Annotated in this window: 33 protein-coding genes, 1 tRNA gene and 1 pseudogene; 18 read left to right on the top strand and 17 right to left on the bottom strand. The window is 42.4% G+C overall.

Annotated features, from left to right (window positions below; genetic code table 11):
* Positions 1-153: 153 nt before the first annotated feature.
* The 13 genes from LPH68_RS16140 to LPH68_RS16080 all read right to left on the bottom strand — a co-directional run bounded on the left by LPH68_RS16140 (position 154) and on the right by LPH68_RS16080 (position 24,513).
* Positions 154-1,266, bottom strand: coding sequence for a glycoside hydrolase family 105 protein (locus LPH68_RS16140; protein ID WP_151922861.1), 1,113 nt, complete (start codon positions 1,264-1,266; stop codon positions 154-156).
* Positions 1,267-1,314: 48 nt separating this feature from the next.
* Positions 1,315-3,111 carry a hypothetical protein gene (locus LPH68_RS16135; RefSeq protein ID WP_074704426.1) on the bottom strand — a complete coding sequence of 599 codons (1,797 nt, stop codon included), beginning with the start codon at positions 3,109-3,111 and terminating at the stop codon, positions 1,315-1,317.
* A gap of 24 nt (positions 3,112-3,135) precedes the next feature.
* The gene (locus tag LPH68_RS16130) at positions 3,136-6,090 is read right to left on the bottom strand and encodes a glycosyl hydrolase 115 family protein (RefSeq protein ID WP_134985528.1); all 2,955 of its coding nucleotides are present in this window, start codon (positions 6,088-6,090) and stop codon (positions 3,136-3,138) included.
* A 164-nt stretch (positions 6,091-6,254) separates the two neighbouring features.
* On the bottom strand, positions 6,255-8,297 hold the full coding sequence (locus LPH68_RS16125; protein ID WP_004302554.1) for a RagB/SusD family nutrient uptake outer membrane protein: 2,043 nt from the start codon (positions 8,295-8,297) through the stop codon (positions 6,255-6,257).
* 20 nt (positions 8,298-8,317) lie between these two features.
* The gene (locus LPH68_RS16120; protein WP_151922860.1) at positions 8,318-11,596 is read right to left on the bottom strand and encodes a SusC/RagA family TonB-linked outer membrane protein; all 3,279 of its coding nucleotides are present in this window, start codon (positions 11,594-11,596) and stop codon (positions 8,318-8,320) included.
* 280 nt (positions 11,597-11,876) lie between these two features.
* Entirely contained in the window at positions 11,877-12,674 is a 798-nt protein-coding gene (locus LPH68_RS16115) for an FAD:protein FMN transferase (protein WP_151922859.1), read from the bottom strand.
* Between the two features lie 166 nt (positions 12,675-12,840).
* Positions 12,841-14,190 (bottom strand): DUF1080 domain-containing protein, encoded by a 1,350-nt coding sequence (locus LPH68_RS16110; RefSeq protein ID WP_074908730.1) that lies wholly within the window; start codon positions 14,188-14,190, stop codon positions 12,841-12,843.
* Between the two features lie 65 nt (positions 14,191-14,255).
* A complete protein-coding gene (locus tag LPH68_RS16105) occupies positions 14,256-15,674 on the bottom strand; it encodes a Gfo/Idh/MocA family oxidoreductase (protein WP_151922858.1) in 1,419 nt (472 codons plus the stop codon).
* Between the two features lie 3 nt (positions 15,675-15,677).
* A complete protein-coding gene (locus LPH68_RS16100) occupies positions 15,678-15,941 on the bottom strand; it encodes a hypothetical protein (protein WP_151922857.1) in 264 nt (87 codons plus the stop codon).
* Positions 15,938-17,233 (bottom strand): Gfo/Idh/MocA family oxidoreductase, encoded by a 1,296-nt coding sequence (locus LPH68_RS16095; RefSeq protein ID WP_151922856.1) that lies wholly within the window; start codon positions 17,231-17,233, stop codon positions 15,938-15,940. The genes LPH68_RS16100 and LPH68_RS16095 overlap by 4 nt, the downstream gene beginning before the upstream one ends.
* A gap of 39 nt (positions 17,234-17,272) precedes the next feature.
* A complete protein-coding gene (locus LPH68_RS16090; protein WP_151922855.1) occupies positions 17,273-18,280 on the bottom strand; it encodes a family 43 glycosylhydrolase in 1,008 nt (335 codons plus the stop codon).
* 56 nt (positions 18,281-18,336) lie between these two features.
* Positions 18,337-22,353, bottom strand: coding sequence for a two-component regulator propeller domain-containing protein (locus LPH68_RS16085; protein ID WP_230296984.1), 4,017 nt, complete (start codon positions 22,351-22,353; stop codon positions 18,337-18,339).
* 99 nt (positions 22,354-22,452) lie between these two features.
* A complete protein-coding gene (locus LPH68_RS16080) occupies positions 22,453-24,513 on the bottom strand; it encodes an acetate--CoA ligase family protein (protein WP_230296983.1) in 2,061 nt (686 codons plus the stop codon).
* Between the two features lie 936 nt (positions 24,514-25,449).
* On the opposite strand from LPH68_RS16080, the gene metG reads away from it, so the two are divergent.
* The 8 genes from metG to LPH68_RS16040 all read left to right on the top strand — a co-directional run bounded on the left by metG (position 25,450) and on the right by LPH68_RS16040 (position 35,105).
* Positions 25,450-27,489 carry a methionine--tRNA ligase gene (gene metG / locus LPH68_RS16075; RefSeq protein WP_151922853.1) on the top strand — a complete coding sequence of 680 codons (2,040 nt, stop codon included), beginning with the start codon at positions 25,450-25,452 and terminating at the stop codon, positions 27,487-27,489.
* A gap of 72 nt (positions 27,490-27,561) precedes the next feature.
* Positions 27,562-29,016, top strand: coding sequence for a lipopolysaccharide biosynthesis protein (locus tag LPH68_RS16070; RefSeq protein ID WP_074908626.1), 1,455 nt, complete (start codon positions 27,562-27,564; stop codon positions 29,014-29,016).
* The gene (locus LPH68_RS16065; protein WP_151922852.1) at positions 29,006-30,058 is read left to right on the top strand and encodes a hypothetical protein; all 1,053 of its coding nucleotides are present in this window, start codon (positions 29,006-29,008) and stop codon (positions 30,056-30,058) included. The genes LPH68_RS16070 and LPH68_RS16065 overlap by 11 nt, the downstream gene beginning before the upstream one ends.
* A 55-nt stretch (positions 30,059-30,113) precedes the next feature.
* Complete coding sequence (locus LPH68_RS16060; protein WP_120078977.1) at positions 30,114-30,977, top strand: phosphorylcholine transferase LicD; 864 nt, start codon at positions 30,114-30,116, stop codon at positions 30,975-30,977.
* The gene (locus tag LPH68_RS16055) at positions 30,974-31,996 is read left to right on the top strand and encodes a hemolysin activation protein (protein ID WP_192923065.1); all 1,023 of its coding nucleotides are present in this window, start codon (positions 30,974-30,976) and stop codon (positions 31,994-31,996) included. Before LPH68_RS16060 ends, LPH68_RS16055 begins: the two co-directional genes overlap by 4 nt.
* Complete coding sequence (locus LPH68_RS16050; RefSeq protein WP_149944121.1) at positions 31,969-33,087, top strand: glycosyltransferase family 4 protein; 1,119 nt, start codon at positions 31,969-31,971, stop codon at positions 33,085-33,087. Before LPH68_RS16055 ends, LPH68_RS16050 begins: the two co-directional genes overlap by 28 nt.
* A 10-nt stretch (positions 33,088-33,097) precedes the next feature.
* Entirely contained in the window at positions 33,098-34,363 is a 1,266-nt protein-coding gene (locus LPH68_RS16045; protein WP_032811925.1) for a glycosyltransferase family 4 protein, read from the top strand.
* Positions 34,356-35,105, top strand: a complete 750-nt coding sequence (locus LPH68_RS16040) for a glycosyltransferase family 2 protein (protein ID WP_009038874.1) — start codon at positions 34,356-34,358, stop codon at positions 35,103-35,105. Before LPH68_RS16045 ends, LPH68_RS16040 begins: the two co-directional genes overlap by 8 nt.
* Before the next feature lie 12 nt (positions 35,106-35,117).
* Here the strand turns inward: LPH68_RS16040 and LPH68_RS16035 are convergent, their stop codons facing one another.
* A complete protein-coding gene (locus tag LPH68_RS16035) occupies positions 35,118-35,975 on the bottom strand; it encodes an SGNH/GDSL hydrolase family protein (RefSeq protein ID WP_074908634.1) in 858 nt (285 codons plus the stop codon).
* Between the two features lie 442 nt (positions 35,976-36,417).
* On the opposite strand from LPH68_RS16035, the gene LPH68_RS16030 reads away from it, so the two are divergent.
* From LPH68_RS16030 to LPH68_RS16020, 3 genes are all read left to right on the top strand, one after another.
* Complete coding sequence (locus LPH68_RS16030) at positions 36,418-37,191, top strand: class I SAM-dependent methyltransferase (protein WP_008642334.1); 774 nt, start codon at positions 36,418-36,420, stop codon at positions 37,189-37,191.
* Positions 37,192-37,265: 74 nt separating this feature from the next.
* Positions 37,266-37,616 (top strand): helix-turn-helix domain-containing protein, encoded by a 351-nt coding sequence (locus tag LPH68_RS16025; protein WP_004296599.1) that lies wholly within the window; start codon positions 37,266-37,268, stop codon positions 37,614-37,616.
* 13 nt (positions 37,617-37,629) lie between these two features.
* The gene (locus LPH68_RS16020) at positions 37,630-37,854 is read left to right on the top strand and encodes a hypothetical protein (RefSeq protein ID WP_004296600.1); all 225 of its coding nucleotides are present in this window, start codon (positions 37,630-37,632) and stop codon (positions 37,852-37,854) included.
* 18 nt (positions 37,855-37,872) lie between these two features.
* Here the strand turns inward: LPH68_RS16020 and LPH68_RS16015 are convergent, their stop codons facing one another.
* A complete protein-coding gene (locus tag LPH68_RS16015) occupies positions 37,873-38,571 on the bottom strand; it encodes an NAD-dependent deacylase (RefSeq protein ID WP_151922887.1) in 699 nt (232 codons plus the stop codon).
* A gap of 473 nt (positions 38,572-39,044) precedes the next feature.
* Here LPH68_RS16015 and LPH68_RS16010 point away from each other — a divergent pair, with 473 nt between their 5' ends.
* From LPH68_RS16010 to LPH68_RS15990, 5 genes are all read left to right on the top strand, one after another.
* On the top strand, positions 39,045-39,629 hold the full coding sequence (locus LPH68_RS16010) for an FKBP-type peptidyl-prolyl cis-trans isomerase (protein ID WP_151922851.1): 585 nt from the start codon (positions 39,045-39,047) through the stop codon (positions 39,627-39,629).
* 20 nt (positions 39,630-39,649) lie between these two features.
* The gene (locus LPH68_RS16005) at positions 39,650-40,528 is read left to right on the top strand and encodes an FKBP-type peptidyl-prolyl cis-trans isomerase (RefSeq protein WP_004296603.1); all 879 of its coding nucleotides are present in this window, start codon (positions 39,650-39,652) and stop codon (positions 40,526-40,528) included.
* Positions 40,529-40,688: 160 nt separating this feature from the next.
* On the top strand, positions 40,689-41,153 hold the full coding sequence (locus LPH68_RS16000; protein WP_004302580.1) for an Lrp/AsnC family transcriptional regulator: 465 nt from the start codon (positions 40,689-40,691) through the stop codon (positions 41,151-41,153).
* Between the two features lie 5 nt (positions 41,154-41,158).
* Positions 41,159-41,470: a DUF4491 family protein gene (locus LPH68_RS15995; protein WP_004296605.1), complete on the top strand. Its 312-nt coding sequence runs from the start codon at positions 41,159-41,161 to the stop codon at positions 41,468-41,470.
* A 91-nt stretch (positions 41,471-41,561) separates the two neighbouring features.
* Positions 41,562-41,635 (top strand) — tRNA-Ile (locus LPH68_RS15990).
* 112 nt (positions 41,636-41,747) lie between these two features.
* Here the strand turns inward: LPH68_RS15990 and LPH68_RS15985 are convergent.
* Complete coding sequence (locus LPH68_RS15985; protein ID WP_151922850.1) at positions 41,748-42,524, bottom strand: Cof-type HAD-IIB family hydrolase; 777 nt, start codon at positions 42,522-42,524, stop codon at positions 41,748-41,750.
* 163 nt (positions 42,525-42,687) lie between these two features.
* Positions 42,688-43,191: an RNA polymerase sigma factor gene (locus LPH68_RS15980; RefSeq protein ID WP_004296608.1), complete on the bottom strand. Its 504-nt coding sequence runs from the start codon at positions 43,189-43,191 to the stop codon at positions 42,688-42,690.
* Positions 43,192-43,783: 592 nt separating this feature from the next.
* On the opposite strand from LPH68_RS15980, the gene LPH68_RS15975 reads away from it, so the two are divergent.
* Positions 43,784-45,139, top strand: a complete 1,356-nt coding sequence (locus tag LPH68_RS15975) for an SWIM zinc finger family protein (protein ID WP_004296609.1) — start codon at positions 43,784-43,786, stop codon at positions 45,137-45,139.
* A pseudogene (locus tag LPH68_RS15970) lies at positions 45,127-47,394 on the top strand (DUF6493 family protein); the annotation flags it as partial. The gene LPH68_RS15975 and the pseudogene LPH68_RS15970, both read left to right, overlap by 13 nt.
* Positions 47,395-47,471 lie beyond the last annotated feature (77 nt).

The raw sequence follows: 47,471 nt of genomic DNA, 5'->3' as shown, positions 1-47,471 counted from the left end.
TCAAGAGAAAAGCTCACGTAAAGCAAAGCTTTTCTCTTGATTTTTTAGAAAGAGGAACATTTACTGAATATCCCTAAATATATGTTATGTTAAAAGCAACAATACACTATGAATAAAAAAACTCCATAGATCTGTATCCGGTCTTTTATTGTTTTATTTATTCAATAATGCATAAGCACACCATATTATCGGTGCCTGTCCATGATAATCACCGGCGATGCGGGGACGATCCATATAATATTGTTTACTGTTCTTCTTTCCGGTTCCAACACAAACCTCAGTAAGATCATTCTTGTCATTAATATAATTACATAAGCCAAGCCATGCACGACGTGCCACCGGAGCATATTCTTCTTTATCCAGCCAGCCGTTGTTGACACCCACAATCATAGCATAGGCAAACATTGCCGAGCCAGATGTCTCTGTCCAAAAGTCCGGTTCGGTAATCAGCTGGTTCCAAAGTCCATCTTTATTGACGTATTTTTTCAGATTATCCATCATCAACAAGTAACCTTTCATGATACGTGCACGATTAGGATCTTTCTCCGGTAAGTTATAAAGCAGCTCCGTCATACCGACAGCCATCCAACCATCACCACGTCCCCAATAATAAGGTACATCCGATGCATGATAGAAAAGACCGTTGGGATGTTGCAATTCATCCAAATACAGAACCATTTCTTTGGCAGCTCTATTGATATACTTAGGATCACCAGTAGCTTTATAAGCCTCAGATTGCACAATAGTAATCATATACATATCATCAATCCAAAGACGAGTTTGCCAAGAGTATCCCTTTTTATCCCATTTACGTTCCTCTTCGTTTGCATTGGCAGGAAGCTGCCATTGAGTATCAGCATAGGGCAGTCCTAGATCCAAATAACGCTTATCTTTCGTTATATTATAAAATCTTAGAGGCAGACAACCAAACATATTCTGGTCTACGTGTATGGGTGGAGGAAGGAGTTCCTTTTCCAGGTGGAACAATAGTTCGAAACGATTTCTCAACAGCTTGATCAATTCTTTATTATTTGTCAATTCTGCAAAACGAAGGGCTCCGTACCATGTACACACCTCTGCATAATGTATTCCTCTATCACCATACAATTGATGTTTGGTCTCCATTAAACGCTTACTAAGTTTATTTCCAACAGTCTTAGGATCTGCTTTTACAGGAAAATCTCCAAAATAATTTTGAGCGGAAACCACATTCGAGCTCAAAAAAACGGCCATCCATAAAGCATAAATCAAATAATTCTTTTTCATAATCATAGTGTTTTATATAATTAATTATCCAATAATAAATTCTCCGAATCATAACCCAGTCACCGGTATCCAACGTGCCGTGCTTGTAGATGTTACATCACAAATAGCATCTACCGAATTGCGCTTTGTAACGGAAAAATTGACAAGTATTTGCCCGGAAGTTATAGTTAATTTAGAACGTGGGATAGCAACTTCAGCAATATATCCATAATTATCGATACGCCTCTCGTTTGTTTCATCACAGACATAAGTTTTGACCTGGGCATCCAATTGCGCTTCTTTCCATGCTGAATCATATATTTCACAATTCTTCAGTCCATTCATTGTTACTTGTATGCAACAAGCCCCTTTGGACAGTTTATTATTACCCACAGGAGATATGTATAAGGAAGTGTAATCAGAAGCTAGCAAGTTTCGATCAAGTACTTCTAACAGAAAATAAATATTATCATCATCATACGAACAACGTAGCGTTCCTTGCGCTTGTGACTTACCGCCCACAAAAAGTGCATGATCTGTATTTGCCCACTCTTTATTGTTACCATCTACCGTAACCTCTCTTTTCACGGCATCAATGCGATGATTAAGTACGAACTGTGCCATCTGAACCGGTCCTTCTTTCACTTTAACATTAGTTCCAACCAATGTATGTGAATCAATCATACAAAGTGAACCCCAATAACCACCTGAAAAAGGTTGATAAGCACTACCAAAATTACGAGCAGTGGCATCTCCTATTTTAAGAGTATATTTGCTTGACGATTCATACGAAAGGACGGTTTCTCCCGAAGGGAACTGTCCCAAATATGGTCCCATACCGGAGAAAACACAATTATTACTATCGGCAGGCCCTTCCTGATCGGCAGCCAAATATTCCCATTCGTCTTTATCTGAATAACAAAGCGAAATATGATATCCTGAATTATTGGTTTCTACAGCTGCAGCTAATCCTTTATTATCATTGAGTCTCACAACAGAAGGCATCTGATGATTATAGCCGACAATTCCATTTTTCTCCCATCTCATTCGCAATACATAATAAGGAGAAGAGCTAAAGTCGGGGCTCCATGTCTTTCCTCCATCAGCAGAAACAACCATTGCCGTACCTGTATCTGTGTCATGTCCTTCCAAACCAGTACGACTGCTATCTGTAAAGTAACAGTGTAGTTCACCTGTAGGCAACTCCAACAAGAAAGGTTCCCAATTAACTCCCTGATATATCTTGACAGGTTCACTCCAGGTGACACCATTATCCGTACTGCGCCTTAATTCAATTCCTGCATCTTCCGGTAAATCGCGATAACCGGAATTAGCCCTGCAAGATGCAACCGCTAATATATCTCCATTAGAAAGCACCAGTCCATCACAATTAGCATAGCAGTGTATATTCTTATTGCCTTTGCTATCGATAATATCATAACTGTTAAATATCTCTCCTTTCTTTGTCCACGTTCTCAGATCCTTACTGAGCGCATAAACACAACGCCGACCAATATTACTGTTAGCACTGCCATTGTGATAGAACAGAATATAGTCGCCATTTTTCATTTTTTTTATACGAGGATAACGGGGATAAGAATCCTCCATAGTCACAAGCGTCCGATAATTCATCATCAGCGATGAACGTTTCGTAACATCTGCATGGGAATTTATAATAGAAGTCCCCTGATTCAATTCCCCTATAGGTGTGATGCTACAGACCACAGGCTCTTGGGTTTCATCATCCTTTGGTTTCTCCGTATTCCCGTTATCGGCAGGTAAATTCTCATCATTCTCCCCACCGCCTTCACACGCCATAAATGAAATAGCGATGGAGACAAATAACATAAAAAAAGTGTGTTTCATAGCTCTACTATATTATTCAGCTTACTATTTCGCCTGTCTTGTCGGCTGTGGTCCTAAATAAGAACGCTTCATACCTCCGAAATCCAAAACAATCTTTTGCAGGACAGTTCCGGCATCGCCACATATAATTTTCACTGTGTGTTTACCCGGTTTATCGATATGCAAAGTGGTCTTGTTTATTCTACAGTTCTTCAACACACTTTCGTACCAGATTTGTGCATACTCAAAAGAAGAAGTGGAAGGATTCATTACAGGACCTTCGTCAATACATACTCCATATTTCGTTTCTACATTCGTCGCTTCATGTCCGGCATATCCACGATCCTTACTTAAAGTAAATGTAGGCAGTACATACGTATAAACATCAACCGAACCTTGTTCGAATGTATAGAAATCATATTCCAGGCGAGGTGTGCTGCGACCTGCAGTCCGCTGTGGAGCGGCTGTCGGATCACCTAGCTGAATGGCTGTATTTTCTATTCCCAAATTAGGAATCGTTCTCATTTGAATAGCTTTGTTCTCTACTTTCCGGTGGAAGCCGGCAGCATCAATGGAAACATATCCGTTGTGTTCTACAAATAAAGAGTCTATTTCGGCTAATGAAGGAGAGGAAGGATTGAAGACAGAAATATAGACATTCTCCTTCTCACCACGATCAGATGCGATTTCTAATGTTCCGAATACTTTCTCACCAGTCGGAACCTTAGCCCAGTCGATTGATACTTCTATACGATTTTCTGTAGCAGTTTCTCCGGCTTTCTGACTTAATAGAATCCAGTTATCTGAAACCGATGCTTTCCATTTCAAAGGAGTCGTTCCTTTATTGAAAACGTCTACGTAATATGATTGACGGAAATATGTGTTGAAAGATGGCAGTGAATGGAAGCTTTTCTGCCCTTTCAGAATATCTTCTCCTTCTGCCAATATACCCAAAGAGGCTGTAGGTGCCAGATTTGCCTTCCGCAGAGCCGGGAGTTCAAAGTAGGCTGCGGCAAATCCTTGTTTCATGGTCATTACATGATCCCATTTACCTCCAAGTAATGAGTTATATCCTTTTGTGATTACTTCCAGACTGTCATAACAAGCCTTAGTCATTTTCTCCAATTCTGCAGTAGTTGCCCTTTGCTGAATAGAGTACCAACGGTTTCTCTGTCCGTTGAGAACCATACGGTTCAACAGTTCACATCCTTTGACCGGATAATATAATGATTGATAATAACATGCCTTCTTATCTTCCGGCAGAGCTTTCAAAATTTTCTCCGCTACATTTCCTATCCGACGATATTCAGCCAGACGAGTATCTACTTCACGATAATTGACAAGTGAGAAATCAGTATCTGTATTCCGTTCTCTGCCGTGTTTGTCGGTAGCCCACTGGTAACCCCATCCCATAAACTCCGGTTTACGTGCAAAGGCCAGTTTATAGAAAGAGTTTATTACATCCTGATATTCATTGCGATAATCGTTGCCCAACATGCCACACAACCATTCGGTACGATAATTTGCCGCTCTTTCAAAGTTGAATGAATCAATATCAAAAGCCATCGTCAGGAAGTAATCAACAGCAAATTCACATGATTTGATGTCTCCGGCATTGAGCAGCCAGATACGGTCGGCCGTCAAGTCGTATGCTTTACGTAGTTCTTCATACATTAATGTGGGTGAAATTGTGTTCATCCAAAGATGATCGTGAGGTTTACCCAGATAAGAAGAATGATAATATACTCCCGAACGTCCGGAACGTTTCTGCTCTTTCGGACTACTCAAACGTTTCATATATCCATAATTATCATCCGGCCAGATAATAGTCACATCATCCGGAAGCTCCAGTCCCTGATCGTATACATCGAGCACTTCTTTATAAGGAGTAAAGGCTTGAGGAATATCTTCCGCACGCTTGCCGATCGCATCCACCAACATTTGCCTTTGTGCCATCAAAGCTTCCTGAAGCATTTCCTTTCTATCGCTCATATTATTGCTTGCATTCATTGCCCGGTCGTGCAATCCACGCAAAGCCAAAGTATATACATTTTCAAACGGAGCACATTCATCTACACGTGATTTCAACACTTTGTTGACTCCATCCTTATTATTGATATAGTCCCATTCACCCATTTTATCACGTTTCCACTCACTTGCCGTATTAAACAATAACGGTTCACAATGGGAGGACCCCATGACAATAGCAAAGCTATCCGCTACCAGGCGATTTTCAGGAATACGGTGGAATGCCATAGATGCATCGTGCATAGCCGGACAAAGATAATTAGCCTGAAGACGCAACAGCAGTTCACACACTTTTGCATACGTTCTCGGTCCGAAGTTTCCACGTTCTTTCTCAAAATTGCGTTTCGACCAACGATAAAGCCCCCAGTCTTCATCGTTGATAAAGACACCTCTGAACTTGACAGACGGTGTTTTAGAAATGAACTTATCAACTTTTACACTAACTTGTTTTTGCTGTTTGATTGGAGCGTCTGCCCACCAATACCAGGGAGATACTCCTATTGCCTTTGATATGGAAAGAAGTCCGTAAGCAGTACCACGTCTGTCACTTCCGGCTACGACAATTGCTTTCTTAATGCCCGGAACGGGATTGTTGACCACCTCTATCATATAGCGTTCCCAACTTCCGGCAATGGCAGCTGTATCTATTTTATTTCTCGATGCCAAAACATCAATCCATCCGCTTTCTCCTATAGTACCGGCAATAATCGCATACCGCGCAGATACCTTTCCAGGCTTGCTTTCATCCATTTTCAACTCTTGCCCCGTCACACGACGAACATCATCCACAAAGAGAGAAGCACTTTTACGTACTACAGTTGCATCTTTTCCATCAAAGCAAACAACTGCATTCGTTGATGAAGAAACAATAGGAAAACTATTTTTTCCGGTTCCTTTGTCGAGTAAAACTTGTGCATTTGCCGAAATCAGGCTACAACAAAATAAACCCAGCAATAAAATTTTATTTTTCATATACACATTAGATTGACTATTGATAACGCAAAGTTAGGCAAAAAGCAACAAAACGAATAAAAGAAACCGACCTATAAATAGCAGAATATGTTCAAAAAGCAACCACCGCAACTCGAGATTCAAAGTTACGGTGGCTATTTTTCAGAGAAAGCTTTCCTCACCTATCAGAATTTGTCTTCATCGGCCACAGCTTCTTCCCAAGTTTCCCATATCTGCACATTCGGATCATAACCATCATAACCGTAGTTCTGATACAAAGGAGCCTTTCCGTTAGAAACGATTGCTTTTTCAGGGATAGGCCAATAAATGTTATGTTTACCCATGATATAATTGATATCTGTTTTAGTAGCGTTTACGTTAATAGTAATGCCTTTGTTGTACATACCTTTCTTGATGCAACGTTGATACCAATAGCTACCACCTTCAGGATCAGTGCCGGATTGCTTATCGAATGTTTCCACTTTATATGTATTTCCGAACTCGTCCGCTCTGCCGCTGATAGCCAAACAGAGAGATACGCGGGTTAACTCTACATTACGCCATTCTTCAAAGAAAAGTTCACGCGCACGTTCATCCATGATATCACCGATAGTAACCTTATCTGTATAAAATTCAGTACAATGAGCGCGTTCTCTGACGATGTTTATATCATCCTTGATTGTTGGATCATCCGGATTGATATAGAATTTTACTTCTGCACGCAGCAGGTAGGCTTCCGCCAAACGATACAGATACCAATCAGCAATACTGCCATCCGTAGCTCCTTCCAGACCATTATTGGTTTCCTTAGCTTGATTGATGACATCATTCAGGCAGAAAATGTAATGAGGGACGTCATACCAACGACGAATAGTGTCAGAACACATCAAATCTCCCTTGCGGGTAACAAGTTCATTTTTCTCACTGTAATAATCATCTTCTGCGTAAAGCTTAATATTTTGCCCAAAGAATTCAGAATCCGGATTATTACATTTCAGGTTTTCCATGTGCATCCAGTTTCCCGTTTCTGTACTATGCCGCAAATCGGTTTGATCCATTTTACCATTAACAGCCCACAAATCGTCTTGATAGAAAGTGGTAGTACGGAATGTAGATATACCACGTCCTAGTCCACGCATATAATCATATTCTTTACGATATTTGCCATCTTTGCGAGTATAGTTGAATAGAGCTTGCTTTCCGTCAGGCATTTTGATTTTATTATCAAAGAAGAAAGGATACATAATACGCATAGTCAACATCGGGATGAATGATTCTTTAGCTGCTCCCCGGTTGGGCATACCCATAATCACTTCTTTGTTGGCAGCAATCAACTTGTTCTCCGGACGATGTAAATCCCAGATAACATTGCGGGCAATAGGCCATGATGCAGATTCGCCACCTTCAAAGAAGGTTCCGAAAGGTTCTTCCATCAAAGAATAGCCTGATTTATCAATTAAGATATCCAACTGTTCCTTTGCCTTCCCGAATTCACCAATAGACATATAGAGCTTAGAAAGCAACATACGGCAAGCACCTTTATTTACCATACCAACATAATCCATATCTTTCTGTTCAGGAACCCATTGTACAGCAAATTCCATATCTGCTACCATTTTTTTCAGAATAGCGTCACGGTGAGTAGATCGATAGTTCTGCTTAGGAACTTCCGGAAGTTTTGTCAACAAAGGTACATGTCCAAATTGAAAAACTAATGAATAATAGCGATAAGCCCGATGGAAATAGGCACGGCCAATGTATTCGTTTTTCAATGTTTCATCCATTGGTACATTACCTATAAACGAAAGTATTGTATTAGCATTTCTAACACCTTCAAAATTTTGTCTCCAGAAGAAATATATACTGTTTGTGCGTCCTAAATTTTTTTCGTCACTTTGATCGCTGTTCGGTCTCAACAGATTGTCAACATTATCCAACAATCCGCTTTTATCAGTCGCAGACGGTACCATCAAATCAGAAAAAGTATATTCTGTGGGCAGCGCTATCATCTCCCTGGAATCTTCACTCACATAATTACGTTTAAGTTGACGGTCACAAATAGCCAATACGGATTTGATACCATTTTCCGTAGAAAATACAGTTTCCGGTTCAAACATTGTTTGAGGATCCGGATCTAAAAAACTTTCCGAACATCCGGTCAACATTAATGAAGCGCCCACAAATAAAGTGGCACTTTTACAAATATATTTTTGAATGTAATTTTTCATATACGTTTCTGTTTAAAAGATTAGAATGTTAAATTAAGGCCAAGCGTCCAAATACGAGATGCAAAATTACCAGTTTCAGGATCTCCATATCCTTCCCAATCTTTAGCCCATACAGCAGCGTTACGAACAGAGCCATACACTTTCACACGATCGATTTGTATTTTTTCCGTCCAAGCCCTAGGCAATGTATAGCCAACAGATATATTTTCTAAACGAATAAAAGAACGATTATATAATCTACGTGCGCCTTTTGCACCTTCCGGGCCTTGCGCCTCAATACGTGCATATTTATTAGTCGGGTTGTCTACAGTCCAATATTCCTTAGCATTCTTGTTCACCAATCTATAAGTCATACCACCACCGTCGTCATCATTGTTCAAATACATACTTTCCAGACTCTTATGCCCCATACGAGAGTAAATATTCACAGAGAGAGTCAAATCTTTCCACAAGGTGAAATCATTACGTAATGCCCATGTAACCGGAGCGGCGGTTTGTCCCTGGAACACTTTATCATCATTATTATAGATAACCTTTACTAAATTACCATCAGCATCGTATTGGTCGTTAGCCGGATTATTCCATACTTTCGGGTCACCAGGAACCTGCCCATATTTTTTAGCTTCTTCAACCTCATCTTTCTGCCAGATTCCCGTTACTTTATAATCCCAAATCGCACTAATAGGTTTATCAATAAACCATCCGGCTGCCACATAATCCGCTTCTCTGGAACCTACCACAGTTCCATTGGCATCTACTATATCTTGACGATCACCAAACAAATGTTTGATTCTGTTTTTATTATATGAGAGACTGAATGATGAACTCCATTGGAAATTCTTCTTATCAATATTCAGAGTATTCAATGCCACCTCAAAACCACTATTGTTCACCTGTCCTAAATTGGTAGTGATATTCTCAAATCCGGTGAAATTAGATAGAGGTTGTCTCATAATCATATCTTTGGTACTCATTTGATAATATTCCAACGTACCTGTAATACGGTCGTTCAAAAATCCAAAGTCCAATGCAAAGTTCCACGATTGTGTCTTTTCCCATTGCAGATTCGGGTTCTTCATACGTTGGGCCATCAAATAACGCATTAAATATAAGTCACCTGAAGAAGTGATATAACCTTGCATCTTACCACCCCCCGGATAAAGATTGGCAAGTGCTTCGTAAGGATTTTCCAATGAACGATTACCATTTTTACCATATGAAACACGCAATTTACCACTATTCATGATATGAGTATATTTTTGGAAAAAATCCTCATTAGTGAATGACCATGCTATACCTCCCGAAGGGAACCATGCATAAGGATTATTTGCCCCAAAAGCCGAATAGCCGTCACGTCTAATGGTACCAGTAACCATATAACGATCATCGTAAGAATAGAATGCACGTGCCATCAATGCATCAGCCGTTTGATGATTATCATCCGTTCTGAATGAGCTGACAGACTTATCTCCATTCTGGGTGTTATGGAACCCAAGCGCGTCAGACGGCAGAATATTACGGGCTTCAATCCGGTCCGACCAATATTGGCGTTCTTCCGCTTCTTGTACAAATGTCAGAATAACATGGTGCCTGTTGGCAAAAGTTTGGTCCCAAGTAATCGTATTGTTCAGAGACCAATTAAAACGTTTGGCCTGTTCCCGATTTGTTCCACGGTCGTTAGGATTGGAATTAGGCCTTTCTGCAGACGTAAAATAACGGTCATAGAAAAATTGGAAACGAGGCGCAATATTGAACTGATAAGTGATATTGAAAGGCAGTTTTACTTTAGCATTGAAGATAGTATTCAATGTAGTATACCCTTTTTCCAATTGAATGTATTGCTTCTCAAAATACCAGTTTTTTTCATTAGCACGGTCATATTGATACATCAAGGGGTCTTGTGTATAGTTTCCGTTTTCGTCTTTCAGCATGGCGTATGGACTGTTTTCCATAAAACCACCCTTATCCATGCCGATTTCACCATCCGAACGATCTTGAAAGTTTACATTTGCACCCACTTCAAACCAATCGGTAACTTTTGCATTTAGTTTCAAGTTTGCACGGATAGCTCGATAAGTATCGTCGACAAACGCACCTTCATTGCGCAGATAGCCTAAAGACATGTAATAATCCACTTTATCGCCGGCACCACTAATGCTTACATTATAGTCTTGGTTGAAACCTAATCGGAACGCTTCATCTTGCCAATCGACGGTCTTTCCCGACAAAAGATTGTCAAGTGCAGCCGTATCATATCTAAATCCCAAACGTCTTGCCCATATACTAAGATCAGATTCTCCTTCCCGATTGGTCGAATAATTACGCCACTGTTCCAAAGACACCCCCGACAAATTATTAGGATTCCGGAAATACTCCGGCTTTGAAGTATATTCATTACCTGGTCTTGAATAAGCTGCATATTCTCCTGTTTCAGCATTCACACCATAAGTGTTTTTTTCTTTCCAGTCTACATAGTGTTGCAGATATTCGTCCGTAGTTTGCCATCTATCACGATAGGCAGCCTTTTGAGTTAAACCTACGCTAGCTGTGAAATTAACAACAGGCTTGCCTTTTTCACCTTTTTTCGTTGTGATGATGATTACACCGTTAGCAGCCTGTGCTCCATAAACAGCAGCTGCCGACGCGTCTTTCAAAACATCTATTTGCCCAATATCATCCGGATTAATTTCCGAGAGTTCTCCTTGGAAGAACATGCCGTCGAGAATAATCAACGGATTGTTATGACCACCATCTGTATAAACGGAACGCTGTCCACGGATTTTCATCTCACCGCCACCTTTTGCGCCTGCATCGCCTTCACCATAACCTACCACCAATCCAGGTGTTCCGCGTAAAATGTCTTGAACAGTTTTAGGATTTTCATTGGCAATCTTATCAGGACGAACTTGGATGACCGAACCAGTCAAGTCTTTTTTACGCATCGTACCATAACCTACTACAACTACTTCATCCAGCGTCTCTGAATCATCTTTCATTGTGACGTTAATCAGTTTTTTACCTGCTACCGGAATTTCCTGATTTCTATAACCAATATAACTGAAGTTCAACACTGCATTTGAAGCCTTTGCCACAATGCTATAGAATCCGTTTAGATCGGTTACGGTTCCATTAGTAGTCCCTTTTTCCATCACATTTACTCCAATCAACGGTTCACCCGATTGGTCTTTCACATATCCCGTAATTTTAGAACTTTGAGCCTGTATTGTACCAAGACAAAAAGTCACCAATAGTAAGAACAATCCTACCCGAGACGTGAAACTTTCTTTTTTGTTTTTCATACTAAATAAATTTGAGTTAATATTAATAAGATAATATTCAAGCTTATATTGAATTTATCTACTTACTTCCGTTTTATATTCCAATGCCTATATTAATAAACCATACAATTTACGGCAAAGATAAAAGATGCGAGCTTATCTCAAATAGTATTTTTGTCTCAAAAAACAGAAAAAACAGGTCATATTCAATTATGGGGATATTTGCCCGTATTTAATAATTAATTTTACTCGTCTACAGGCTATCTAAGTTAGTCGGATAAGTATCGTTGGATATAGATGCTCAATACAGCACGGTGGATATATATACACGACAGTGTGCATATATGCCCATCAAGGCTTTACGTTGCTCGCCGTCAGCAGCAAACAAAGCGGTAGACAATATTTCTCCTATTGCCCCATTAGTTGTAACTACAGATATCTGTCGAGCACCTTCCACCAATTTTCCATCTCGAGGAGAAACAATATGCCGACGTTCAGGAGAGTCATTACCAGAGGTTGTAAGACACTCATTATGAAGAAGTATATTATTGACTTTCCATCCCGTTCCTACCGGATGATTACCTAAAGCAAGAACGGAACTGTTTCCCATATTTATCAATGCATTTTCTATCACACACTCATTCAATATGCTTTTAATTGTTTCCAAAGCATACCCTTTGAGGAAACCAGATAAGTTGACAGCAACTCCCGGTCGTGAAAAATAGATACTATGATCTTCAGCTGATAAATGTACCGATTGTATCGTGTTCTGATTGTAATTTTCTGAATGGACTGTAATATCAAAACACCCCAGAGTCTTCCCATTATATTCCAGACATAAATCAATCATTGAATAGAGTTCTTCGCTAAGAACGACCGGAGAAACAAAAGCTGTCCGGTTGACATAAGCCAATTCACTGGCCGGATTATAAAAGTTCGCCATCTTTTCCAATCGGCACAATGCATCATAAATATAATTGACCACAAACAACAATTCTCCTTCCGTTTTCTTGCTATACAGGATAATATCCACCCGTGTATGCATGGAAAGAAACCAGGCATAAAGCAGTCCACTGCCTTCATGGGACAGCTTATACATATGTTGAATAGGGACTTGCATCGTATAGCAGGACAAATTAGGCACGGATTACCCAAATTACACGATTGCTATTTCATTAGAACAACCGTGAAATTCGCGCAATCCGTGCCTGAATAAAAAGCCATAAAGAATTTTGACGTATCTCCCACAATAATACGGAATACCCTTACTTCAGTTCTTTAATTTTCACGTTCTTGAACCATACTTCGTCTCCGTGATCCTGAAGAAGTATATTTCCTTCCTCCGGATTTCCGAAATTAGGCCAGTTTTTATATTTACTGTATGCTACCAATGCATTCCACATATCATTGTTACGATCATATTCAATCAATTTAACTCCGTTCAACCAATGTTCCACATGATTGCCTTTTACGATAATGGTAGCAGTATTAAACTCTTTCTTATTGAAAGGTTTATTCTTAGGAGCCGGAATCAAATCATACAACGACCCTAGCTTTCTGTTACCTTTCACACCCAGTTTTGCATCAGGATGTTTGTCATCATCAAGAATCTGGAATTCACAACCGATAGCAGAGCCTGCACCTTTATTCATATCCGGGTTTACGAAATATTTAATTCCGCTATTGGCACCTTCAGTAATCTTAAAATCTACTTTCAGAATAAAATTCTTGTATTTACGGGTAGTCACAATATCACCGCCATTAGCAGATTCAGCGCCACCACTCTTCATTACTTTCAGAATTCCATCTTCTATCTTCCAGCCTTTTGCAGGGAAAGTAGAAAGCTTAGCTCCTCTCCATCCATCAGTAGTCTTGCCATCCCATAATAAAGCCCAGCCATCCTTTGTCTCACTCGGAGAAATCGTGTTGGCGATCAGATTCACTTCCGGTGCAGCTTGTGCTTCCGGCGTCTGATAGCGTTCTACATCCGTCGTACAAATGCGGATATCTTTCCAACTAACTGTTTTACCTTCATCTGCCGCATTTCCAATGGCATGCACCTGCAAAGCAATGAAGCCCACAGGAGTCATATCATCCCAGATATTAGCACAAGGCACTCCGTTTATCCAGGTACGGATTGAGTTACCTACAGCCTCAATACGAGCTTTATTCCATGCATTATTCTTAAAAGCGGTTTTTGCCGACGGATTCAGCGTTAAAGGATAAAGCCAGTTTCTACGTGCCTCATCATAGATGCCACCTGACCAAGCGCGTTTGGAAGGATCGATCTCAAACTGATAACCGTGTACACGACCCTTCTTATAATCTTTCTTGCTTTCACTACGAAGCTGTACTCCGGAATTTAAACCGTCATCTACCTTGAAGTCAAACTCAAGGATAAAATCACCATAATTCTTTGTCGTTGCCAAAAAAGTATTGGGTGTTCCCATTTTAGATACACCGACAATGGCACCATCTACAATTTTATACTCGGCTTTGCCATTCAATTTCTTCCATCCTTTCAGGTTTTTCCCATTGAAAAGAGGTTCCCAATTCTGCGCACCTAAAGAAGCGGCACAGAATAAAAGTAAAGTTAATACGATATTCTTCTTCATAATCATTTATTAGTCTTTCCCACTCCCTTATATTCGAAGAAGGAATGGAAAAGGCTATTTTCTATTTATAATTTATAAAATTCATCCCAACCTTTACGCGGTGGAAGTCCCGCCAGCATTGCATTAGCAAATTCATTATTTGTAATCTGCTTCGTACGAGGATCAAAGAACAACTGTGTATTAAGTCGTTGAGCCATCACACCCAGTGAGAATACCTGACTCAACACTCCATTGATTTCGAACGGCGAGCGTGTCTTTTCAATACCGTTACATGCCAACAAGAAGTTCTCGAAGTGATTGGAAGGACTTTTAGGAACCTTTGGCAACTTGTCTGCCATCTCTTTTGCTTTCTCCTCCGGAATTATAGACAAAGTGCTTCCATGACTACCACCCTTGAAGATCAAATCCTTAGTATAAATGATCTTTCCTGGATTCAACTTAGATTTCGGAGTATCTCCCTGATTAGTTACCGGGATGTTCGGATCTAGTCCCGAAACTCCATAACCGGCAGGAATAGGAGGAAGATTATCCAAACCATCATACCAGGTAATATCTACCGGTGGCATTCCTTTACGCTGCGGGAAACGGAAGAGAATCGTGGAAGAATACGGGAAGAAGTAATCATTATGCCCTTTTGCATATTGCATAGTGACTTCGTATGGCAATCCCAGTTCCAGGAATTCGTGAGCCGTGTCGAGGATATGTGCTCCCCAGTCTCCCAATGCACCCATACCAAAATCATACCAACAACGCCATTGTCCCAAATGATAATCCTTATTATACTCGTGATAAGGAGTAACTCCGAGCCAAGTGTCCCAATCCAGATCTTTCGGCAGTTGCTGACCGGAAGGAAGTTTATAAATATTAGTGTCCCATTTATGCCAACGACGTGGGTTATTCATGTGGGCAGTGATAGCAGTAACGTCTTTGATAATTCCCGCATCCATCCAGGCTTTAAACTGGAAATAGTTTGCTTCAGAATGTCCCTGATTTCCTACTTGAGTAACCAAGTTCGGACGTTTAAGCGCAGCTTGCATCAACAGTTCCGCTTCATAGAAGGTACGTGCCAGCGGTTTCTCTACATATACGTGCTTTCCGGATGCCAAAGCCAGCATACTGATCGGGAAATGCGAATGGTCGGGAGTAGCAATTGCTACAGCATCAAATTCGTTACCGGCCTTATCAAACATTTGGCGAAAATCCCTAAACTGCTTTGCTTTCGGATATTTAGCCATTATCTTTTGTGTATGTTTGGCACCCATATCTACATCACATAAAGCCACCACTTCCACCATACCTGTCCGTGCAAAGTCTTCAATAATCTGCTCTCCACGGTTACCAATGCCGATATAAGCAATCTTCACTTTGTCACCTCTTCCTTTTTTAGGTGAAACGGTTTGCGCATGTAATAAATCACCGGTTCCCAATGCCAATCCGGCTGAAGCCATCGACATCGTTTTCAAAAAATCCCTTCGTGTTACCATAAATTATTTATTTTCATTGATATTGATTAAGTTCTTCTTTTTAAATAGTGCTTGTATTCCATAAAACAAGAGACGCAAAATCCCCCAGAAAGCATAAAGCACAAAAGTAAATATAATGATATAAAAAATAGACGTTATCATCTCCGTAAATGATGCATGATAAGCAATAATTGCATAAAGATGTAGCAAATTAGATACTACGAAACAAACGAGTAAAGTAATTAACTCTGTTTTCTTACGTCGTGCGGTTACAATCGTGTCTTTCATATTGCTTCGGGTGTTTTTGCAGATTGATGGTTCAGATAATCTATTTTATACTCATCAGGGAAATAAAGCGTCCGTTCTTCTTCCAATGCCTGATGCCCCAGCAAACAGAGCATACTTGCATAATATCCTTCTTCCGCTATGTTTTTAGGTTGTTTTTGTGTTATGACGGCTTCAACGAAAGCTTCCAACAACAATGACGTACCGTCGCTCTTGGGACGTTCTCCGATAATAAATTCTCCTTTGTTTTCGTTTGCAGTTTCCGGCGCCCAGCTTGTTCCGGCAAAAGGCAGAGAATCAAACACCTTGTTTTCCCAGTCATTCACCATTTGCAGAAAGGCCGGTGCAGGAGCTACACTCTCAAAATAATATTTTCCCTTTTCCGGTTCTACCGTTCCGAGATTACCCATGATCTGTTCTTCCAGTCCATAGAATTTATTGGAAATAACAGAGTCAAATGTCATCTTTACCCCATCATCAAACACATATACACAACTCACATTGTCATACACATCTCTGCCGTCTTTCCAATAAGTGATGGCACCGTGTCCCATTACCTTTTCGGGTATCTTACGCAAAGCCCAGCTTCCGATCTGAAGCTGATGGCAAGCGAGTTCCGTCATCAATCCTTTTGAGAATTCTTTGTAAAGACGCCAATTTATCAGGCGTTCCAAATTGGGTGAAGGTACCGAACGTCTCCAGTCTCCGTTCCGGTTCCAGAAAGTACGGATGGCATTTATTTCGCCAAAGGTACCTGCATGAATCATCTCCATTGCTTTGATGTAACGAGGATCGAACAGGCGCTGTTGTCCTGTGAAGAAAATCTTTCCCGTGCTACGATGCTTCTGATACATACGGTAACACTCTTCCATCGTGAAACCTATTGACTTTTCACAGAACACATGCTTTCCTGCGTCGAAAGCATCCAATACGATCTTACAATGCGAGCTAAGAGGGGTAGCTACGAGTATAGCATCTATCGACTTATCTTCCAACACTTCCCGGTAGTCACCATACACTTTGGCATTAGGTGCAAGTTTCAATGCGTTCTCAATAGACGGTTTATAAATGTCGCACAATGCTACAATATCGACTTTGGGGTTCTTAGCCAAAAATCCCATTAAAAACCGTCCCCGGGAACCAGGCCCGATAATTGCCAGACGACACTTCTCGTTTGAGGTGTTCATCACCTCCGAAAAAGCAGAAAGCCAAGGGCTTGCTGCAAGAAGAGTGCCAGCCCCGGCTATGCCTAAATTCTTTAGAAAATCCCGCCTGCTAATAGGGGTATGTTTCATGCTTGTGGTATTTAAGATTATAATTGGTTTATTTGAAAATCAGTTATTAAATACAGGTGCTTTTTGTGTTTCGTAAGAAGGAGATCCTCCCTCTACGTAAGGCCAACCTTCTTGGTCCCACTTGATCTGGTCCAACAACAGAATACGTCCGTTCTCTGGAGTTGATCTTAAAAATCCATGATACAGAAGCCAGTCTTGTCCGGCATCATCCCGGATAATCTGCGAACCGTGCCCATTGCCTACAAAATGATCATTCGCACCTATCACCAAAGAATAACCATTTTTCAACATCGGTTTACCAGTCTTGTCTTTGTACGGACCCCATACTTTCTTAGAACGTCCCACTACGACTTTATATGTACTTTTCACTCCTTGACAACAACTTCCTATGGAGGCAAACATATAATAATAATCGCCGTACTTATGGATATAAACAGCTTCAAAAGCAGTTCCCGCTATTCTCTTTTTTTTCGCTCCCGGCATGATCGACAGCCCATCCGCAGTCAGTTCAATAACATATATTCCCCGGAAGCTGCCCCATACCAAATAGTTTCTCCCCTCATACTGCAGGAGACTGGGATCGATCGAGTTCTGTACACCAATCTCATTGCTACGAAACATCTTACCATGATCCGTAAAAGGTCCCTGCGGAGAGTTGGCCGTAGCTACCCCAATTCCGCACGTTTGTTCTCCTCCCCACACCGACATTGCATAATAAAGCACATATTTACCGTTAATATAATTAATGTCAGGTGCCCAAATTCCAGCTTTAGGTTCAAACCTGGGACGAGTTTTATTCGTGAATGCAGTGTTGCAATACGTCCATTCCACCAAATCTTTCGACTTCATGATCGGAACGTTTCTGGTAGATTCGGTAGCATACACATAAAAGTAACCATCTGCAGCTTTAATCACCGTAGGGTCGGGCATGGCAATATCTACAACCGGATTCTTATAACTCACCGCAGACTTTGTCTGTGCTCTCCCCTGCGAAAGACAAGCACCTATCATGAATACGAAAACGAACAAATTTACATACTTTTTCATCAAATCATTCTTTTAAAAGCTCCTTTTTACCTTATCTTTATAGCTATAAATTAATATTAACTTACAAAATCTTTGGGTAACACTCCAAATTGCTTCTGGAAACACTTGGCAAAATAAGACGGAGAATTAAACCCTACCATATAACAAATCTCATTTACCCGGTTTTCTCCTTCTTTCAATAATTGAGCAGCCTTCTTCAAACGTTCCAGTCGAAGATATTCATTCGGACTCAAATCCAAGACGCCCTTTATCTTCCGATAGAAATTAGAACGGCTCATATTCAGGCTATCCGCCATATCATCCATGCTAAATTCCGGATTACTATAATTCACCTGGATAACCTCATTCAACTTCTTTATAAAATCTTCGTCAGCTTTTGTCAACGCCATCGTATTGGCTGCCACAAAAGGAGACTGTGCAAAAGCCTTGCGCAGTTTCTCCCTATTCTGAATAAGGCTGGAAGCACAAGCCTGCAAATATTCCACAGAGAAAGGTTTCTCCAGATATGCGTCTGCTCCCAATTCCATTCCCTCTATCTTAGACTGGATATTCGTCTTCGCAGTCAACAGTATAACGGGAATATGACTATAATTCAAATCTGACTTTATTCTCTTACATAGTTCAAAACCATCCATCACAGGCATCACAACGTCACTAACCACTAGATTCACATAATTACCATCCAACACTTGTAACGCTTCCTCCCCGTTAGTAGCAGTCAATACAGCATATTCTTTCGATAACTGACGCACTACAAAGGCAAGCATATCCGGATTATCTTCCACAACCAGCACTGTAGGACGGTTATCTTTCTTTTCCACCTCTCCAGCAGAAATTTCACTCACCTTGTCCATTCCTGCTTCCGGTTCCGGTGTTAAAGTGATTGTCATATCCTGAACTATCGGCAAAGTCAGACAGAAGGTATTATTTTCTTCCCCTTCTCCCATAGCCAGGGTTCCTTGATGCAGTTCTGCCAATGAACGGGAAAGAGCTAAGCCGATTCCTGTTCCAGTAGTCACTTTTCCGTCTTCTTTTTCATAAAAACGAACGAAAGGTTTGAAAATTTCCTCTTTCATCTCATTAGGAATAATTACTCCATCATTCTCTGTACGAATACGGAATGAATTATTATTATCCGCTTCCGACACCTCCAAAAATATATGTACGTAGCTTTCAGCATACTTCACCCCATTGTTCAACAGATTACTGATAATCTTCGTAAACGCCTCCCGGTTCACATGTGCATAAAAATCCTTTTCAGGCACTTGCAAGGTGAATTCCAAACCTTTCTGTTTGGCAAGGGAAGTGAAACGCACATGAGTCTCTTTCAGTACCTCCGTTACATTGCATTTCGCAAAATTCAAGCGGAATCCCTGACTTTCCGTTTTACGGAAGTCAAGTAACTGGTTAGTCAGATTCAACAATCGTTCCGTATTCTGCTTCATTACATTCAGGTCTTCCCGCGTTTCCGCATCGACCTGTTTCTTCAATATAATGTTTTCCAACGGACCTTTAATCAATGTTAGCGGTGTACGTATCTCATGGGCCACATTCGTAAAGAAATCAATCTTTGCATGGTAAACTTCACGTTCCTTCTCCTGCTCGAATTTCTCCATCTGTCGTCGATGTTTGCTATTACTGCGTCTCTTGAAATACACAACAATTTGTAAAGAACAACCGATAATCAGCAAAGCATACGCACAATACGCCCATATAGAAAGATAGAAAGGAGGAAGAATATGTACTTCCAATACCACTTCATCGTCACTCCATACTCCATCACTATTGGCAACTTTCACCCGGAAGGTATAATCACCATATCGAAGATTGGAGTAGGTAACAATAGGGCTTTCACCAACTGTCAACCAGTCTGTATCAAAGCCTTCCAACTTATACATAATCCGACTTGTCTTAGGAGCCTGAAAATCCAGCGCGGCTACACGGAAAGAGAAAGAATTCTGATTAGACTGGAGAACAAGCTGGTCAGAGAAAGTGATACTCTTTTCCAACGGAGAGCCCGGTTCACCAGCATATACTTCCTTTCCAAACAGAAAGAAATCAGTAATTACAATAGACGGGAGAAACTTGTTCTCGGAGAAATTCTTGGGATTAAAGGCTATAAAACCATCGATGCTACCCAAATAAATCGTACCATCCTCAGTTTCAAAGCTTGAACGATAATTAAACTGGTCGCCCAACAAGCCATTGGAGGTGGTATATACCTTCATCATTCCGGTAGTAGGTTGAAAGCAGACCAAACCGTTATTAGTTGTCAACCACAAAAATCCTTCTTTGTCCTCCACAATCTGGTATACAACATCGTTCGGCAGTCCGGCCGACAAATTATAATTGGCAAATGTCTCCGTATCCGGCTGAAAACGACAAAAACCTCCTCCTTGAGTAGTCAACCAGATTTGTCGGTGAGAGTCTTCAAAGATACTTAATACCTTATCATACGGGAGACTCTTCGGGTTATTTTCATCGTGCAAATAATTCTTCCATTTCTTTTCACTCACATTGTAGCAATAGGCTCCATTAGCATAAGTTGCCAACCATAGATTTCCTCCGGAGTCCTCCTTTATGTCATACACAAACCGACCGTTCAGTTCCGGTATCCGGTCGAAATCATCAGACTGTTTATTATATCGGAGCAAGCCGAATAAAGTTCCCAGGTAAATATCACCGGTCGTTGTGCAGCAAATAGAGAAAACACTATTATCTATCAATGAACGGGGAGAATCCGTTTTCTGATAGGTTTTCACGATAGCTCCCGTACGCGTATCTACTACTTTCACTCCTTTTGAAAAGGTTCCTACCCAAAGATGATCTCCAATTAAACATAAACCATGCACATTGGTAAAAGCACTACTGGGTGTAAAGAAGGAGAATGTTTTGGTCTTGGGGTTGAAACGATTCAGACCACCGTCCTCCGTACCAATCCACAGAATACCTTGATTATCCTGACAGAACTCACGTACTCGTTTCCCACGCAAACCATTATCAGTCCCTTTGGGATAATATTTCTCGAAATACGTATAAAAACGAGGATAGTAATTCACACCGCCAAAATAAGAGCCAATCCAGATACCACCCTCGCGATCCTTACACAATGAATAAATAGCATTGTCGGATAAAGAATAAGGGTCGTTGATCGAACTGCGCAAATGAACATACTTACCCATTCGGAGATTATAAATATAAAGTCCCGATTCTGCGCCAATCCACAATTCGTTGTCAGAAGCTACCAGCAGTTCACGACAAAAAACAGCCTCTCCACTTTCATCTTTAGAGAGTAAATCATGCAGTTTGTTAGAGGTCAGGTTCAGTTCTTTCACTCCTCCTTTTAAAGAGCCTATATATAGACAATTATATGCTCCTTTCACCAGACCTATCACGACATCATTCTCATAAGTTTTTTGATCGTCTACAGGTGATACATAAGGATGAAGGGTTTGCAAACGGTCTTTCGAATAGAAAAGTCCATCACCATAGCAACCAATCCAAAGGGTTCCGCTATTATCGAAAACAAAAGACTGGACATTGGTGGAGATAAAAGAAAAGTTCTTCAATGTGTGGTTCTGGAGTGTTCCTTCCTCCAGATCATAACAAAATAGTCCCTGCGACTCTACCGCTACCCAGACACATCCTTTGTTGTCTCCGGAGATTGCAGTTACGGTATGCTCTATTTTCGTGTTTTCTGCGCTCAATTCAGCAAAATGACGGAAAGAATCTTTTTCCGGATTATAGATATAAAGTCCTACATCCGTACCTACCCAGATATCTCCTTTTGAGTCCTCATAAAGAGCTGTGATAAAATTATTACCAATGCTCCGCCGTGTGCGGTCATCATGTTTGAATTTGCGGAATGACAAACCGTCATATCTATTCAAACCATCTTTTGTGCCGAACCACATAAAGCCCTGCTTATCCTGCAAAATCGCATTGACCGTATTTTGAGATAACCCGTTCTGTACACTAAGATTTTTGAAATAATAATGCTCGTCCGCCATTTGCGCATGGCAGCCGATCTGATAGCCGATTAAACAGATTAAAAATATGAGAACTTTCTTCATAAATATACGTATTTTCTATCCTTCCGTTTGAGTTACCAAATGTAGGCAAAATCACAGCGGAAAGATAGTAAATATGTCTCAATGAATGAAAGAATAGTCCTATTTTTCTATTCTGATACGCGCGTCAACTGCTACAACGGCCTTTTCTGTTGCTAAGAGCGGATTTATATCCATTTCTTTGATCTCTGTAGCGAAACGTAGTAAAGTGGACAAACGGACAATAATTTCAGCAAATTTATCTTCGTTGACTCCCTTTTGCCCACGTGTTCCCTGAATGATTTTATAAGCATGCAAAGAATGAATCATTGAATAAGCTTCTTCGTAAGAAAGCGGAGCCAAACCGGAAGATACATCTTTCAGCACCTCCACAAAAATACCTCCCAAACCACAAAGTACCACGTGACCGAACTTCTCTTCATATTTTGCGCCAACAAACAGTTCCGTACCTTTCAGCATCGGCTGTACCATAATTGCTCTTGCATCAAGTATCTGCATCATACGATCGAATTCCAGTGCCAGATGTTGCTCACTTTTAATGTTCAAAACGACACCACCGACATCTGATTTGTGCACAGGACCAACAACCTTGGCAACTACCGGAAATCCGCACCGACGGGCAAAAGCTACTATCTCCTCTTTATTGTCGGAAACAAATTCATCTACCAACGGAATACCGGCAGCGTGCAACAATGCCTGTACATAATTGGGAGCGATATAACCATCCTCCGGAATAGAATCAATAATACGACGAATCCTCGGAACGTCCACTCCGAACAGTTCTATTTCAGGAACTGCCGGTTTAGGAGCATTGACGATACGTGAAAGGGCAGTACCCAAGGTCACTTCGTCTGCAAAATTCACATGCCCTTTTGCCAGGAAGGCGGAAACCTCTGCTCCGGCTGTATTAATGGAAGGAAGAATGGGAAAAATCGGTTTCTTGCAAGTCTGCATCTTTTCGTGAAGCACATCATACATTTCAAACATAGTAACCAATCCCGGAGTTCCGAAGATGGCCATCATGGCGTCTATATTGTCAAGCTTTTCCTCGCAGTAGTCAATGCAAAGGCGCAGATGTTCCGGTGTTCCGGTAGCCAGAATATCAATAGGATTTCCGACGGCAGCACCGGGGAATAGTTGGGCTTTTAGTTCCTCGGCTACTTCTCCCTCCAGCTTAGGCACATTCAGTCCGCCTTTACTCAACGCATCTGTCAGCATCACTCCCGGCCCTCCGGCATGAGTGATAATGGCAAAATTCTTTCCTTTCAATTCGGGTAAAGTAAACACGCAACCCACAGTAGTCAATTCTTCACGAGAGAAGCAACGCACAATGCCTGCTTTACGGAACAAAGCCTCTACTGCCGAATCGGAACTGGCGATTGCTCCTGTATGGGAAGATGCCGCCCGGCTTCCGCTCTCCGAACTTCCGGCTTTGATTGCCGCAATCTTGCACCCTTTTCTAATCAAAGACGAAGCATGGAATAACAACCTGTCCGGATTCTGAATACTTTCAATATAGAGTAGTTTCAGATGAGAATCTTTTTCGGGATCGAAGTTCTCATCCATAAATTGCAATACATCTTCTACACCGATCTGCTTGGCGTTTCCCACCGACCAGACTGAATTGAACTGCAAACCTTTTGTTACGGCACTTTCGAGAATAAATACCGCCGTAGCACCGGAGCTGGAAATCAAGTCCACCCCTTTGGGGTTTAAGTTAGGAATCGGCTGGCTGAATACACTATGATGCCATGTATTCATCAATCCAATGCAATTAGGACCAATCAGTGAAGCGCCGTATTTATTAACTGTTTCCAAAATACGTTCTTCCAACAGCGCCCCTTCGTGGGTTTCTTCACCAAAACCAGCCGAGAGTATGATAAATGCCCTGGTTTGTTTCTTGCTAGCCAATGTTTCCACCATATCAGGACACATCAAGGCAGGCACAGCCAACACCGCCAGATCTGTGTCCGGCAGATCGTTCACATCCGCAAAGGCGGGAACTCCCTGCACTTCCTTTTCCTTCGGATTCACCGCCCGAAGTTCTCCCTGATAACCTCCATTTATCAAATTCTTTAATATTGCGCCACCCGGCTTATGCACATTATTCGATGCCCCTACTACGACAATACTTTCAGGACGAAGCAACTGGGTTGTTATCATATCATGCTTTGGTTTTCGTTTAACTTAGGTACAAATATATTCTTTCTTACGAGAAAAAAGAAAGAAAAAGAGGAGAAATATAGATGGAAATAGATGATAAAAGAGGAAATGAGCAAGAAATTATATAGATTATACTGACTTATTGAAATGCAAAGCTATAATCTTACCATGTAATTCTTATCATTAGAACAGAATATTACTTTATGCAGAAAAAATGGACATAAAACTCATACAGAATCAAAAATATACAAGATGAGTCCGGAGTATATTGGAAAACTTGAAGGATAAGCAAGTTGCATAATCCATATTCACACAAAACAGACTTTAAATCATTCGATTCAACATCAAAAAGGCAAAATTCCTAATTTCAGGAGCAGATTATTGCAAATATAAGTTCAAATAGAAACAACTCACATGTTACCTATTCGACAGCAACCAGCACAAAACAAGTATTCTAAATACCCTTTTGTCCTTTCGTTTAAAAGCAAGGAAGCACTTCTCACTGACCAATAAACCGTTTCTTTAAAAGGAACGAAGTCTTCCTTTAAAAGCAATGATTCATGATTCTATCAACAATCATGAATATTCACTCATTTGTATTCAAGAAAGATTACTTATTCCGCATATTCATACAGTATTTTATACGTCACTTCTTTTATTAGAATACAGTTTAGATACTCCTAATCTGTTTCAATCTTAAAAATAGAACATAATAGAAAATATAAAAATACCCCGATACAAATTGGCTATTTTCTAGCCAACTTATATCAGGGTAAAACACTTTCTTTTTACCTGTTTTTTTATTACGAAACGTTCCTGTTTCATTCTGTGACCACTTTTCAATGAAATAATCTGTGTTAATCCGTGTAATCTGTGGTGAAAAGTCATTATCTTTGCACATTACAAAGTTGAAAACAACAAAAATCACACTATATAATGGAAAAGAAATTCAAAAGAACCACCGTCACATCGGCACTGCCGTATGCGAACGGTCCTGTCCATATCGGTCACTTGGCTGGTGTATACGTACCGGCAGATATTTATGTGCGTTATCTGCGTCTGAAAAAAGAAGATGTATTATTCATCGGAGGTTCGGACGAACACGGGGTACCTATCACGATTCGTGCCAAGAAAGAAGGAATTACTCCGCAGGATGTAGTAGACCGTTATCATTCGCTGATAAAAAAATCATTCGAAGAATTCGGTATCTCATTCGACGTGTATAGCCGCACCACTTCGCCGACGCATCACCAATTGGCTTCGGATTTCTTCAAAACATTGTACGATAAAGGCGAATTCATCGAGAAAACGTCTGAACAATACTACGACGAGGAAGCAAAAACATTCCTTGCCGACCGTTATATCACCGGAGAATGTCCCCACTGTCATTCGGAAGGCGCTTACGGCGACCAATGCGAAAAGTGCGGAACCTCACTTTCTCCTACGGATCTTATCAACCCGAAAAGTGCTATCAGCGGCAGCAAACCGGTAATGAAAGAAACCAAACACTGGTATCTTCCTCTCGACAAGCACGAAGGATGGCTGCGCAAATGGATTCTGGAAGATCACAAAGAATGGCGTCCCAACGTATACGGCCAATGCAAAAGCTGGCTCGACATGGGACTGCAACCACGTGCCGTGAGCCGTGACCTCGACTGGGGTATCCCTGTTCCCTTAGAAGGAGCAGAAGGAAAAGTGCTTTATGTATGGTTTGACGCACCTATCGGCTACATATCCAACACCAAAGAACTTCTCCCCGACAGCTGGGAAACCTGGTGGAAAGATCCTGAAACCCGCCTGATCCATTTCATCGGAAAAGACAACATCGTGTTCCACTGCATCGTATTCCCCGCCATGCTGAAAGCAGAAGGCAGCTATATCCTGCCGGACAACGTGCCGAGCAACGAATTCCTCAACCTCGAAGGAGACAAGATCTCTACTTCCCGCAATTGGGCCGTATGGTTGCACGAATATCTGGCTGATTTCCCCGGAAAGCAAGACGTACTCCGCTACGTACTGACCGCCAACGCACCGGAAACGAAAGACAACGACTTCACTTGGAAAGACTTCCAAGCACGCAATAACAATGAACTGGTAGCCGTATACGGTAACTTCGTGAACCGTGCAATGGTATTGACTCAAAAATACTTCGACGGGCGCGTACCTGCACAAGGTGAACTGACCGACTACGACAAGGAAACACTGAAAGAATTTGCAGACGTAAAAGCAGAAGTGGAAAAACTGCTCGACGTATTCAAATTCCGCGACGCACAGAAAGAAGCCATGAATCTGGCACGTATCGGCAACAAATACCTGGCCGACACCGAACCGTGGAAACTGGCAAAAACAGATATGGAGCGTGTAGGTACCATCCTCAACATCTCCCTGCAACTGGTTGCCAACCTTGCCATCGCTTTCGACCCGTTCCTGCCGTTCAGCTCGGAAAAACTCCGCAAAATGCTGAACATGGATACTTTCGAATGGTCTGAATTGGGACGTGACAACCTTCTCCCTGTAGGTCACCAGTTGAACAAACCGGAATTATTGTTCGAAAAGATTGAAGACGCTACTATCGAAGCACAAGTACAAAAATTGCTCGATACAAAGAAAGCAAACGAAGAAGCCAACTACAAGGCTAATCCTATCCGTCCGAACATCGAATTCGATGATTTCACGAAACTGGATATCCGTGTAGGTACCATTCTTGAATGTCAGAAAGTGCCGAAAGCGGATAAATTGCTTCAATTCAAAATCAACGACGGACTGGAAACACGTACTATCGTATCGGGTATTGCCAAGCATTATCAACCGGAAGAACTGGTAGGCAAACAGGTTTGCTTCATCGCCAACCTTGCTCCGCGCAAACTGAAAGGTATCGTCAGCGAAGGCATGATTCTAAGTGCCGAAAACAACGACGGCAGTCTGGCAGTTATCATGCCGGGACGTGAGGTGAAGCCGGGTAGCGAAGTAAAATAATAAAACTTAAATAGGGAATACATGAAAAGCTATCATTGCGCATAGCCTTTTCATGTATTCTTTGCAAATAACATGAGCGAGAATCAGTCACTAAAAGAAAAGACAGCCAAAGGACTATTTTGGGGAGGATTCAGCAACGGCATACAGCAGTTGTTAAACCTGCTTTTCGGAATATTCCTCGCACGGTTGCTCACTCCGGCAGACTATGGAATGGTGGGAATGTTGGCTATCTTCTCCCTCATTGCCAGTTCGATACAGGAGAGCGGTTTCACAGCCGCCCTTGTCAACAAGAAGGAAGTGACACATAACGATTACAATGCTGTCTTCTGGTTCAATGCAGCCATCAGCTTATCCTTGTATCTGCTGTTATTCCTGTGCGCACCGCTCATTGCCGATTTTTACCATACTCCCGAACTGACACCGCTGGCACGTTATTCCTTCATCGGATTCTTCATAGCCAGCCTGGGAATATCCCACAGTGCCTATCTTCTGCGAAACCTGATGGTGAAACAGCGGGCCCTGTCTTCCGTTATCGGGCTTACCGTATCCGGAATCACCGGAGTCACTCTTGCCTACTTCGGTTTCTCTTATTGGGGTATTGCCACGCAAAGCATCGTTTATGTAGCCGTCAACACAGCCTGTTACTGGCATTTCACCCGTTGGCAACCGAGCTTGCAGTTCAAATTCACCCCGATTAAGGAAATGTTCGGATTCAGCGGGAAGCTACTGGTAACCAATGTATTCAATCACATCAACAACAACCTGTTCTCTGTGATACTGGGTAAATTCTACACCGAAAAGGAAGTAGGATATTACAACCAGGCCAATAAATGGTGCGGTATGGGACAGCTCTTTATATCCGGCATGATAAACGGAGTGGCGCAACCGGTACTCACCAAAGTGTCGGACGACCTTGAACGGCAAAAACGGGTATTCCGCAAAATGCTGCGTTTCACCGCCTTTGTCTCGTTTCCCGCCATGCTCGGACTGGGAATCGTATCAGAAGAACTGATTACCATCACCATCACCGACAAGTGGTATTCCAGCATATCCATCATGCAGATTCTGTGTATCAGCGGAGCCTTCACTCCCATCGCATACCTCTATCAGCAACTCATCATCAGCAAAGGAAAATCCCGCATCTATATGTGGAACACCATAGTGCTCGGCATTATTCTACTGTCAGGCGTTCTGTTAGTCCATTCACACGGGATCTATGCCATGCTCGCCGTCTATGTATCCACCAATATACTGTGGCTACTGACGTGGCACTACTTCGTATGGCAGGAAATCGGACTAAAGCTGCGCCATGCACTGATAGACATACTTCCATACGCTGTCATTGCCGCTACGGTGATGGTAATCACCTATTATTCCACCCGTTCCATCGAGAATATTTATCTCCGCCTGGCAAGCAAGATAGTGCTCGCAGCAGCACTCTACATAGCCGCCATGTGGGGCAGTCGTTCGGTCACCTTTAAAGAAAGCATCCAGTATTTCATCAAAAAGAAGCCACATGAACCCTAATGATCTTGCCACTAAATACCGCCTTCTGAACAGTTCTTTCAAAAAGACAATGATCTATCACATAGGTATAGACGCCGGATTCTTTACCGAATATACCTATATGCTCCATGCAATGCTCTATTGCCTGCAACACAAAATACAGTTCAAGCTTTACTCCGACGACGCCAACTTCGGATGGGAAAAGGGCTGGGAAGACTGTTTCGTACCTTTCTGCGAGCAAGTGCACGAACCGTTTCACCACACCTACAACACCCATCGCCTGCCTTCATGGCAAGCATTGATGCAAGACAAAAAATTATCTAAAACGAAGTTACTGAAATGGAAACTGAAAGTAACCTGCAAGAACATCATCGGAAAAGCCCTTGCTTTCTTCACGTATGGTAAACCGGTGTTGCTCAACTTCCAAGTGACGTTCAACCCCAACCAGCGCTTCCATATCCTCGAACTGGGAATAGACGGTGACTACCTCCACACCTTCCAAAAACTGACGGAAATCACCTGGAAACTCAACGACACCACCGCACAGGAATGTCGCCAATTTGCCGCCACCCTGCAACTTCCGCCTCAATACGCAGGATGCCAGATACGCGGAGGAGACAAGATAACCGAAACCAACCTGCTGCCACCGGAACACTACATACGCCTCATCAAAGAAAAAACAGCCATCCGCGACGTCTTTGTATTGACCGACGACTACCGCCTCTTCGAGCAAGTGCAAACCCTTGCCCCGGACATACACTGGTACACCCTTTGCAGCCCCAACGAGCAAGGATACGTCAACAGCGCCTTCACACAGACCACCAAAGAACTGAAACAGAAGCAAATGGCACGTTTCCTCTGCTCGATACAGCTATTGATGGATGCTTCCGTCTTTATAGGAAGTATCACCACCGGTCCCAGCCTGTTCCTGTTGAAGAAGTTCTATCCGGAGATCAATCCGGCAGACTGTCTGCTCAAGGACTTTCCGCAAGCATCCGTCCTCCCCATTCCGGGACGTGGGCGAGTGGCCACCAAATTTATGCAAGGAAACTTAAAGTTATAGTAACTTAGCAATATAATTACTACATTTGCAAGACAACGTGCATTAACCATTTCCGATGAACAAGAAATATACAGCCGAAGAGCTTGATTTATTACATGCCGAACTTTACGACATATTGGGAGAAACCATCCGGGTGTGTCAGAAGCACGATATTCCCTATTTTGTGATAGGCGGCACAGCCATCGGCGCACTCTACGATCAGGGAATTCTCCCCTGGGATGATGATATAGACATCGGCATGACGCGGGAGAATTACAACAAATTCTTAAAAGTAGCACCCGGAGAACTGGGTCCTTCCTACTTCCTTTCATGGATAGAGACAGACCCGCACACCCCGTATTATTTTGCCAAAGTCAAGAAAAACAACACCCTTTTTGTAGAAGAAATGTTCAAGAATGTCCCGATGCATCCGGGCATTTTTGTCGATATATTCCCATTCGACAAGATTCCCGACAACAAGCTGCTGCGAAGAATACAATCCGAAGCACTCGGCTTCCTCAAATGCTGCCTGATGGGAAAAGAAATATGGATGTGGAAACACTTCGGCAAATGCGAAATAGAGAACCCTACAAACCGGGGAGCCTTCTCCTGTCTCCTGAACAGAATAGTCGACTCTCTTTTCTCTAAAAAAGCAATTTACCAGATGCTGGTATCCGTGCAAAGCTGTTTCAACTCACGAAACACCCGCTACTACAACAACGTTATGGCAACCGCCGACCACGTGACCGTAGAAAGTATCCGCCACCTGCAACCGGTGAAATTCGGTCCCCTCACCGTGACCGCTCCCGATGATCTGGAAGGGTTCCTGCGATACAACTACCCGACCTTGCATCGATTTACCAAGGAGGAACAGGAAAAAATAAATAACCACTATCCTGCCGCCCTCTCATTCAGTACAACCCCAAAACAAGAACTATGAATATGAAATCCGCTTTAGTAGACGTCCCGGTACTTATACTGTTCTTCAACCGCCCGCAACAACTGTCGCAAGTGTTCGAGCAAGTGAAGAAAGCACGTCCGTCCCGGCTCTTCCTCTATCAGGACGGAGCACGAAGCGAACGCGATTTGCCCGGAATAGAAGCCTGCCGTGAAATCGTATCACAGATAGACTGGGAATGTGAAGTAGAACAGCTTTATCAGGAAAAGAATTTCGGCTGTGACCCTTCAGAATATCTTTCGCAGAAATGGGCCTTCTCCAAAGTCGACAAGTGCATCGTATTGGAAGACGACGATGTGCCCTCCGTTTCCTTTTTCCAATTCTGCAAGGAGATGCTGGATAAATACGAACACGACACCCGCATCAGCATGATTGCCGGCTTCAACCCCGAAGAAATCACCCAGGATATGCCATCCGACTATTTCTTCGCCACCACCTTTTCCATCTGGGGATGGGCGAGCTGGAAACGGGTAGTCGACCAATGGGACGAGTTTTACAGTTTCCTGGACGACTCCTTCAATATGCAACAACTGGAGCAACTCATCAAAGAACGCAAATTCCGGAGCGACTTTATCTATATGTGCCAGCGTCACCGGGAACAGCAGAAAGCCTTTTATGAAACCATCTTCCACGCCTCTATCCTGTTCAACTCCGGACTAAGCATCGTGCCTACCCGCAACATGATAAACAACCTCGGAGCAACGGCAGATTCCACCCATTTCGCCGGCTCGGTCCACACCCTGCCCAAGGGCTATCGCCGCATCTTCACCATGAAGCGTTACGAGGTAGACTTTCCGCTGCGGCATCCCCGCTACGTCATTGAAAACGTAGCCTACAAAGAGAAGGTTTACCGCATCATGGGCTGGGATCATCCATGGATCAAGATAGGGCGTTCGTTCGAAGAACTGTTCCTCAACCTGAAATACGGTAATTTCTCCATCATTACGAAAGCTCTCAAAAACCGAATAAACAAATGGCTGAAAAGAAACAAGCACCACTAAATACGTTGCTTACTATTTATTTTTACCATACCCGCCTCACACGGGAAAGTTACGAGGAATGGAAAGAATATAAATTCCCCGGACATATTTTATACGGACTTCCTCTGCTCGAAAATTACGGAATACATTCCGTAATGCACAAATGCAAATATTTCTCCAGTCGCCTGAAGCTCATGTTTTACGCCACCAAAGAGATTCTCTTCTGCAAGGAAAAATACGACGTGCTCTATGCCACCTCTTTCCGGGGGATAGAACCCGTCATCTTCCTCCGTGCGCTGGGACTGTACCGCAAACCTATTGTCATCTGGCATCACACGGCCGTCGTCACCAACCCCAAACCGTGGCGCGAACAAATCTCCCGCCTTTTCTACAAAGGTATAGACCAAATGTTCCTGTTCAGTCGGAAACTGATTCAGGACTCGCAGAAAACCCGGAAAGCACCGTCCCACAAACTGAAACTCATCCATTGGGGACCGGATCTTCCTTTCTACGACCACCTGCTTGCAGAAATGCCCGACCGGAAGCCCGAAGGATTTATCTCCACCGGCAAAGAGAACCGGGACGTGGACACCCTGCTCCAGTCATTCTCCGCAACCAACGAGGAATTGGATCTGTACATTGCCGTCTCATGCGGCAACATCAACTATAAAAAGATACTCGACCGCTATTCAGTGCCCGACTCCATTCATATTCACTATACCGACGGAGTGATTCCCTACGAACTGGGAAAACTGGTAGCCCGCAAAAGCTGCATCGTCATCTGCTGTCTGGACTTCCCCTACACCGTAGGACTGACCACTCTCGTAGAAGCATTTGCCCTCGGCATCCCCGTCATCTGCTCGCGCAACCCCAACTTCGAAATCGACATCGACAAGGAAGAAATCGGCATCACCGTAGAATATAACGATGTACAAGGCTGGATAGACGCTATCCGCTACATCGCCGACCATCCCGAAGAGGCACGACGCATGGGAGAAAATGCACGCAAACTGGCAGAAGAACGCTTCAACCTCGAAATCTTTTCGCGCGAAATAGCAGAAAGCTTGTTGGAAATATCAAACATTTCCTCTAAAAACCGTACATTTGCATAAACTTTTGCCCATGAGAGTCCTGATAATAAATACATCTGAACGAATAGGAGGAGCGGCCATTGCAGCAAGCCGGTTGATGGAGTCACTGAAAAACAACGGTATCAAAGCCAAAATGCTGGTGCGTGACAAGCAGACCGACCAAATCAGTGTGGTCCGCTTAAAAAGTAACTGGTTGCAAGTGTGGAAGTTCATGTGGGAACGGATCGTTATCTGGAGTGCCAATCGTTTCCGCCGATACCATCTGTTCGACGTTGACATAGCCAATACTGGCACAGACATCACCTCACTCCCGGAATTTCGCCAAGCCGACGTGATCCATCTGCATTGGGTCAACCAAGGAATGCTCTCGCTGAAAGATATACGGAAAATACTCACTTCCGGCAAACCTGTGGTATGGACCATGCACGATATGTGGCCATGTACCGGCATCTGCCACTACGCACGGGAATGTAAAAACTATCAGCAAGAGTGTCACGACTGCCCTTACATCTACAAAGGCGGTGGCCGGAAAGATTTATCTTACCGCACTTTCCGCAAAAAACAAAAGTTATACAGCTACGCTCCCATCCATTTCGTCACGTGCAGTCACTGGCTGAAGGAACAAGCACAGACCAGCGCATTGTTTGAAGGAAAAAGCGTCACCAATATTCCGAACGCTATTAATACCAACCTGTTCAAACCCATGAACAAAAAAGAAGCACGTGCCAAGTTCATGCTGCCAGAAGGTAAGAAACTGGTTCTGTTCGGCTCGTTAAAGATCACCGACAAACGAAAAGGAGTCGACTATCTCATTGAAGCCTGCAAACTGCTGGCAGAAAAGCATCCGGAATGGAAAGAGTCACTGGGGGTAGTCGTATTCGGCAACCAGTCACAGCAATTGCAGGAGCAGCTTCCTTTCCATGTCTACCCGCTCCCTTACATCAAGAATGAGCATGAGATAGTAAATATCTACAATGCCGTAGACCTCTTCGCCATCCCGTCTCTGGAAGAGAATCTTCCCAACATGATTATGGAAGCAATGGCCTGCGGAGTACCCTGTGTCGGCTTTAACGTAGGAGGTATCCCTGAAATGATCGACCATCTGCACAACGGTTACGTGGCACAATACAAATCTTCGGAAGATTTTGCCAACGGCATACATTGGATATTGACGGAACCGGAATACGATGAACTCTCCGCACAAGCCTGCCGCAAAGTCTTGGGCAATTATTCGGAGAGCATCATCGCAAAGAAATATACAGATGTCTACAATAAAATAACGGGGAAATATGCATAGCGTCCATCCTACTCCCAAGTTCTCTATCATTACGGTGACGTACAATGCTGAAAAGGTATTGGAAGACACGATTCAGAGTGTCATTTCACAGACCTATCATCACATAGAATACATCATCGTAGATGGAGCTTCCAAGGATGGAACCATTTCTATTATCAACCGCTACCGCCCGCACATACACACCGTTGTCAGCGAACCGGACAAAGGACTGTATGACGCTATGAATAAGGGCATCGCCCTTGCCAGCGGCGATTATCTCTGTTTCCTGAACGCGGGCGACTGTTTTCACGAGGACGACACACTGCAACAAATGGTGCATACCATCAACGGCAGCGAACTGCCCGATGTGCTTTACGGAGAAACCGCTATCGTAGACCAGGACAGGCATTTCCTGCGGATGCGCAGATTGTCCGCTCCCGAAACGCTTACCTGGAAAAGTTTCAAACAGGGTATGTTAGTCTGCCATCAGGCATTCTTTCCCCGTCATACGCTGGTAGAGCCCTACAACTTGAAATATCGTTTTTCTGCCGATTTCGACTGGTGCATCCGTATTATGAAGAAAGCGCGCACCTTACACAATACCCATCTGACGATTATCGATTATCTGGATGAAGGAATGACTACCCGCAATCAGAAAGCCTCCCTGAAAGAGAGATTTCGCATCATGGCGAAGCACTACGGGCTGATCGGCACCGTAGCACATCATATATGGTTTGTGATCCGTGCGGTGATTCACCGGTAAAGCTGGTTCTCTTTAAAATGTTGCAGGCAGCGCAAGCAACTGGTACATCAGCGTACGTGCCATACGTATCTGCCCTTTTGTACTAGGATGTAAACGGTCATATCCTGCGTCGTAGAAGTAAATCAGTTGTTCTTCCACCATCGGGTTCAGCCCGGTTACCGCATTAAAATCAATTACGGGCACTCCCCACACATTACCGGCTTCCTTGACGGCCTGCACGTAGGCATCCACATATTCACCACAACTATTCTGATAGTTTTCATCCGGTTGCACGTTCTTCTCTCCAAAATCCGCCAGTGAGCGGTGCAACGGGGTTAATAGTACAATCTGCTTATCCGGAAACAGTTGTTTCAGCCTGTTGATTCCGATGTTGATACGTCCTTTATACGTGTTTCCATCCATTATAGGCGTACGTTTCTTGCGGGTTTCCAGCCTTTTGACCTGTCCGCGGGCTGCCATCACCTGTTCTTCTGTTTCCGTAAACCACTCTCCGATAGGCACACCGTCATTAAAATCATTCGTACCCATCAGAATCAAGATAGCATCCACTTCTCCACCGTGTTCCTGCTTTAGTTTCTCGGCCTGACGGGGCACATCATTCCATTGTCTGCCGCTGATACCATATACATAAGGAGTAATCCCCAGCCATTCCTGCAGGAAATCCCAGTATTTCTTTATTTTGTCACCATAGCAGTTGGGATCTGTAATAGAGTCTCCCAAATATCCCACTCTTTTTCCTTGCCATGGATGCCGGACAGCTCCATTATTCGTTTCAGCAGAGTTTGCAACTTTAGATGTTTGATTCTGTCCGCACAGAAAAGAGGAACAGAAAAACAGAATGGTACATGCGAGTAATAATTTGCTTTTCATCGGTATTATACATTAAATGAGAGATTTGTATCTAATATCCTGCAAATGTAATTCAAAAATAGGTAGTTTCAATCAATTTGGGCAGTCAATCTCATCCATACAACCGGACAGACAAACGGGTCTCTATTTGACGATTCTTGCTAAAATGCAGGTTTACAGTATTTTTTCATCAAAGTTATCATTGAGTTTTACACCTAAAATCCTATCTTTGTCACAAACTAAAAGAAAAATTGGATGTTTAACTCATTTTCATTCCATAAGGATTCCGTTCTGTAAATAATCTGTAAGCCTTCCTCTCATTACAGATTATCCCTTATGTTTTCTGACATATTCTTGTCAGAGTTATTTTCTATATCTAAATTTTAAACTATTTGTATGGTCAAATGGTCACAAGCATCGTCACATGCCTTCATTTACCGTACTGCTAAAACATTAAAAAACAATGAGTAACGAATTAAAAACAATCCACGAATTCGATTTTACACTGATATGTAATTACTTCAAAGGACTAAAACGTCAAGGTCCGGGAAGCCCTGAAGTCACACAAAAAGCCTTAAGTTTCACCAACGAACTGTCTGACAATGCCAGAATAGCCGATATTGGCTGTGGCACAGGCGGGCAGACAATGGCATTAGCCAACTATACGAAAGGGCAAATTACAGGCATCGATCTTTTCCCCGACTTCATCGAAATATTCAACAGAAATGCAATAGAAGCCCATTGCGAAGACAGAGTAAAAGGCATTGTCGGTTCTATGGACGCTTTGCCGTTTCAAGAGGAAGAACTCGATCTGATCTGGTCCGAAGGAGCTATCTATAATATAGGATTCGAACGCGGCATGAATGAATGGAATAAGTTCCTGAAAAAGAACGGATTCATCGCTGTAACGGAAGCATCCTGGTTCACCCCGGAACGCCCCTCCGAAATAGACGACTTCTGGATGGCTAATTACCCGGAAATCGATACGATTCCGAGAAAAATAGCACAAATGGAGAAAGCCGGATATATCCCGACAGCCCATTTCATCTTACCGGAAAATTGCTGGACCGAGCATTTCTATGCTCCCCAATTCCCGGTTCAGGAAGCCTTTCTGAAAGAATATGCAGGAAATGAAGCTGCCGCAGACCTCATCGCCGGTCAACGACACGAAGAGAGCCTATATAATAAGTATAAGGAATACTACGGCTATGTATTCTATATAGGACAAAAAAGATAATTGACTATCTGCCGGAGAAGTTAGCAAGATAGGATAACTCTCCGGCATTTATTATCCTTTATTTTGCAGAAGATATGGAAACGAAAGATATAAATAAGGAAGAATATCAGTTACGGATCAACAAAGTGACCGACTATATCCATCAAAACATTGACCAGCCGTTATCATTACAGAAAATGGCGGGTATCGCATGCTTTTCTCCTTTCCACTTCCACCGCGTATTTACAATCCTGACCGGCGAAACGCCTACGGATTATATCAAACGCACCCGGATTGAAAAAGCAGCCCTATTATTAAAACAAAACAAGGAACTTTCCGCCACCGAAATTGCCGCCCTTTGCGGCTTTAGCAGCCTTTCGCTGTTAAGTCGCAATTTCAGGCTGCATTTCAGTATGACGATCCGGGAGTTCCGCTCACTAAAATAAAACGCTAAAGAATATGGAAAAAGAAAATAAGATTCTGATTTTTCGAACTTCTATCACCAAAAGATGTGACATCAAACGCATAGGAAAACTTTTGGCAGAGTTCCCTCAAATAGACAAATGGAATGTGGACTTTGAGGACTGGGAGAAAATATTAAGAATCGAGTGCAGTGGTATCACTGCACTCGAAATATCGGAAGTACTCCGGAATAATCATATTTTTGCCAGCGAACTGGAATAAAACGGAGGGAAAGAAGTCTCAAACTCCCAACAATTGTTTCAATTCACCCATTCCTTCAGAAGCTCCCTTCTGAATTACATGTATCGAACGGGAAGTATGCGTATCTACCGGTTTCGGATCAATCAGATACACCTCTGCTCCTCTCGGTACATAATGAAGCAGCCCCGCCGCAGGATATACATTAAGCGATGTACCGATAATGACGAAAATATCCGCTTTCTCCACATAGCGGATAGCTGTTTCAATTTCCGGCACAGCTTCTCCAAACCATACAATGAAAGGTCGTAATTGAGTGCCGTCACCGGCCTTGTCTCCCATCTTCACTTCATATTCTTCCGGTTTCAGCTCTTTTATAAATTGAGGATTATATGGATCTCTGCTGGAACATACTTTTGTCAGTTCGCCATGCAGATGAATAATGTGGCTACTTCCGGCGCGTTCATGCAGATTATCAACATTCTGTGTCACCACCGTTACATGGAAACTTTTCTCCAGTTCCGCCAACAGTTCATGCCCACGGTTCGGTTTCACCTCCAACAACTGTTTCCGACGCTCATTATAGAAATTAATCACTAAAGCCGGGTCACGCTGATAACCTTCAGGAGTGGCCACCTGCTCCACAGGATACCTATCCCACAAACCGCCTGCATCGCGAAATGTACTAATCCCACTCTCGGCACTCATACCCGCACCCGTCAAAACTACCAGATTCTTCATTACTATTCCTCCTTCTTTTTTAATAGCCACACAAATGTAATCAGAATCATCGAATAAAAGAACACTTTCTCACGCTTAATATAATCCTATTTATGCAGAACTTTAAGATGAAAGATGCAGATAGTTAGCATCATTTATGGCAACAACTATTCGTCTGACTACTGTTATTCTTTCGTCTGACAGTTGTCAGACGAAAAAACAACAATTGTCAGACGCAAGTTCAACAGCTGTCAGACGATTAATTGCCTGCATAAACAAATCTAAAATATAAGAATAAGCCGATTAAATCCTACGAACAAAAAAACTAATTCTTTAAAGAAAAGCGATTATCTTTCACAGATATAAGAATTTTTAAATAGCAAATGCTAAATCATTCAAATAAAACACGTACTTTTGCGATTCATAAATTTGCAATTGATTGAAAGCTAAAACCATGAAGGTGATACATTTCAATCGCCAACAAAAAACATTATATGGATAAATTCAGTTACTCTATTGGCCTCGGAATTGGTCAAAACTTATCAAGCATGGGAATCGGAAACCTTGCGGTAGATGATTTCGCACAAGCAATCAAAGATGTATTAGAAGGTAATCAGACGGCTATCAGCCACAATGAAGCCCGCGAAATAGTGAACAAATATTTCGAAGAATTGGAATCTAAGATGAGTGCCGTTGCTATTGAGCAGGGACAGGCATTCCTCGAAGAAAACAAAAAAGGACCGGGCGTAGTTGTCCTTCCCAGCGGACTACAATATGAAATCATCAAAGAAGGTACAGGTAAAAAGCCGAAAGCTACCGATCAGGTAAGATGCCACTATGAAGGTACATTGATCGACGGTACACTGTTCGACAGCTCTATCCAACGCGGAGAACCGGCTGTATTCGGCGTCAACCAAGTAATCCCGGGATGGGTGGAAGCTTTGCAGCTGATGCCGGAAGGTTCTAAATGGAAACTGTATATTCCGTCAGAACTCGCTTATGGCGCAAGAGGTGCCGGAGAAATGATTCCTCCTCACAGCACACTCATTTTTGAAGTAGAATTACTCGAAGTATTATAAATAAAAAATTTCAAAGCAAAATGAAAAAAGTTAGTATTTTTATGGCAATCGCCGCTGCAGCAAGCCTTGCTTCTTGTACAGCTCAAGCTCCTAAAGCAAATCTGAAAACAGACATCGACTCACTGTCGTATTCTATCGGTATGGCTCAGACTCAAGGTCTGAAAGGCTATCTGACAGGTCGTCTGGATGTTGATACTACTTACATGGCAGAATTCATCAAAGGTTTGAACGAAGGCGCAAACAAGACTAGCAAAAAAGACATCGCTTACATGGCAGGTCTGCAAATCGGCCAGCAAATCAGCAACCAGATGATGAAAGGTATCAACCAAGAATTGTTTGGTACAGACTCTACTAAAACTATCAGCAAAGAAAACTTCATGGCAGGTTTCATCGCAGGTACTTTGGAAAAAGGCGGCGTAATGACTATGGAAGCAGCTCAAGAATATACTCGTACAGCTATGGAAACTATCAAAGCAAAAGCTTTGGAAGAAAAATATGCTGACTATAAAGCTGAAAACGAAAAATTCCTTGCTGAAAACAAGACTAAAGACGGCGTAAAAACAACTGCAAGCGGTCTGCAATACAAAGTAATCACTGAAGGTAAAGGTGAAATTCCTGCTGACACTTGCAAAGTGAAAGTGAACTACAAAGGTACTTTGATCGACGGAACAGAATTCGACAGCTCTTACAAACGTAACGAACCGTCTACTTTCCGTGCTAACCAAGTAATCAAAGGTTGGACAGAAGCATTGACTATGATGCCTGTAGGTTCTAAATGGGAACTTTATATCCCGCAAGAACTTGCTTACGGTGCAAGAGAATCTGGCAACCAAATCAAACCGTTCTCTACTTTGATTTTCGAAGTTGAACTGTTGAGCATCGAAAAAGATAAGAAATAAGAAAGTTCTTTTCTAAATAGAAAAAGGAAAGAGGCGCAAAACGTTTGTGCCTCTTTTTTTTGCTTTTTCCTATTTTTTTTCTCCGAAAAGAAGAATAATTAAAATAAATCTCTATATTTGCTTACTATTTGATAACAACAGGAAATTACAATTTATTATTATGGAAAGAATAGACAACCTCGACAGGCAGATCCTAGAGATTATCTCCCAGAATGCCCGCATCCCTTTTAAAGACGTAGCAGCCGAATGTGGAGTATCACGCGCAGCTATCCATCAGCGTGTGCAAAGACTGATTGACCTAGGTGTCATTGTAGGCTCTGGTTACCATGTGAACCCGAAATCATTGGGCTACAGAACTTGTACATACGTGGGTATCAAGCTGGAAAAAGGCTCCATGTACAAATCTGTCGTAGCAGAATTACAAAAGATTCCCGAAATAGTGGAATGTCATTTCACTACAGGCCCGTACACAATGCTGACAAAACTTTATGCATGCGACAACGAACATCTGATGGATTTGCTGAATAACAAAATGCAAGAAATACCGGGTGTAGTAGCTACCGAGACTCTGATTTCTCTGGAACAGAGTATCAAGAAAGAGATTCCCATCCGCGTTGAAAAATAATTGTGATGGAGTTTCTAAATGAATATCACCTTGCAGGGTTATTCATCGGAATCTGTACCTTTTTGATTATCGGCCTTTTTCACCCCGTCGTGGTAAAGGCCGAATATTACTGGGGCACAAAATGCTGGTGGATATTCCTGGTACTCGGCATTGCCGGTGTGATTGCCTCCTTAAGTATCGATAATGTGATCTTATCTTCTTTATTAGGCGTGTTTGCGTTTTCTTCCTTCTGGACGATCAAAGAGGTTTTCGAACAGGAAGAACGGGTACAAAAAGGATGGTTCCCCAAGAATCCGAAGCGCAAATATAAGTTCTAGAAGCAAAGGATGATAGTTTTTTCTCGAAAGAATTTGCATAATTCGACGGAAAATACTACTTTTGTCACCGCATCCAGTTAATGGATACATCGGGCTTTTAGCTCAGTTGGTTAGAGCAACAGACTCATAATCTGGAGGTCCTTGGTTCAAGCCCAAGATGGCCCACGAAAAATTCCTGTAAGTATTTCACTTACAGGAGTTTTTCTTTTATATGGTCAGAATAATGGGATTTACCAAATTAGGAACAGTGCTCCATATTGAAATAAGAATATCAATACTAAATGATTCCAAAGTGCTTCAAAGCCTTACACAAACCGTCATTCTCAACGGTATCAGTAACAAAATCGGCTGACGCCTTGACAGTCTCCGATGCATTTCCCATAGCTACTCCGATTCCGGCAGCTTTCAGCATAGGAATATCATTACCGCCATCACCGCAAGCCATTATTTCCGCCATCTCAATCCCATAATAATCGGCAAAAGCTGAAAGTCCGGTTGCCTTACTGATTCCTGCAAGGTTCACATCAGCAAATAAGGGATGCCAGCGTGATAAGGAAAGGTTAGGCAGAAGCGGCATTACTTGCTGTTCCATTTCATCATCGATATAAAAACAAAGCTGGCAACACTCTTTTCTGTCAAATAGTTCTTCAATGTCTACAACGGCGGGGATGGGATGTTCCACGGTTTTGGCAATCCGTTCGACAGTCGGAATCAGCCGATTGACAAACACGCCTTCATCCAGTTCAATAGCAACTGCGAAATCAAAAGCTTTTGCTATTTCCATGGCTTTCTTAAAATCATCCTTTGGAATAAGGTGTCTCCTTATCACAGTGCCATCCAGTAAGACACAGTCAGCTCCATTCAATGCAATAATTCCATCATACGGAACAGCAGCTATTTCATGAAGGTCGCCTGCCGCTCTACCGGTAGCAATGACTATTCGAATCCCACGGTCATGAATCTCCTTAAGAGCTTCAACAGAAGATTGCAATATTTTATGAGTTTCAAAACTCACCAATGTTCCATCTACATCGAGCATGATTGCTTTTATCATAACACCTACATTTTTTATTTACAGTCTATTACCCAGCGACAAAGTTACTGAAAAAATCCCCATAGCAGGTATACCTCCAATACATAAAACAAAAAAGGCAAAAGGAAACAAGATCCTTTTGCCCTATACCTATTGATACCTACTGAAAAATGATAGTTAACGTTTAGCGGAAGTCCTTCAACTCTTCCTGTAATTTCTGACGGGTAAAGAATATGCGGCTTTTTACAGTACCTAACGGAAGATTCAACTTCTCTGCAATCTCACGGTACTTGAATCCTGAAACGTGCATAGCAAACGGAACTCTGTATTCTTTAGGCAGAGCATTGACTACGCGGTGCATTTCCTTTAAATCGTAAGCTCTTTCTGTACTTTCAAAACCTGACTCTTGTGGCAGATTCAGATGATAGAGGTTTTCAGTCTGATCGACAAATGTCTGATCGCGCACTACTTTGCGGTAATTATTAATAAAGATGTTCCGCATTATAGTATACATCCATCCTTTAAAATTTGTGTCGGGGGTATATTTGTCTTCGTTATCCAATGCTTTTAATGAGGTTTCCTGTAACAAATCGTTTGCTTCTTCACGATCGGTTGTCAGTTTGTATGCGAAGCGGAGTAATTCATCCTGTACTCCTATCAGATCTTTCCTGAAGCTTAAACTTTTCATATACGCTATTTTTAAATTGTGAGTATTCGTTGTTATAATTTTGATGTTGCAAGTTTACGGGTTTTCAACAAATGTGGCAGGTGAAGAACAGACATTGTTTAGGGGAAAATCTATCGGTTGATAGAATTTAGGTCATTTTTGATAGTATTCAGGTGGTTTTAATGGCCGGTATAGCAAAAATCCCATTTTGAAGTCACACCTGACTCAAAATGGGATAACACAAACAAAACAAACAATATTAGCGATTTTCACAAACAGCTGTCTTTTTATATTAAAAAATTCATAAGACTTAATTTAGAATATGTCGCTTAAACATTCTTTTTATGGGAACAAAAATATTACTTTCTGGTAAAAAGGAACGCATGATTTAAGAATAGTTATAAAGAATAATTGTTTTATGTATAAAAAATTGTGCCCAACTATAAAGAATTGTATTTCATAACTTAGTACAAAAGAGGCATAAATTAGTCTTTCGGTGATATTCTATAATATCACACATTCCAAAGTGATGTAAATTCTCCAACTTCTTTTTTCACGTAAGAATTAATTTCTATATTTGGGCAATGTACAACCAAATACCAATTTATTATCTATGACTGATACTATTTCTTATCAATATGCAGCTCCTTCCACATTGCAACGGTCGGCCGATCAGGACGAACTGTTTCTTGCCAAATATAGCGAAATAGAAAAGAGAGAAGCCCCCTGTTTCTTTTGGGGAAAGCTGACGCAACCTTATATGACGGCACGCTGCCTCATTGCGTTATCCAATGTTGTGCAGTCCAGTTTCAACCTGACACCGGCACAACTTACAATGCTGAAAGATCCGATTGTAACAGCTGGAAATAACCGTCTGCGCTTTGAAGGATTTTCTAATTGTGCAGGTGTATACGCCAGGGTCGATGTACTTCCTGATGGACACGACGGAGAATTCTTGGAAAACGGGACAACGAATGTAGATTTTAATCCCGGAATGATTTCCGCTTTAGGAGGAATAGGCAGACAAGAAAATGTAGTAATGTCGGTCGGCCCCAAAGAAGTGGGACTCTATAATAAAGGTGAGAAGGTGATAGAGCGAAAAGTACCTCTTCCCGTAAAATGGATAAAGGGACTGACTACGGTACAGATTTATCAATCCGTTGCCGAAAAGGTCTATTCCTTCAATCGCATACAAACCTTACAACTCTTCCAGACACTACCGAAAAGTAGTGTGAAATGTGACTATTATTTAGTGATGCGTGGTCAAAAACCGGCCTTTTCACCGGTGAAAAGTATGAATGCCATCTGCATCGGAGGACTCCACCGTTTGCGCTTACTCGAACCCTTGCTTCCGTTTGCTGATGAACTGAAAGTATTTGCACATCCTACTATGCAATCTACTATCTGGCAACTCTATTTCGGTCCGGTCCGCTTCAGCCTTTCTCTTTCCCGCGAATGTTGGAGAGGATTCTCCGGAGAAGGTGCCGCACTGGAATCTCTGCTCGAAGATGTACCTGAAAGATGGATAGAGGCGATGGATAAATACAGTTACGCCAACCAACAGTTCAACCCTACGCTTTTTGCCATAGAAGAGCATATTGACCTGGATAAGGTAGATTCTCTCTCGGCACGATTGGCAGCAATGGGTTTGCTGGGATTCGATTTGGATGAAAACAGTTTCTTCTACCGCCGCCTGCCTTTCAAAACCGAACGTATTTTGAGCCTCAACCCGCGAATGATAGCTGCAGAAAAGTTGCTGGAAGAAGACAAAGTAGAAATCATTGCGAATGATGGCAACCGGACGGAAGCCCGTGTTGCAGGAAGCGGAGGAGTGAGGCATACCGTCATTCTGGACAGGGAGAACGAAAAAGAACGTTGCACTTGCACTTGGTTCAGCAGTAATCAGGGAGAACGGGGAGCTTGCAAACATATTTTGGCAGTAAAGAAACTAGCGCAATGGAAGAACTAAAAAAAGAACTGGAGAAGTTATCCAAAGCCTATGTGGATACTCCGGAGAATGAAGAGAAAATATTAATCCCTTTTATCAAGAGATTATTGGAGTTGCCAATGAAGGACAGGCGGAAGTTGCTGCCGCTTATCCGGGAATTGCAATGGATAAAAGGCAGGTTCGCTGGTTTCAGCAGTGAGACAACCTGTAGTGCGGCACGGGCACATTTTCTATCGGCAGTACAGTTTGTATGTGCCAACAGACGGGAGATGGATATGGCATATCATGTGAAGTTTGATATGCTTTGCAAACTACTCCCGCTTTACAACCCTACCTGGATGACAGATTTTATCAACGATGACAAAACATGGTTCAATTTCGATCTCAATTACGAAGAACTGATGCAGCTCATGGATATGGGTTACCTCAAAGAAATCGCTCCAAGCCGCATTGCACATGTACTCCCCTGGATTACCCGCATCAGAAATAAGAATCCCAAAGGAGACGATACTTTCAACAGTGAACTACTACTCAAACGGGATATTACACTGAAAGAACACATCTGGACGCTTTTCGAACACGAATCAATCATCGGTTATCAGGATGATTGTGCCAAAAATGCTTATAAAAAAGGAATCACAACACGGGATGAAAGTATCAGCGCGGCCCTCTACCGCTTTTCATTGGACGGACATCTGGATAGAGAACAGCTACTAAGAGCCACCCTCGCCACTTTTCACCGGAGCTTCAAAAAAGACATGGCAGGATGGTTTGCCAGATTCTTTGAAACGCTGCAACCGACCGCCGGAGAATTGTTATCCTTACAGGAAGAGATCATGCAAACATTCACTTCTTCCTACACCAAGCCGGTAAATATAATGTTGCAACAGTTGAAGAGCATTGCAGACGAAGAAGGATTCCGTTATCAGGAATTCATCGAACGGGCAACCATCCTTTTCTTCTCCAGTCCCAAAAACTCGCTATTAACCATTTACTCCATCTTTGAAAAGACCGTTGCGCAACATTCCGAGATGAAAGAGCCTTGTTGTATCACTCTCTGCCAACTATTCTTGAAGAAGGACGAAAGCCTGCAAAAGAAAGCTGCCAACTTTATTTCAAAATATGGGGACGCCTCTTCGTCCAATCTCCAAGAAACACTACAGTCTTATCAACCGGAGATGTTTCAAAGTGTGCAAGCAATACTCACATCTTTCAAGCCACAGTCTATAGAGCCACAGTCTACAGAGCCACACCTTGCAGAAGAAGCAAATGCAACAGATACAAGTGTGACAGAAGACATTCTTCATACAGAAGGAGAGAATACAGAAAGAAATAGTACAGATGAAAATAGTACAGATAACTCCCTCCTCTCCGAAGAGCTATCTCTGGAAGCCATCCGCATTTGCCGGGAAGACAACCGTATTCCATTCCCTGCCGACAAAGAAGATTTCCTGTTTCAGCTTAGCCGTTTGTTCGACATGGAGGAGAACTGGGAGATAGAAACAACGATTGCCGCTATCATTGCTTTCCATCCCCAACTGGATAAAGAAGACCTCAACCGGATGGAACCTATTTTCCAACGGGCAGCCAATATTGTTGCCAATAGTTGGGAACCATACGAAGATCTCCTTGCCACTTTCCTGTTGGAATACCAACGCTTATGGGCACAGACAGACAACTCCAACACAGGAGTTTTGAGAAACATGTTCACCCGGCTGGAAGAGAAACTGAAAGGAATAGATAAAAACAGAGGAGCTTACGACGAACGTTCCTTCAAACGACTTGCCAACTGGAAACCCGGTTACAGCAACGCAACCTGTTTCACACCTATCCAACAGTTATGGCTGAATGTGATCCGCCAAATAAAAGGAGGAAATTCATTGCCATTGCTTTCTACTCCCACCCACACCCCGGCATACCTACAAGCCACCAAACTGATACGCCGGCTTGCTGCATATCAGGAAGCAGGAAAGAAACCCTGTTCGTGGGATTTCCAACTGGCTATTGCCCGTTGTGCTCTGGAAGACAAGGAAGAAGCCATCGTCACCGCCCGGCAACTGTTGCAAGATGAGTACCTGCATCTCTGCCTGTTCTTATTGGACGAAAACACGCAACCCGAACCGCCCTACAACCATCCAACCGCCTGGATAGCCGCCGGACTGGTAAAAGCACCGGAGACGGAATTTGAAGCATTCAAGTCTTTCTCCTGTAACACATTGCCACACAATCATCTGACAGGAGACTACGAGTGGAAAGAAGTGAAACCTAAAGAAAACGGTTCTTCGTCAAATTTGGTGGTAAGTTTTTCTCCGCTCATTTAGCTAATTCAGTCAGTGCCTATATTTTCTTATGA

It is taken from the genome of Bacteroides sp. 1_1_30 (assembly GCF_020982715.1).
GTDB lineage: Bacteria > Bacteroidota > Bacteroidia > Bacteroidales > Bacteroidaceae > Bacteroides > Bacteroides xylanisolvens.
The sequence above is the reverse complement of the archived record's forward strand: the minus strand, read 5'-3'. Positions and strand labels throughout refer to the sequence as shown.

What these genes read in the sequence shown, in the direction of transcription:
- LPH68_RS16060 (WP_120078977.1), top strand. Translation starts at nt 30,114, where the DNA reads ATGAACAAGAAATATACAGCCGAAGAGCTTGATTTATTACATGCCGAA.
- LPH68_RS16050 (WP_149944121.1), top strand. Translation starts at nt 31,969, where the DNA reads ATGGCTGAAAAGAAACAAGCACCACTAAATACGTTGCTTACTATTTAT.
- LPH68_RS16005 (WP_004296603.1), top strand. Translation starts at nt 39,650, where the DNA reads ATGAAAAAAGTTAGTATTTTTATGGCAATCGCCGCTGCAGCAAGCCTT.
- LPH68_RS16105 (WP_151922858.1), bottom strand. Translation starts at nt 15,674, where the DNA reads ATGGTAACACGAAGGGATTTTTTGAAAACGATGTCGATGGCTTCAGCC.
- LPH68_RS15995 (WP_004296605.1), top strand. Translation starts at nt 41,159, where the DNA reads ATGGAGTTTCTAAATGAATATCACCTTGCAGGGTTATTCATCGGAATC.
- LPH68_RS16080 (WP_230296983.1), bottom strand. Translation starts at nt 24,513, where the DNA reads ATGATAACAACCCAGTTGCTTCGTCCTGAAAGTATTGTCGTAGTAGGG.
- LPH68_RS15975 (WP_004296609.1), top strand. Translation starts at nt 43,784, where the DNA reads ATGACTGATACTATTTCTTATCAATATGCAGCTCCTTCCACATTGCAA.
- LPH68_RS16120 (WP_151922860.1), bottom strand. Translation starts at nt 11,596, where the DNA reads ATGAAAAACAAAAAAGAAAGTTTCACGTCTCGGGTAGGATTGTTCTTA.
- LPH68_RS16095 (WP_151922856.1), bottom strand. Translation starts at nt 17,233, where the DNA reads ATGAAACATACCCCTATTAGCAGGCGGGATTTTCTAAAGAATTTAGGC.
- LPH68_RS16045 (WP_032811925.1), top strand. Translation starts at nt 33,098, where the DNA reads ATGAGAGTCCTGATAATAAATACATCTGAACGAATAGGAGGAGCGGCC.
- LPH68_RS16135 (WP_074704426.1), bottom strand. Translation starts at nt 3,111, where the DNA reads ATGAAACACACTTTTTTTATGTTATTTGTCTCCATCGCTATTTCATTT.
- LPH68_RS16000 (WP_004302580.1), top strand. Translation starts at nt 40,689, where the DNA reads ATGGAAAGAATAGACAACCTCGACAGGCAGATCCTAGAGATTATCTCC.
- LPH68_RS15985 (WP_151922850.1), bottom strand. Translation starts at nt 42,524, where the DNA reads ATGATAAAAGCAATCATGCTCGATGTAGATGGAACATTGGTGAGTTTT.
- LPH68_RS16090 (WP_151922855.1), bottom strand. Translation starts at nt 18,280, where the DNA reads ATGAAAAAGTATGTAAATTTGTTCGTTTTCGTATTCATGATAGGTGCT.
- metG (WP_151922853.1), top strand. Translation starts at nt 25,450, where the DNA reads ATGGAAAAGAAATTCAAAAGAACCACCGTCACATCGGCACTGCCGTAT.
- LPH68_RS16125 (WP_004302554.1), bottom strand. Translation starts at nt 8,297, where the DNA reads ATGAAAAATTACATTCAAAAATATATTTGTAAAAGTGCCACTTTATTT.
- LPH68_RS16055 (WP_192923065.1), top strand. Translation starts at nt 30,974, where the DNA reads ATGAATATGAAATCCGCTTTAGTAGACGTCCCGGTACTTATACTGTTC.
- LPH68_RS16030 (WP_008642334.1), top strand. Translation starts at nt 36,418, where the DNA reads ATGAGTAACGAATTAAAAACAATCCACGAATTCGATTTTACACTGATA.
- LPH68_RS16130 (WP_134985528.1), bottom strand. Translation starts at nt 6,090, where the DNA reads ATGAAAAATAAAATTTTATTGCTGGGTTTATTTTGTTGTAGCCTGATT.
- LPH68_RS16110 (WP_074908730.1), bottom strand. Translation starts at nt 14,190, where the DNA reads ATGAAGAAGAATATCGTATTAACTTTACTTTTATTCTGTGCCGCTTCT.
- LPH68_RS16065 (WP_151922852.1), top strand. Translation starts at nt 29,006, where the DNA reads ATGAACCCTAATGATCTTGCCACTAAATACCGCCTTCTGAACAGTTCT.
- LPH68_RS16040 (WP_009038874.1), top strand. Translation starts at nt 34,356, where the DNA reads ATGCATAGCGTCCATCCTACTCCCAAGTTCTCTATCATTACGGTGACG.
- LPH68_RS16015 (WP_151922887.1), bottom strand. Translation starts at nt 38,571, where the DNA reads ATGAAGAATCTGGTAGTTTTGACGGGTGCGGGTATGAGTGCCGAGAGT.
- LPH68_RS16020 (WP_004296600.1), top strand. Translation starts at nt 37,630, where the DNA reads ATGGAAAAAGAAAATAAGATTCTGATTTTTCGAACTTCTATCACCAAA.
- LPH68_RS15980 (WP_004296608.1), bottom strand. Translation starts at nt 43,191, where the DNA reads ATGAAAAGTTTAAGCTTCAGGAAAGATCTGATAGGAGTACAGGATGAA.
- LPH68_RS16035 (WP_074908634.1), bottom strand. Translation starts at nt 35,975, where the DNA reads ATGAAAAGCAAATTATTACTCGCATGTACCATTCTGTTTTTCTGTTCC.
- LPH68_RS16070 (WP_074908626.1), top strand. Translation starts at nt 27,562, where the DNA reads ATGAGCGAGAATCAGTCACTAAAAGAAAAGACAGCCAAAGGACTATTT.
- LPH68_RS16100 (WP_151922857.1), bottom strand. Translation starts at nt 15,941, where the DNA reads ATGAAAGACACGATTGTAACCGCACGACGTAAGAAAACAGAGTTAATT.
- LPH68_RS16140 (WP_151922861.1), bottom strand. Translation starts at nt 1,266, where the DNA reads ATGAAAAAGAATTATTTGATTTATGCTTTATGGATGGCCGTTTTTTTG.
- LPH68_RS16085 (WP_230296984.1), bottom strand. Translation starts at nt 22,353, where the DNA reads ATGAAGAAAGTTCTCATATTTTTAATCTGTTTAATCGGCTATCAGATC.
- LPH68_RS16115 (WP_151922859.1), bottom strand. Translation starts at nt 12,674, where the DNA reads ATGTATAAGCTGTCCCATGAAGGCAGTGGACTGCTTTATGCCTGGTTT.
- LPH68_RS16010 (WP_151922851.1), top strand. Translation starts at nt 39,045, where the DNA reads ATGGATAAATTCAGTTACTCTATTGGCCTCGGAATTGGTCAAAACTTA.
- LPH68_RS16025 (WP_004296599.1), top strand. Translation starts at nt 37,266, where the DNA reads ATGGAAACGAAAGATATAAATAAGGAAGAATATCAGTTACGGATCAAC.